Raw genomic sequence first — 56,779 nt, forward strand, 5'->3', positions numbered from 1 at the left:
CTCCACGTCAACTCGACTGAGAGGCACGCCTCATGCCCAGCCCCAAGACGTTCACGAAGATCGCGGACCACTTCCGGGAGCGCATCCTGTCGGGAGAGCTTGAGCCCGGCGCCAAGCTGCCGACCAATCGCGAGATCGCCGGCCAGTGGCAGGCCGCGGCCGCCACCGTCTCCCGGGCCTTGCAGGCTCTCCAGGTGGAGAACTTCATCCGCACGACCCCCCGGGGCACCTACGTCGCCGACGACCCTCGCTGGACCTTGTCGGCGCGGGACCGGCTGGCCCGGGTCCAGCGGGTGAAGTCGTTCCTGGCCGAGGGCGAGACGAGCCGGGTGACGGCGGCCGAGCTGATCGTCCCGCCGCTGTACGTGGCGGAGATCTTCGACCTGGAGCCCGGGGACCAGGTGGTGCGGCGCGAGTGGCTGGCCGGACGGGGCAAGACCCGGACCGTGTTCGCGGTGACCTGGTACCCGGCGCCGTTCGCCGCCCTCGTACCGGACCTGCTGAACACCGCCCCGGGACGCAACCACGGACTCTCCGCCCGGGTCCTGGAGGCCACCGGGCGCACGATCACCCACGCCCGCGACGACATGCACGCCCGCCCCGCCGACGCCCGCGAGGCCAGCGCACTGGCCCTCCCGGTCGGCTCCCCGATCCTGGCAGGCGCCCACCGATGGTCGGACGCGGAGGGGGTCATCGAGTATGGGGAGTGGTGCCTGCCGCCACGCTTCACCATCGGGTACGAGTACCAGCCTTGAGCGTTTGACGCACCCCGCGAACACGGCATCCTCGACGCCCCCACCGAAACCGACATCACGCGCTAGGCCGACAAAGGCTACAGGCGTACCGGCGGCACGATCCGTGCCCCGTGCCGGGGACGATGGGAGATCCTCTCCACCGGCCAGCAGGCGGTGAACCGGTCCACGCGAAGATCCGCGCCCTCGCCGAGCAGGCCCTGGCCACCTTGAGGTCCTAGCGACCCCTTCGCAAGCTCCGCTGCTCAACCACTCGGATCACCGAACTCATCCAAGCCATCCTCACCTTGCATCTGGCCAGCTCAAACAGATGATGGAAAAGCCTCAATATTCACAGTTCGTCCACAAGCGACCCATGAGGCAAATCCAGGCCAAATAACCCCACCGGCGGATCGCAATTGAGGAAGCATCTCAAAGAGCCTTTTGATCGGCCGCATCTCGAAAGGAACCGGGCAACCCTCTGCCCACCCGGAGGCATCCACTCAAATACATTTGCATCAAAACCAGTTAGAGCTATTCTTCTGTCGCCAATTCTTCTGCAACCCCAGGCCAACGCCCATCACTATCGCGCCAATCATGATCAGCCACAGCCAACCCGACAGCACTCCCACCATGAGCGGAATCAAGCCCACGGGCATGAGCCATCGAAACCAGAGCCAGGCAGGGAACCTCAACGCATCCCATACCAAGAACCCAAAGAGCCCCAAGACCATCAAGATCCCTACGACCGGAATCTCGGAAAAGGCCACACCAGACGCGACTGGAGCATCAGCAATCACATGAACCTCCGAATCGACACGCGGATGCCGCAACTGAGACGACCAGACAACAATACTCCATTGTCACCAGCCTGCCACACCCCAGACCAGGGCGCTGCTCTGCTGATAGAGGCGAGCCTGGCCAGCTCGGGTCATTAGCGAAGGCAGCAAGCGCATATTTTTGGTGAACATTGCAAGCCCTCTAACTGCATTCACTCGCCATCCAACGATATCGAATGCCACCCCGGACGCAAAAGCACCAAAGTCCTTGCTCGTCATGTCACTCTGAGCCAGATTAATACCTCGATTAGCTACGGACATCGCGAATCCAGCGGCTGCAATAGGAGCACAAGCACCTGCTGTCCCAGCCGTACAGACGACGAATGCTGTAGCGGCAACCGCCTTAACGATGTTTCCTCTATTTTCCCAGGCCCACTCTCCGGCCGACTTCGCCATCTGCCCAACGGTTGAGTTCTTCACACTGTCCCAGGCAGACCCGGCATTTTCAGAAACTCTGTCCCAGAACCCCTTATCAGGATTAGCTGCTTCACGACTGCGTCGATCAGCATCCGCGTCTGCTTGAGCGCGCTGTGCTCTGGCATGGTCAGCGTCCCACTGCGCTTGGGTATAGACCTTGTTCGGGCCGTAGGAATTCCGACCTTGGTGACCGTATACGTTGTAGCGTCCCTTGCTCGGGTCTGCAAGAATTTTCTTATTGCCGGAGCCAGGGTGGTAGGGAACGTAACTACCGGAATTTCCAGGACTGCCCGGGTTACCTCCGCTAACAGCAGTGTTCTTACGCGCAGGCTTGTACGACACCGACCACTTTCCCTTGCTACCCAGAGTCCAGACCTCGTTGGACACGGAGCACGAAGGGCTGCCGCACCCACCATCCGGACGCAACCCCGTCGGGTCGGACATCATGACCGGGTTGCCGTTGGCGTACGTGTACCCGTTCATCTGGAGCGGGTCGGTCAGGTCGATGAGCGGGTCGGCCGAGATGAAGCGGCCCGTGGAGGCGTCGTACTCGCGGGCGCCGATGTGGGTCAGGCCCGTGGTCGGGTCGTCGATGCCGGTGCCGAGGAAGGTGTGGCGGCCGGGCCAGCCGGAGGGTTCCGCGCCGCGCGGGTTGCCGTAGGGGTCGAACTTGCGGCGGGTGACCGTCTGGCCCTCGGACTGCTCCACCGCGGTCGTCGCCGTGTTGTGGTGGTCGGCGAGCAGCACGGTGAGCTTGTGCCCGGTGCTCTTGCCGCCCGTGGAGCGGACCGTGGTCGGTCCCCCGGGCTGGACGTAGTAGCGCTGGGCCTCGACGGCGGTGCCCGAGCTGTTGACCGTGATCTCGGACTCGCCGAGGTACAGCGTGCGGGTGGTGCCGTTGTCCTCGATCAGCCGGTTGCCCGCGGCGTCGTAGAGGTAGGTGACGTTCGCGGTGCCGTTGCCGTCGGTGTCGACCGAGGTGAGCTTGTTGCGGCGGTCCCAGGTCAGGGCCTGGGTGTCGCCGTTCAGGACGCGCTCGGTAGTGTTGCCTGCGGTGTCGTAGGCGTAGGTGTTCCGCGAGGTGACCGTGGACCCGGGGGTGCGCTCGGTCGAGTCCACCGCGGCCAGCGTGTGCGGCTGGGTCGTGACCGGCGGCTGCGCCCCCGGCACGGCGACGCCGTAGGTGTAGGTGTGGACGTCGTCCAGGGCCGGGTCGGTCAGGTCGTGGACGGTCATCCGGGTGCGGTTGCCGATGGCGTCGAAGGCGTACGACTGCCAGTAGCCGTCGCCGTCCGGGCCCGCGGAGAGACCGGAGCGGTCCGGGCCGGCGCCCGGTGCGGCGGACTCCGTCGGGCAGCCGGCGGTGCCGGTCCAGGCGTGGACCAGGCGGCCCATCGGGTCGTAGGAGAAGCACTGCCGGTCGACGCGGGCCGGCGACTGGGTGTCCGTGATCGAGGTGATGTTGCCGACGGTGTCGTAGCCGTAGCTCAGCGCGGAGATCCGGTTCGGCCCGGTCTCCCGGTCCGTGTAGGCCGTCTCCAGGCGGCCGGTGTGCTCGTCGTAGAGCCGGGTGCTCCACACCCGCTGCGGGGCCTCGCCCGAGGCGGTGCGCAGGACCTCGCCGTAGGGGCTGTAGACCGTGTCGGCGGTGTAGTAGCTCAGGCCCGAGGTGGTGACCGGCATGCCCTCGCCGTTGTAGCGGGTGACCACCTTCTCGGCGGCCAGTCCGCCCGGGGTGGCCGGGAGGCTGGTCGACTGCACCTTGCCGGTGTGGGTGTAGGCGGTCGCGTAGCTGTAGGTGCCGGCCAGGCCGGTGGTGGCGGGGATGCTCGGGATGACCGTCTTCGAGCCCGTGGGGCGGTACTCGGTGTCGTAGCCCGTGACCTCGCTGGTGAAGGCCGCGCCGGAGTGGTAGCGGGTGGAGGCGACGGGCAGGCCCTTGGCGCCCGGGAGGCTGTCGAAGGTCCACGCGGCGACGAGCGGGCCGGTGGCGGAGTCCTCGCGCAGCTCCGTCTGGCGGCCGAGCACGTCGTAGGTCGTGTACTGCTTGCGCCCCTGCCCGTCCTGGGACCAGATCTGCCGGTCCAGGTCGTCGTAGCCGAAGTGGGCGGCGCCCGTGTCCGGGTCGGTGGAGGCGGTCTTCCGGCCGCGCACGTCGTAGCTGTACGTCCAGGCGTTGCCCTCGGCGTCGGTGACGGAGGTGAGCGTGCCGCGGGCGTCGTAGCCGTAGGTCGTGTCGATGGTGGCGGGCGCGGGCCCGCCCAGGTCGGTGGTGGTGTAGTGCTGGATCCGGGAGGTGCGCCCCAGGGCGTCCGTCCAGGTCTTCACGGCGCGGCTGCCGGGCAGCGGGGTGGTGCCGTCCACCGACATGCCGGTGCGGGCGAGGCCCCAGTCGCCCTCGTAGCGGACGGTCGACGTGTGCTGCGGCACGTCCTCGTGGAGGGTGGTGACGCGCACGGCGCGCCCGAGGCCGTCGTAGGCGGTCTCGGTGGAGCTGGGGACCTCGCTGACGGTCTCCGGGAGGAAGATCTCCGCCGTCGGCTCGCCCTCGGTCAGGTAGCCGTTGTTGGTCAGGCGGACGCCGCCGCCGTCGTTGTGGAAGGTGTCGGTGACGATGCGGCCGCCGCCGAGGGCCTCCGTCTGCGTCTGGCGCACCCGCAGCAGGCCGTCGTAGAGGGTGACGCTGTCCGCGTAGGTGCCGTTGTCGCGCAGGACGCTGGTGGTGACGGCCGGGGGCTCGTTGTCCTCCAGCTGGTAGGAGAAGACGGCGGTGGCCTTGGCCTCGCCCTGGTGGGAGGGCGACCACATCCGGGTCACCCGGCCGAGGTTGTCGTAGGTGCTGGTGGTCCGGCGGCCGTTGGCGTCGGTGGTAGCGAGGACCGAGCCGCGCCCGGGGTCCGCCTCGGAGGTGGTGGTGTGGCCGAGCGCGTTGGTGACGCTCAGGGTGAACACCGGCCCGGTGGCGGGGCTGTAGGAGGTGGTCGTGGTGGTGCCCGCGGCGTCCTTGACCTGGGTGGGGCGGCCGAGCGCGTCGTAGGAGGTGCGGGCGGAGGTGATCCAGCCCGTGCCGGTGCCGTCGATCGTGTCGACCTGGTGCGGCAGGCCCTTCACGGGCGCGGTGCCGAAGGCGTCGAGCGCGTCGTAGGAGGTGCGGACGTCCGAGACCACCTGGTTCCCGGTGGCCGAGGCGGCCTGGGCGCAGTCGCCGACGGTCGTGCGCTGCCTCTGCGGCAGGCCGATCAGGTGCTTGCCCGTGTTGTGGACGTAGGTGACGGTCGAGCAGGTCTCGTCCGCGCGGGTGGTGGAGTCCGAGGGGGTGAGGCTGTAGCCGTGGACGGTGACCGGCAGGCCGTAGGTGGCGTCGTGGGAGGTCTGCGTGCGCACGGTGCGGGTCCGGCCGCCGCTGACGGTCTCGATCCGGTCGGTGCGCTCGACGGTGGTGCGCACCGCCTCCAGGTCGGGCAGTCCGGTGCGGGCGCGGGAGGCCAGCACGGTGGCCTTCGGGACGCTGAACTCGCGGGAGGCGACGGTGCCGCCGTCCTTGGTGTAGACGATGCTCTCGGCGGCCCGGCCCTGGAAGGCGCGCAGGTCCTTGCCGAGTTCGACGGTGCCGGAGGAGTCCTTGACGGTGATCTGGGCCCGGCCCGCGTCGCCCGACATGCCGCGGAAGTAGCGGGTGACGGTCTTGGAGCGCTCGGTGGCGTCGGTGTTCCCGGCGGGGGTGGTGGTGCCCCTGCGGACGACGACCTCGGCGTAGCCGCGCCACTGGTTGTAGGTGCGCAGCTCCGGCTTGGAGAACTCGTCGGTGCCCTTGGCCCAGGCGCCTCCGCCGACGTACTGGTAGGTGGTGGTGACGTCGGGCTGCCGTGCGACGCGGTCCTTCTCGGTGATGCCGTCGACGACGTACTTGTTGAACCACTCCAGCGGCGGTGTCTCCAGGTCCGGGTCGGGTGACCAGTGGGCCGGGAAGCAGCGGCCGGTGTTCGCGTCCGGGGCGGGGTGGGAGGTGCCGGGGGCGCAGGGGGCGGAGTAGTCGACGTAGATCTCGCCGCCGGTCTCCGTCCGGATGGTCTCGACGCGGAGCCGGTCGAAGCCGGGGGTCTGGTCGTCCGGCCCGGTGGCGACGCGGTTGGGCATGTCGACGACGTTGGGCAGGAAGGAGACCGGCGGGACGGCGGTGCTGAGCTGCTTGCCGTCCGCGTCGCGGGCGGTGCCGTAGGCGGTGCGGGTGACGGAGTCCAGCCAGAGCGGCGGGTGGGTGTCGGTGCGCTGCTTGGGGAAGGACTGGGCGAGCGTCCAGCGGTCGACGAGGCTGAGGGCGGTGGAGCCCGGGGTGCGCTGGCCGTAGGTGGTCACCGCGCTGAGCCGCACCCGGCTCCAGAAGGTCGGTGAGGAGATGTAGCACTTCTTGGACGCCTCGGCCTCGCAGTGGAGCGTCGAGGGGGTGTCCCACCAGGGCTGCTTGTCGGCGTAGTTCTTGGAGGTGAACTCCGTGTCGGAGCAGCTGACGGCGCCTTCCTTGATGCAGCGCTGGGCGACCGAGAAGGTGACCTTGCCGGCGGGCGGGCCGTCGAGGGCGCCGGCCCGCAGGCCGTAGAGGATCTGGGTCGGGTGGCCGCCGCGCACGTAGGTGACGTGCTTGGTGAAGTCGCCGTTGCGGGCGTAGTCGTTCTTCTCCTGCGCCCAGTCGATGACCATGGCGTTGCCGAGGGTGTCCTCGACGTAGTCGAGGTTCCAGCGCCAGGCCTGGGTGCAGGAGGAGTCGGCGTAGGCGGTGGCGTGGCAGGGCTCGCCGCTGTGGTTGCCGAAGACGGGGACGGTGAAGACCGAGTTGGTGGTGCCGTGCCCGGTGAGGGTGTTCCGGCCGAACCAGTAGCGGGTGCCGTCGGCGGTGGTGACGACCCAGTACTCGCCGTCGTAGGCGCCGGTCTGGGCGGACTTGGCGGAGCCGGTCTTGGTCTTGTACTCGATGCGGGTGTTGTCGCCGTCGGCGCTGTACCAGGTGCCGCTGTCGTCGTCGCGCACCATCTCGGTGGTGGAGCCGTTCAGCGACAGGGACAGGTTGTCGCTGGCCCAGCAGAGGTCGGACTTCTTCTTGTCCTTGCTGCCGGTGTTGTTGGGGCTGTTCTGGCGGTCCTCGGAGCAGCTGCGGTAGCGGCGCTCGACGAAGCCGGGGTTGTAGTCCCAGCCGTCGCCGATCCAGGAGGCCTGGCCGTTGGTGACGGAGGTGCGGCCGTCGACGGACTGGGAGGAGTAGGCGAAGGCGATCCGCGGGGCGGGCCCGGCGGGCGGGGCCGGGACGGTCAGCGGGTAGCTCCAGGAGAAGCCGCCGCTGCTGCCGCCCGCGGACCAGGTGCCCGACGGCGACAGCGGGGTGGCCTTGTAGGTGCCGCCGGCTCCGGAGGCGGAGTCGGAGGCGGCGAGGACGGCGGGGCCGCCGCCGGACTGGGGGGAGAGTCCGGTGGTGGGGGCGTCGGCCGGGTCGACCGTGGCGCGCACCGTTCCGGTGGCAGGGTCGTTCTCGCTGGGGACCTCGACGGCGGTGGTGCACTCGGGGAGTTCGGGGGTGGTGAGGAAGCACTCGGGGAGCTGGGTGAGCTTCAGCCGGGTGGACCACTCGGTGCCGTAGAGGTCCTCGAAGGCGGAGTAGTCGAGTTCCACGTCGACCGGGGTGGAGCCGCCTGCGGGGGGCGTGACCGTGATGATCGCGCCGTCGACGGACGCCTCCTCGGTGGACTGGCGCGGCTCGACGCTGACGGACCAGTCGCCGTCGGGTGCGGGCGGGGCGGGGTCCTCGGGGGTGGCCGATGCCTGGCCGATGCGCACCGGCAGGGTGCCCGCCTGGACGAGGTCCGCCCCGGCGGACTCCAGGCTGACGCTGGCGGTGCCGCCCGCGGGCGGGCTGACCGCGGAGGGGTTGTACTCGGGCAGCGGCTCGACGGGGGCGCCGGACCAGGTGCGCAGGGCCTCGATGCCCGCCTCGTCGGCGGGCAGCGGCCGGTCCTGCTGGAGGCCGGGCAGCTCGACGCCGTCGCGCGTGCCGCCGCCCGGCGGGACGGCCCAGGCCGCCCCGGGCAGCAGCGTGGTGACGAGGGCCCCGGACACCAGGACGCCGACCACGCGGGCACGGCGTGCGCCGCGGGCCCTCAGCCCCGCGCGACCGGTTCCGGGCAGACGAAACGGACTCCCCGAAAAGGGCGAGGACATGCGTGGGCCCCCCACTTCCCTGCCGCCCGATCCGCGGCCAGGGGTGCGGAGAGGGCAGGGAGATCGACGAATAGCCCGGTGATTGTGCAGGTCCCCGCCATGCAATATCCACATCTGACGGATTCGTGTGCCATCAATCACACAGGCATCCGGGAACCGTCGATCCAGAGGGTCATGAACCGGGGCATTGACCAAGGAAAGGAGCCTCGAAGGATCTTGTGGTCAGGAGTCCGATCACGGATGAGTGATCATCAACCGCCAGGGAACGGACGCGTATTCGGGTCCCCATATGGCCTTTTGGCAGGGTTTTGCGGGCAGAGGCGTGTCGCGGGCCCCTCCCGGTGGCCGCCGGGGGCTCCGGTCCGCCCCGAGGGCGCAGGGCCTGACAGGGCCTCAGGGCCCGCGGACGCACGGTGACGAAAGCGTGAAGATGAGTCATGCTCCTCCCGCACACTCCCGCGCGGCCAGAGATCCGTCTCCACCCTGTTCCCGCGCGGACACGCCGGAGGGGAAGGGACGACATTGGGAGCCTCGAAGTCCGCGGAGCAGCCGCCTCCCGCGGAGGCGGCCGCTGAGGACCCAGGGCACCGCAGGGCACCCGCACCGGGCCGGCCCGGGCGGCGCCTGGTCGCTGCCCTGTCCGCGCTGCTCGCCGTGGCCGTCGCCGTCCCGGTGGCCGTCCACCTGACCGGCACCGAGGAGGCGCGTCCGGCGGACGCCAAGCCCTCGGCGCCGAAGGCGCCGCTCACCGCCGCCGAGGCGATGAAGCGGGCGAAGGCCACGGGCAAGGAGGTCGAGGTGGAGGCCGAGCGCGACAGCGACTCCATCACCTGGGCCCAGCCCGACGGGATGTTCCGCCTCGTCCAGCACAGCGACACCTTCCGGGCGAAGGTCGACGGCGTCTGGAAGCCGATCGACACCACGCTGGAGCGCGTCGAGGGCGGCTACGCGCCCAAGGCCGTCAACCAACCGCTGCTGTTCAGCGCGGGCACGGCCGACCGGGCCTCCCGGGCCCTGGGCCGCGCCGTGCTCGCCCCCGCGGCACCCGGCGCCCCGTCGGGCCCGTGGTCGGATCTCGTCCGGCTGACCGCCGAGGGCCACGAGCTCGTGGTCCGCTGGCCGGGTCCGCTGCCCGAGCCGGTGGTCGACGGCGGCCGGGCGCTGTACCGCGACGTGCGCCCCGACATCGACCTGCTGCTCACGGCGCGCGACGGCGGCTACTCGCATGTGCTGATCCTGCACACGCGCAAGGCCTCCCGGGACCCGCTGCTGGCCGAGCTGGCCTACCGGCTGGAGTCGCCGGACCTGAGCTTCCGCCTGGACAAGGCGTCGAACGTCGTGACGGCCCACGACGCCGAGGGCCGGGACGTCGCCGCGGCGCCGACGCCCTACCTGTGGGACTCCGCCGGGGAGCGCCGGGTGACGCTCGGCGAGCCCTCGCCGCCCGGACGGCCCGCCGACCCCGCCCTGGGGCTCCCGGGGCTGGCCGGACCGCAGCCCGGCAGCCATGACGCGGTGCTGAAGGCCGGTCTGGAGGACGGCCTCCACCGCGTCGAGGTGCCGCGCCGGTTCCTGGACGACGAGGACACGGTGTACCCCGTCTTCGTCGACCCGTCGTTCCGGGTCCACAGGTCCAACTGGACCCTGCTGTACGACCGCTACAAGTCCTCCAGTTTCTGGAACGGGCAGAACTTCAACGACGGCACCCACGAGGCCCGGGTGGGCTACGAGTCCACCACCGGCGGCCTGTCCCGGTCGGTCTTCCAGTTCAAGCTGGAGACGAAGCTGCACGACGCGACGGTCAGGGACGCGACCTTCACCTCGCTTCAGACCTACTCCTGGGGCTGCTCCGCCCGCCGGTACAACCTCCACCGGACCGGAACCATCTCCCCCACCAGCACCTGGAACAACCAGCCGGGCTGGGCCCCGGTCCTGGCCCACGCCACCAACGGCTGGGGCTACAACTCGGGCTCCTGCCCCGACAAGTGGGTGGGCCTGGACATCACGTCGGCGGCCCAGGACGCGGCGAAGAACAACTGGGCGTACCTGAACTTCGGGCTGCGGGCCGCCAACGAGGCGGACACCAACTCCTGGAAGAAGTTCCAGGCGAACGGCGAGAGTTCCCCGTACATCACGATCGTCTACAACCACGCGCCGGACGAACCCGTCCGGTCGAGCATGGTGATGGATCCCGGGGGCACCTGCGACAGCGGCTCTCCGCCGCCCACCATCGGCAGCAAGGACGTCACCTTCACCGCCAAGAGCTCCGACACGGACGGCAACCTGGCGAAGCTCCGGTTCAAGGTGTGGGCCGCCGACGGCTCCGGGATCGTCCTGGACCAGCAGGTCGCGACGAACAGCAGCGGCGCGGCCTTCGCGACCGTCGCGCGGAGCCAGTTCACCGACAAGAAGACCTACACCTGGACGGTGCTGGCGATCGACTCCGAGGGGTCCGTATCGCCCTGGGGTCCGGCCGGGACCTACTCCTACTGCGGGTTCGTCGTCGACTCGTCCGTCCCGGGCAGACCCGACGTCTCCTCGGCCGACTTCCCCCAGCAGAGCGACGAGGGAGACGTCTGGTCCGCCGAACCCTTCGGCACGCCGGGCGACTTCACCCTCAGCCCGCAGGACGCCGCCTCGGACGGTGTCGTCCGCTACGTCTACAGCTTCGACTCGAACGACTACGACCAGCAGGTGACCGCGCAGGCCGACGGCACGGCGGTGATCTCCGGCGTGCAGCCCCACTTCGCCGGGCCCAACACCCTCTACGTCAGGGCCGTGGACGCCGGCGGCAACATGTCCTCCGTACGGGTCCACACCTTCTACGTGAGGCCGCGCGGCACCCTCGACGCGCCGGGGGACGTCACGGGCGACGGCTACCCCGACCTCCTCGCCGTCGACGGCCCGGGGAACCTCCGGACCTACCCGGCGGACGCCACCGGGGACGTCAACATCCACATGCCGGGCGCCCATCTCGACGGCAAGGACCTGGCGGCCGGCTACTGGAGCGACGCCGAGGGCAACCCGGCGCTGATCAGCCACAGCACCGACTGGCACCCGGGCGACGGCATCACGGACGTGCTGGCGCGGATGCCCGACGGGAAGCTCTACGTCTACCCCGGCGACGGGTACGGCGCCGTGGAAGTCTCCGAGCGGCTGGAGGTCCTGCTCCCGGAGAACGCGCCCGACCCCGCCTCGTTCACCCAGGTCCTCGCCACCGGCGACGTGACCGGCGACGGGCGCCCGGACGCCCTGGTGGTGGCCGCCGACCAGCTCTGGGCGTTCACCGGGTACTCGGGGGCGAGCTTCGCCGAGACCGAGATGGTCGGGTCGGTGAGCTGGTCCGCCTACGACCTGGTCGGGCTCCGCGACATCAGCGGCGACGGCCTCGCCGACCTGCTGATGCGGGGGCCCAGCACGAGCGCCGGACTGCTGCTGAGGAAGGGCAAGCCGGATCCCGACGGAGGCGTGGACTTCCGCTCCTTCTCCAGCCCCAGCTCCGGTGCCGGCGGTGCCCAGGTGATCTACGGGACGACCGGCTGGGGGCGCGACGACGTCCCGATGATCCTGGGGACGCCCGACGTCACCGGTGACGCCGACGGCATCCCGGACCTGTGGGCCGTCCGGAGCGACGGCACCCTCCGGCTCTACCCCGGAGGCAGGACCTCGCTCGGCTCGGGCACCCTGGTGGGCGAGCAGAGCTGGACCACGCTGAAGGCCCTCGGCTGACGGCCCGCGCCGCCGGGCCCCGGGTGCTCCCGGGGCCCGGCGGACCACCCGCGGCCGCAGGGCCCCTCGCAACAACGCTGCCCCGCCCGGTCCACCGACCGGGCGGGGCAGCGGCGTTCCGCCGGGGACCGGGCCGGGGGCGTCGGGCCCCGGGGGTGGCCCTCCTTCGAGCAGGTCGGACGTCTCCGCGGGCTCCACGCCGGGCACGCACCCGACGCCTCCCCACCGCAGCGCACCTCAGGAGCGAATTTTCCTACCAGCAGTGCTACGTTTTCGGTATGAGCAGCCACGCAGCCCACCATTCCACCGAGCGGGCCGGTAAGAGATCCGTGTCGCTCGCGCAGTCACTGATCAAGGAGATCGAGGAGCGCACCGGCACGAGCGGATTCTCGTCCGTCGTGGCAGAAGCCCTTGAGGAATGGCTCGCCTCCCAGAAGCTTCGCGAGGTCGTGGCGGCCGACCGCAAGGAGTTCGGCCCCGTGTCCGCCGAAGCACGGCGACAGGCGGAACAGGAGTGGTGAGCAAGCGCCTCAAGGTCAGGGCCAGGAGCGAGGGCACGCTCGTCCTGGATGCCCAGGGGCTCTCGCTCCACGTCGACGGCGACGAGGGGATGCGTGCACGCATCGAGGTCGCTCAGCAGAGCGGCCGACGAGTGGCGCTCTCCGCACTGACCCCCCTGGAAGTGCGCCGGACCGGGGCAGCGGCCAAGCGGCTCCGCTTCCTGCTGTCCCGGTTCGACGTGAAACCGGTCAGCGACGCCGTGACGGACGCCGCGGCAACCCTGTTGGAGGTCACGGGCCTTGACGGTCACGAGTGCCTCGTGGACGCCCTGGTGGTGGCGACGGCCGCGCTCTGCACACCCCCGGTGCTGCTCGTCACATCCGACAGGTCGCACACCCCGGTTCTGTGCAAGGCTGCCGAGGAGCTTCCCGGTTCACCGAAGGTGAGGCTCGTCCACGTCTGAGAGGCCGATGGCCGTGCGCCGGGCGGGGCAGCGGCGTTCCGCCGGGGACCGGGCGGGGGCGTCGGGCCCCGGGGGCGGCCTGGCTCCACCGGCTCACAGGCCGATGCCCGCACGACCGGACTGCGGCGTTGCCACGCTTCAGCACCTTGGAGCACTCGGGCACACGGTGGTCGCATGACGGTTCAGCCGGAGATCACCCAACGCGATCCGCGCAGCAGATCCAGAGAGATCATGGATGCGGTACAGGCAGGCCAGGCGTTCACGGTGACCCGCGACGGCCATCGGATCGGTGGGCTCCTCCCGCTCCGCAGGCGGCGCCGGTTCGTACCGCGTGGCGAGTTCGCGGCGATGTCCCGCAGCGCCCCCGGCAGCTCCCTGGATGCCTTCCGCGCGGACCAGGACGCGGCAGTCGACACGGGACGGACGAGATGCCGACGGTCATCCCCGTCACCCGGCCCGAGGTGCCGCACGAGGTTCGCGGACGGCAGGCCCCGGGTCACCGGGGTTGGGGCGTCAAGCCCGCGGCGCCACCTTGGAGAGGCCGTTGATGATGCGGTCCATGGCGTCGCCGCCCGACGGGTCCGTCAGGTTGGCGAGCATCTTCAGGGTGAAGCGCATCAGCAGCGGGTGGGTCAGGCCCCGCTCGGTGGCGATCTTCATGACCTTCGGGTTGCCGATCAGCTTCACGAAGGCGCGGCCCAGGGTGTAGTAGCCGCCGTAGGTGTCCTTGAGGACCTTCGGGTAGCGCTGGAGGGCCAGCTCCCGCTGGGCGGGGGTGCGGCGGGCGTGGGCCTGGACGATGACGTCCGCCGCGATCTGCCCCGACTCCATCGCATAGGCGATGCCCTCGCCGTTGAAGGGGTTGACGAGGCCGCCCGCGTCGCCGACGAGCAGCAGGCCCCGGGTGTAGTGGGGCTGGCGGTTGAAGGCCATCGGCAGCGCGGCGCCGCGGATCGGGCCGGTCATGTTCTCGGGGGTGTAGCCCCAGTCCTCCGGCATGGAGGCGCACCACGCCTTGAGCACCTCGCGCCAGTCCAGCTCCTTGAAGGAGGCGGAGGTGTTGAGGACGCCGAGGCCCACGTTGGAGGTGCCGTCGCCCATGCCGAAGATCCAGCCGTAGCCGGGCAGCAGGCGGTCCGGGCCGGGCCCGCGCCGGTCCCACAGCTCCAGCCAGGACTCCAGGTAGTCGTCGTCGTGGCGCGGGGAGGTGAAGTAGGTGCGCACCGCGACGCCCATGGGGCGGTCCTCGCGCCGGTGCAGGCCCATCGCCAGGGAGATCCGGGAGGAGTTGCCGTCGGCCGCGACGACCAGCGGCGCGTGGAAGGTGACCGGGGTCTTCTCCTCGCCCAGCTTGGCGTGCACGCCCGTGATGCGGCCGGTGCGGTCGTCGACGACGGGCTCGCCGACGTTGCAGCGCTCGTACAGGCGGGCACCGGCCTTCTGGGCCTGCCGGGCCAGCTGCTCGTCGAAGTCGTCGCGCTTGCGGACGAGGCCGTAGTCCGGGTAGGAGGCCAGCTCGGGCCAGTCGAGCTGGAGGCGTACGCCGCCGCCGATGATGCGCAGTCCCTTGTTCCGCAGCCAGCCGGCCTCTTCGGAGATGTCGATGCCCATGGCGACCAGCTGCTTGGTGGCGCGCGGGGTGAGCCCGTCGCCGCAGACCTTCTCCCGCGGGAAGGCGGTCTTCTCCAGCAGCAGGACGTCCAGGCCCGCCTTGGCCAGGTGGTAGGCGGTCGCGGAGCCGGCCGGGCCCGCGCCGACGACGATCACATCGGCGGTGTGCTCGGTGAGGACTTCGGTCACGGCGGGATCTCCCGAAGATTCGTTGCGATATTGCGTACCGAACGGCACAGGACAGGGGCAGTCTATGGGGGCGTACGCCGTCGTCGACCGAAGGGCTCCTCCATGACCGACAGGCCCCTGCCCGTGATAGCGCTGCGTGTGCCCACCGACGAGGACGCGCTGGCGTGGCACCGGGTGTTCGCCGACCCCGACGTCATGGAGTTCCACGGGGGGCGGCCGGCGGAGCTGTCGGTGTACGAGGAGCTGACCGCGCGCCAGCGCCGCCACGACGCCGAGCGGGGCTTCTGCCTGTGGACGGTCCTCGACGAGGACGGCGAGGTCGTGGGCTTCACCGGCGCCCAGCCGTGGCCGCACGAGGGGTTCGGGCCGGTCGGGGAGATCGAGATCGGGTGGCGGCTGGCGCGCCGGGCGTGGGGGCGGGGCTATGCGACGGCCGCCGCGCGCACCGCGGTGGAGCGGGTCCGCGAGGCGGGGGTGCCCGAGGTGGTGGCGATGGTGGACGCGCGCAACGAGCGGTCGATCGCGGTGACCCGGCGGCTGGGCATGGAGCTGGCCGAGACCTTCCGCACCCCGGTGGCGGGGCGGGAGGGGTACTGCTTCCGGCTGAGGCTCGGCGAGGGCTGAGCACGGGGAGCCCGGGGGCGGGGAGCCGGAGCCGGGCACGGGAAGCCGGGGCCGGGCACGGGGGCGCGCCGCCGCGCTCCCGTGCCGTCGCCGGGCGTGTCAGAAGACCGACAGCCCCGTGAGGGTGGTGAAGCGGTCCAGCGCGGCGACGCCCGCCACCGAGTTGCCGCGGGCGTCCAGTCCCGGGCTCCAGACGCACAGCGTGCAGCGGCCGGGGACGACGGCCACGATCCCGCCGCCGACCCCGCTCTTGCCGGGCAGGCCGACGCGGTGGGCGAACTCGCCCGCCGCGTCGTAGGTGCCGCAGGTCAGCATCACGGCGTTGATCTGCTTGGCCTGGCTGCGCGACAGCAGCCTGCTGCCGTCGGCGCGGAGCCCGTGCCGGGCCAGGAAGCGCGCGGCCAGGGTGAGGTCCGCGCAGCTGGTGGTGATCGAGCACTGCCAGAAGTAGTGGTCGAGGAGGGCGGGCACGGGCCCGGCGATGTTGCCGTAGGAGGCCATGAAGTGGGCCAGGGCGGCGTTGCGGTCGCCGTGGCCCGCCTCCGACGCGGCCACCTCCGGGTCGAAGGCCAGCTCCTTGTTGCCGCTCTCCTCGCGCAGGAACTCCAGCAGTTCGCTGCTGGCGTCGCCGGTGAGGCTCTGGAGCGCGTCGGTGACGACCAGGGCCCCGGCGTTGATGAACGGGTTGCGCGGGATGCCGTTCTCGTACTCCAGCTGCACCAGGGAGTTGAACGGGTTGCCGGACGGCTCCCGGCCCACCCGACGCCAGAGGGCGTCGCCGTCGGCGGCGAGCACCAGGGCGAGGGTGAAGACCTTGGTGATGGACTGGGCCGAGAACGGGTGGCGCCAGTCCCCGACGCCGTACACGTTCCCCTGGAGGTCCGCGACGGCCATGCCGAAGCGCGCCGGGTCCACCCCGGCGAGGGCGGGGATGTACTCGGCCGGGCGTCCGGAGCCGAGCAGCGGGGACACGTCGTGGGCGATCTGCTCCAGGACGGCCTGGTAGTCGACGGCGACCGCCTGCTGTTCCATGGTGCGGTTCCTAGCGGGGCTTGGTGCCGCGGTGGAGCGCGACGATGCCGCCGGAGAGGTTGCGCCAGGCGACCTTCGCCCAGCCGGCCCCCTTCAGACGGGCGGCGAGTTCGGGCTGGTCGGGCCAGCTCTGGATGGACTCGGCGAGGTAGACGTAGGCGTCGGGGTTGGAGGAGACCGCGCGGGCCACGGGCGGCAGCGCCCGCATCAGGTACTCCTCGTACACGGTGCGGAAGGGGGCCCAGGTCGGGTGGGAGAACTCGCAGATGACCACCCGGCCGCCGGGCTTGGTGACCCGGTACAGCTCGCGCAGGGCCCGGTCGGTGTCCTGGACGTTGCGGAGCCCGAAGGAGATGGTGACGGCGTCGAAGACGTCGTCGGCGAAGGGCAGCCGGGTGGCGTCGCCCGCGGTGAGCGGCAGCCACGGGTGGCGGCGCTTGCCCTCGCGGAGCATGCCGAGGGAGAAGTCGCAGGGCACGACGTAGGCGCCGGCGCGGGTGAAGGGCAGCGAGGAGGTGCCGGTGCCCGCGGCGAGGTCGAGGACCCGCTGCGCCGGGCGCGCGTCGACGGCCCGGGCGACCTCCCTGCGCCAGCGGCGGTCCTGGCCGAGCGAGAGCACGTCGTTGGTGAGGTCGTAGTTCGCCGCCACGTCGTCGAACATCGAGGCGACTTCGTGCGGCTGCTTGTCCAGGGTTGCTCGCGTCACGCAGCCCATTGAAGCAGCCCGGGGGCGGCGCCCGGGCGCGGGGAGGGGCGGCGGGGGCGTGCGGGCGGCGGGCGCTCAGCGGCGCCGGTGCACCAGCCGGCCGCCGAGCACGGTGGCGACGCAGCGCCCCGCGCCCCGGGCGGCGAGGGCCGCGCAGGGGTCGGCGCCGGGTGCGGCCCCGCCGGGGCCGAGGACGTCGAAGACGGCGAACGCGGCGGGGGCGCCCTCCGACAGCCGCGCCGCGGCGAAGACCTCCGGGGCGAGGGCCGTACGGCCCGCGAGGGGGTCGAGGGAGACCGGTCCGGACGGTGCGGCGGACCGCTGCCTCCGGGCGAGGCCGGAGCGGTCCACCGCGTCCCGGGCGAAGGGCCGCTCAAGGGTCCCGGCGACGGCGACGGTGCCGTGCGCCAGCATCCGCTGGACGCCCCGGCGGGCGCTGCCGCCCCACCGGGTGCCGGTCAGCGCGAGCGCGTCGAGCGCGGCGCCGGTCAGCGGCTCGGTGCCGAGCTCGGCGGCCTCGCGCGGGTCGGGGTGGTAGGCCCCTTCGAGCAGTTCGGGGCCCCAGGGGTTGACCAGGCCGGGGGTGAGCAGGCCGGGCCAGCGCCGCACCCGGGCGCCGGGGAAGCGCCCGGCCAGCTCCGCGGACGTGCCCAGGGCGGCGATCTCGCGTCCGCGGACGGCGACCGCGCCGCCGGGCAGCGGCACCAGTCCGTGGCCCGGCAGCAGCAGCTCCGCGGTGTGGAGGGTCAGCACGGCGGCCCGGCGCCTCAGTCGGCGGCGAGCAGCTTGAGCTCGGGGTGGGCGGTGCCGCCCTGGATCGCGGTGGAGGAGATGTGCGAGACCACCCGCTCGTCGACGGGGTCGTCCGCCGGGTCCTCGTGCACCGCGAGGTGCTCGTAGGTGGTGCTCCGCTGGGCCGGGACCCGCCCCGCCTTGCGGATCAGGTCGATGATCTCCAGGCGGTTGGAGCGGTGCCTGGCGCCCGCGGAGGAGACCACGTTCTCCTCCAGCATGATCGAGCCCAGGTCGTCGGCGCCGTAGTGCAGGGAGAGCTGGCCGACCTCCTTGCCCGTGGTCAGCCAGGAGCCCTGGATGTGGGCGATGTTGTCCAGGAAGATCCGCGCGATGGCGATCATGCGCAGGTACTCGAAGAGCGTCGCCTGGGTGCGGCCCTTCAGGTGGTTGTTCTCGGGCTGGTAGGTGTACGGGATGAAGGCGCGGAAGCCGCCGGTGCGGTCCTGCACCTCGCGGATCATGCTCAGGTGCTCGATGCGCTCGGCGTTGGTCTCGCCGGTCCCCATCAGCATGGTGGAGGTGGACTCCACGCCGAGGCCGTGGGCGATCTCCATGATCTCCAGCCAGCGTTCGCCCGACTCCTTCAGCGGGGCGATCGCCTTGCGCGGGCGCGCGGGCAGGAGTTCGGCGCCCGCCCCGGCGAAGGAGTCGAGCCCGGCGGCGTGGATCCGGCTGACGGCCTCCTCGACGGAGACGCCGGAGATCCGGGCCATGTGCTCCACCTCGGACGCGCCGAGGGAGTGGATCACCAGCTGGGGGAACTCCTTCTTGATCGCGGAGAAGTGCTCCTCGTAGTACTCGACGCCGAAGTCGGGGTGGTGGCCGCCCTGGAACATGATCTGGGTGCCGCCCAGCTCGACGGTCTCCGCGCAGCGGCGCAGGATGTCGTCGAGGTCGCGGGTCCAGCCCTTGGCGGTGTCCTTCGGCGCGGCGTAGAAGGCGCAGAACCGGCAGGCCGTGACGCACACGTTGGTGTAGTTGATGTTGCGCTCGATGATGTACGTGGCGATGTGCCCGGTGCCCGCGTAGCGGCGGCGGCGCACGGCGTCGGCGGCCGCGCCCAGGGCGTGCAGGGGCGCGGAGCGGTACAGGTCGAGGGCTTCCCCGGGGGTGATCCGGCCGCCGCCCGCGGCGCGGTCCAGGACGGACTGGAGGTCGGCCTTCTCGGTCACCGGGCGTCACCCTTCGGCGTTACTTCTGCGGTGGAACGGACCGGTCCAGGCTACGACACGGCACCGCGCCCCCCGCGGGCGGCCGGGCCGCCCCGGGGGCCGGGCGGCCCTCAGGGAGCGAGCAGTTCGACCCGGACGTCGGCGGGGAAGCCGGTGGTCGGCCCGGTGCGCCGGGCGAACTCCCGCACCCCGGCGAGCTGGTCGGGGCCGAAGCGGAAGTCCAGGGTGGTGAAGTACCGCTCCAGCAGCGCCGCGTCGAAGCTCTCCCAGCGGGCGGCCTGCTCGGCGACCTTGGCCACCTCCTCCAGCGACAGGTCCCGCGAGGCGAGGAACGCCTCGTGCACCTTGCGCACCACGACGGGCTCGCGGGCGAGGTAGTCGCGCCGCGCGGCCCACACGGCGAAGACGAACGGGAGCCCCGTCCACTGCTTCCACATCGCACCCAGGTCGTGCACCCGGAGGCCGAGGCGCGGGGCGTCGTGCAGGGAGGCGCGCAGGGCGGCGTCGCCGATCAGGACGGCGGCCTCGGCCTCCTGCATCATCACCCCGAGGTCGGGCGGGCAGCTGAAGTAGTCGGGCGCCACGCCGTACCGCTCGGCCAGCAGCAGCTGCGCGAGCCGCACCGAGGTGCGGGAGGTGGAGCCGAGCGCGACGCGCCGCCCGTCCAGCTCCTCCAGCGGGGACTGCGAGACGATCACGCAGGACATCACCGGGCCGTCGCAGCCGACCGCAAGATCGGGAAATGCGACGAGGTCGTCGGCATTGCGGAGGAATTCGACGAGGGTGACCGGAGCGATGTCGAGTTCGCCGCGGACCAGGCGCTCGCTGAGCTTCTCCGGGGTGTCCTTCGTCAGCTCCAGGTCGAGAAGAGTTCCCGTTCTGGCCAGCCCCCAGTAAAGCGGGAGACAGTTCAGGAACTGGATGTGACCGACCCGCGGCCGACTGCGCGGGATGCCGTCCGCTGTGCTTTCACCAAGACTGTCCACAGCGTGAGGCTAGCCCCGCGGAGCGGCTCCTTCCGCGGCGGGGGCGGGCCCCGCATGTCGGCCCTCCTCCCAGCAGGTGCACGTCAGCCGGGGGGCGCCGTGTCAGACGTACGGGTGACGTGATCTTTGCCTCTACCGCTTCGCGCACGCTGCGTGCTAGGCTCGACGCAAGTTGCAGTTTGGTTTCCCTTGCAGTACAGAGCCTGCGGAGCATGTAACCCGCAGGCTTTTGTCGTTTTCAGACTTCTTGCAGGTTCTGGAGCAGGGCAACCCTTTGGCCCAAGGAGGGCTTATGGCTACCGGAACCGTCAAGTGGTTCAACGCTGAAAAGGGCTTCGGCTTCATCGCCCAGGACGGCGGCGGCCCGGATGTCTTCGTCCACTACTCCGCGATCAACGCGTCTGGCTTCCGCTCCCTCGAGGAGAACCAGGTCGTGAACTTCGACGTCACCCAGGGCCCCAAGGGCCCGCAGGCGGAGAACGTCACCCCGGCCTAAGGGCCAACGGTCGGCGATCGCGCACGACGTAGCAGTACCCAAGGAGCCCTGCCCCGTACGCCGTACGGGGCAGGGCTCCTGCCTGTCCGGCGCCCGTCCGGTGGTGCGGACCCGGACGGGTGCCGGACCGGTGGTGCGGACCCGGTCAGCGGTACAGGGACTCGATCTCCGCGGCGTAGTCCCGGGCGATCACGGTGCGGCGCAGCTTGAGCGACGGGGTGAGGTGGCCGCTCGCCTCCGTGAAGTCGCCGGTCAGCACCCGGAAGCGGCGGATGGACTCGGCACGCGAGACGAGGCGGTTCGCCTCGTCCACGGCCCGCTGGAGCGCCTCCAGCAGTTCCCCGTCCTCCACCACCGCGGCCATCGGCAGCCCGGTCTTCCTCCTCATCCGCAGCCAGTGGTCCAGCCCGTCCTGCTCCAGGGTGATCAGGGCGGTGACGTAGGGGCGGGCGTCGCCGACCACCATGCACTGGCCCACCAGCGGATGGGCGCGCAGCCAGTCCTCCAGCGGTGCCGGGGCGACGTTCTTGCCGCCCGAGGTGATGAGGATGTCCTTCTTCCGGCCGGTGATGGTCAGATAGCCGTCGGCGTCGAGGCTGCCCAGGTCACCGGTGGCCAGCCAGCCGTCCTCCGCCACCGGGACCGGCTCCCCGCGCTCCGCGTCCCAGTACCCGGCGAAGACGTGCCCGCCGCGCAGCAGCACCTCGCCGTCGTCCGCGATCCGCACGGCGGTGCCGGGCAGCGGCCAGCCGACCGTGCCGAGCCGGGGCCGCAGCGGGGGCGTGAGGGTGGCGGCCGCGGTGGTCTCGGTGAGGCCGTACCCCTCGAAGACCTGGACGCCGGCACCCGCGTAGAACGAGGCCAGCCGCCGTCCCAGGGGGGAGCCCCCGCAGACGGCGTACCGCACCCGGCCGCCGAGCGCGGCGCGGATCCGCCGGTAGACGAGCGGGTCGTAGAGCGCGCGGGCGGCGCGCAGACGCAGCGAGGGACCGGGTCCGGTGCCGTGCTCGGCGGCCTCGCGGGCCTGCCCGTAGCGCCGGGCGACCCCGGCGGCGCGGTCGAAGGAGGCCGCTCGGCCCATCTTCTCCGCGGTGGCCCGGCCGGTGTTGAACACCTTCTCCAGCACGTAGGGGATCGCGAGCAGGAAGGTCGGCCGGAAGCCCGCCAGATCGGCGAGCAGGTCCTCCGTCGCGAGGGAGGGGGCGTGGCCGAGCCGCACCCGGGCGCGCAGGCAGCCGACCGCGACCATCCGGCCGAAGACGTGGGAGAGCGGCAGGAACAGCAGGGTGGAGGCGGGGTCGCTGCTGACCGCCTTGAACACGGGGTGGAGCAGTTCGACGGCGTTGTCGACCTCGGCGAAGAAGTTGCCGTGGGTGAGGACGCAGCCCTTGGGGCGGCCCGTGGTGCCCGAGGTGTAGATCAGCGTGGCCGGGGACTGCGGGGTGAGACCCTCCCGGCGGCCGGTGACCAGCGCGTCGGGGATGCGGGCCCGGGCCCCGGCCGTTCGGAGCTGGTCGACACCGCCGGTGTCGACCACCCACAGGTGGTCCAGCCCGGGAAGCCCGCGGCGCTCCTGGCTGACGGTCCGGGCCTGGTCGACGGTCTCGACGACACAGGCGGCCGCGCCGGAGTCCTGGAGGATCCAGCGGGTCTGGAAGGCGGAGGAGGTCGGGTAGATCGGGACGGTGACGAGCCCGGCGGCCCAGCCGGCGAAGTCGAGCAGGGTCCACTCGTAGGTGGTGCGGGCCATGATCGCGAGGCGGTCGCCGGGCTTGAGGCCCATGGCGATCAGGCCCTTGGCGACGGCGCGGACCTCGGCGGCGAACGCGGCGGCGCTCACGTCGCGCCAGGTGCCGTGCGCGTCCTTGCGGGCGAGCACGGCCTCCCGGGGGGCCTCGCGCTCGTTGTCGAAGGGGATGTCGGCGAGCGAGCCGCGGGCGGGGGGCGGCACCAGCGGGGGGACGCTCACCTCCCGGACGACTCCGTTCACCAGCGTCCTTCGCGGCTCGACGGGGGCGGGTGCACCGGCGGGGCGGACCGTTTCGACGGACACGTGCGGCTCCTCGGTAGAAGGCGGGTGCGTGCGGCGGGTGGTGCCGGGTCGATCGATCGGGGCGGGCTGCGGGCGGACGGAACGGAGGCCGGTCACCGGGGCCGAAGTGGGCCCGCGGACCGGCGGGAGAGGGGGCGCGGGCGCCCGCGGGGGAGGCGCCGGACCCCTCGACCAGTTGCTGACTTCCGAGTAAACTTACTGCCCAGTAAATCTACGACCGGGCAGGGAGCAGGACAATGGCCCACCGCCGTCCCTCGTCCACCGGCAGGGCCCAGGGCCGCCTCCCGGGCCTCGGCCGGAGCGGGCCGGGGGCATGACCGCGGCCCGGACGATCACCCTGGCCGCCGCCCCGCCCCTGGCACCGCTGCTCGCCGGGGCCGCGGCCCTGGCGCCCTTCAAGCGCCCGGCGGCCGGTGCCGCCCTTCCGGGGACCCGGCTGGTCCTGGCCGGCGCCCGGACCGACCCCGCCCGGCTCGCCGCCTACGCGGAGGTCTGCGGGCTCCCCCGCGGCGGGCCCGGCGCGCCCCTGCCGCTCCTCTACCCGCACGTCCTGGGCTTTCCGCTGGCCCTGCGGATCATGGCCGAGCGGGCCTTCCCGCTGCCGCTCCCCGGCCTGGTCCACACCCGCGTCGAACTCGCGCGCACCGGACCGGCGCTGCGCGCGGACGACCGCCCCGACCTCCATGTGCACGCGGAGTCCCTGGTGCCGCACCGGCGCGGCACCGAGGTGGTCGTGGTCACCGAGGCGCGGATCGGCGGGGAACCGGTCTGGGTGTCCCGCAGCCGCTACCTGGCCCGCCACCGGACCGCCGCCCCGGACGCACCGCCGGGGAGCGCCGGGACCCCGGACACGGCTCCCGGCGAGCGGGACCGCGGCCGGGACCGGGACGCACCGGAGCCGCCCGGCCTGGCCCGCTGGGAGCTGCCCGGGGATCTGGGACGCCGCTACGCGGCAGCCTCCGGCGACCGCAATCCCGTTCATCTGCACGCGCTGACGGCACGGCCGTTCGGCTTCCGCCGCGCCGTCGCCCACGGGATGTGGAGCCTGGCCCGCTGCCTGGCCGAGGCGGAGCGTGCCGAGGGCCCCGCCGCGGGGGCGCAGGCGGCCTTCCGGGCGCCGGTGCTCCTGCCGGGTGCGGTCGACTACGCCGCCGCACCGACGGCGGACGGCACGGCCTTCCGGCTCAGCGGCGGCGGCCGGACCCGTGTCGAGGGCAGCACCCGCCGCGCCGCGGCCGAGAGGCCCGGGGGCGCATGAAGACGCCGTGCTCCCCGGGGCGTGTGAGGGTGCCGGTCCGCCGTCCTCGCGAGGCGCCCCGGCCGTGATCCGCCGGACGGCCCGCCAGGGGTCCCGCACCGGCGCCGGTCCGCCGGACGCGCCCTATCGGGGGGTCCAGCGCTCCCCGCGCATCAGGCCGCCCAGGCCCGTCCAGGCGAAGTTCATCAGCGTCGCGGCCGCCTCCTTGGCGGTGAGGCCGCCGGAGTCGTTGGCCCAGCCCGCGAGCGACTCGGCCGCCCCCACCAGCGACTGGGCCAGGCCCTCGACGTCCCGCCCGGCGAGCTCCCCGCCGCGCCCGGCCGCGGCCGGCGTGCCCTCGCGGGCCGCGGCGATCAGCGCGGTCACGAAGGCGACGATCTCCTCGCGCATGGCGGCCACCTCGGCGGCGAAGGGCTCGCCGTGGGTCCGCGCCTGGCGGTGCAGGACCGACCAGCCGTCCGGGTTCTCCGCGGTGTGCCGGAAGAACGCCTCAAGCCCCGCCCACAGCTGGCGGTCGGGGGCCAGGCCCGGTTCGGCGGCGGCCTGCACCGCCTCGGTCAGCCGGGCCGCCTCGCGCCGGATGCAGGCGACGAACAGCTCCTCCTTGGAGTTCAGGTAGAGGTAGACCAGCGGCTTGGACACCCCGGCCAGTTCGGCGATCTCGTCCATCGAGGCGGCCCGGTAACCCCGTCGGCCGAAGGTCTGCACGGCGGCGTCCATCATCTGCTGCTCGCGCACTTCCCGCGGCATACGCTTGGCCCGCACGCCCTTCACAGCACCCATCGTCGACCAATCCTCCCGCCCCGGCGCTTACTCCGCGGTAAGACTACGGCGCGGCGGGACCTCCACGGGAACGGCGGAGTCCGCATGGGAAAGATCGTCCTGATGATGTCCGTCTCCCTCGACGGGTTCATGGAGACCGAGGACCGCGACATCGGCTGGGGCCGGGTCGACGAGGAGCTGCACTCCGATCTGAACCGGGTGGTGCGGGGCATGCGCGGCCTCCTCAGCGGGCGCGTCACCCATGAACTGATGGCCCGGTACTGGCCGACCGCGGACGCCGATCCCGGCGCCTCCCCCGCGGTCGCCGAGTTCGCGGGCATCTGGCGGTCGCTGCCCAAGACGGTGTACTCGCGGACCCTGCGCTCGACGGAGTGGAACACCACCGTGGTGCACGAGGTGGTGCCCGAGGAGGTGGCGGCGCTGCGGGACGCCGCGCCGGGCGACCTCGCCCTCGGCGGGGCCGACCTCGCGGACACCTTCCTCCGCCACGACCTGGTCGACGAGTTCCGCATCCTGGTCCACCCGGTGCTGCTCGGGCGGGGGCGGCCGCTGTTCCGGTCGCCGCGCGAGGAGCGGCGGGACCTCGACCTGGTCGCCACCCGCACCTACGGCAACGGGGTGGTCCTGCTGCACCACGCCCGCCGCCGCTGACGCGCCGGGACGCGCCGGCGCCCCGGACCGGGGGCGGTCCGGGGCGCCGGCGCGGTGCCGGGGTGCGGGGCTACACGGCGGCGGGGACGGGTGCCGCCTGCCCGGCGTCCTCACGGCCGGAGGTGATCTCGTCGAGCGGCGAGGAGGTCGCGCTGTCGTAGGCGTCCCGGTCGAGGATGCCCTCCCGGGCGGCGACGACCACCGGGACCAGCGCCTGGCCGGCCACGTTGGTGGCGGTGCGGATCATGTCGAGGACGGGGTCGATGGCCAGGAGCAGGCCCACGCCCTCCAGCGGGAGGCCGAGCGTCGACAGGGTGAGGGTCAGCATCACGGTGGCGCCGGTCAGACCGGCGGTGGCGGCCGAGCCCACGACGGAGACGAAGGCGATCAGCACGTAGTCCTGGATGCCGAGCTGCACGTCGAAGATCTGCGCGATGAAGATCGCGGCGAGCGCCGGGTAGATGGCGGCGCAGCCGTCCATCTTGGTGGTGGCGCCGAAGGGGACCGCGAAGCTGGTGTAGTTCCGCGGAACGCCGAGGCGCTCGGTGACCTTCTGGGTGACGGGCATGGTGCCGACGGAGGAGCGGGAGACGAAGGCGAGCTGGATCGCGGGCCAGGCGCCCCGGAAGAACTGGACCGGGTTCACCCTGGCGGCGAAGGCCAGCAGCAGCGGGTAGACGCCGAAGAGCACCAGGGCGCAGCCGATGTAGACGTCGGCGGTGAAGGTGGCGTACTTGCCGATCAGGTCCCAGCCGTAGTCGGCGATGGCGTAGCCGATCAGTCCGACGGTGCCGATCGGGGCGAGGCGGATGACCCACCACAGGGCCTTCTGGAGCAGCTCCAGCACGGACTCGCTGAGCTCCAGGACGGGCTTGGCGCGCTCGCCGAGCTTCAGCGCCGCGACACCGGCGACGGCGGCCATGAAGACGATCTGGAGCACGTTCAGCTCGGTGAACGGCGTGATCACGTCGGTGGGGATGACGCCGGTGAGGAAGTCGATCCAGGAGCCGGAGTTCTTGGGCTCCTGGCCGTCGGCCGGGGTCAGGCCGGTGCCCGCGCCGGGGTCGGTGAGCAGGCCGATGGTGAGGCCGATGGCCACCGCGATCAGCGAGGTGATCATGAACCACAGCAGCGTGCGGGTGGCCAGCCGCGCGGCGTTGTTCACCTTCCGCAGGTTGGTGATCGACACCACGATGGCGAAGAAGACGAGCGGGGCGACGGCCAGCTTCAGCAGCTGGACGAAGATCGAGCCGATCTGGTCGAGGGTGTCCTTCAGCCAGGACACGTCCTGGCTGCGGGCGAGCCAGCCGAGGAGGACGCCGAGCACGAGGCCGGCGGCGATCTGGGCCCAGAAGGGGATCTTCGGGAGGGGTATGCGGGGACCCGTGCCGGACTGCTCGCCGGCAGGGGTGGACGCGGTGTTCGCGGACACGGACGCACTCCAGGGAGGGGCGTTGGGGGACTTCGGGGAACGGGGTGCGGCGCGTGGGAGCGCGGCGCCGCCGCAAGGCGTGGTGCCGGGTCGAACCTGGGAGGCCGGGCCTCTCGAAGGTGGCCTCTCAGCAGCAACAGACCGCGGACGTACAGCGGCAGAGGTCGACATGCAGGCGCGCCACGAGCAGGGTGCTCGCGGGGTCATGGGGGCGCACTGATGTCTTCACGCCGATACGTTAACACTTGAACTTTGAGAACCTCAAAGCTCCCCTTGGAGTCAAGGCCGCCGTTCCGGCCATGCGCGACTCCCGGTGGTCCCCTCCGCCGGGGCTGCCCCGGCGGGGCGCTACGCGGCGCCGTCCTCCTGCGAACGGTTCGCCTCCAGGCGGGACTTGGCCTTGTCGACCTTGGTCGAGATCTGCTGCGACATCGCCTCGCGCTGCTTGCGCAGCAGGACGAAGCTGAGCGGCGCGGAGACGACGAGTGCGAGCAGGATCACCCAGGCGAAGTTGGCGTCCCCGAGCCCCTTGGGCACGACACCGACCTGCACGAGGCCGGCGACGGCGACGAGGCAGCCGACGAAGATCGCCAGCCGCAGCGCGGTGTACCGGATGGCGGCGCTCGACTTCCCTGCGGACACTGCGGGCCTTCTTCCTCTGTACGACGGGGTGCCCGTCTGCGCGACGGGCGGTGCCCGTCCAGTGAAGCACGGGCCCCGGCGGCGGCGGGCCCGGGGCCGCGGGCGGAGCCGCCGGCGGGAGGCCACGGGCCGTGGGAGAGCGGTCCCGGGGCGGAGGAAGGCGCTCAGAGCAGCGGCAGCAGCATGACCACGTCGTCGCGGTCGTCGCCCTCGGCGACGCGGATGGCGCCCGGCACCCGGCCGACCTCCTTGTAGCCGCAGGCGGCGTAGAAGCGGTCCGCGCCCGTGCCGCCCCGGCAGGTGAGGCGCACCGCCTCGACGCCGTCCATCCCGCGGGCGGCCTCCTCGACGCGGGCCATGAGCTCCCGCCCGTAGCCCCGGCCCTGGTGGCGGGGGTGGACCATGACCGTGTACGCCCAGATCCAGTGGGTCATCAGCGGATGGGTGTTGCGGGCGAGGAAGGCGGTGGCCGCGACGGCCCCCTCCTCGTCCCGGCCCACGAGCAGCCGCATCCCGCCGTCCGCCATGGCGGCCAGGTGGCCGATCCAGCGCGGGCGCACGTCCTCCGCGGTCACGGGCGGGACGAAGCCCACCGCGCCTCCGGCGTTGGTGACGTCGGCCCACAGGGAGACCACACCGGCGGCCAGGTCGGGGCCGGTGGACGGGTCGAGTTCGAAGGTCAGCGCCATGCGGGCAGCGTACGGGTGCGCCCGGGGCGGGTGCCCGCGGGTCTGGCGGGAGGGGTCAGAGGCGCATCGGCTGCGGGGTCTCGCGGCGGTCCGGGTCCGGGCCGGGGTACTCGCGGATGACCTCGTAGCGGGTGTTGCGCTCCACGGGCCGGAAGCCGGCGTCGCGGATGAGCTCCAGCAGGTCGTCGCGGGTGAGCTTGCTGGGGGTGCCGTAGTTGTCGGCATCGTGGGTGATCTTGTACTCGACGACCGAGCCGTCCATGTCGTCCGCCCCGTGCTGGAGGGCGAGCTGGGCGGTCTGCACACCGTGCATGACCCAGAAGACCTTGACGTGGGGGACGTTGTCGAAGAGCAGCCGGGAGACGGCGAAGGTCTTCAGCGCCTCGGCTCCGGTGGCCATGGTGGTGCGGGCCTGGAGCCTGTTGCGGACCTTGCCGTCCTGCATGTCCACGAAGTCGTGCTGGTAGCGCAGCGGGATGAAGACCTGGAAGCCGCCGGTCTCGTCCTGGAGCTCACGCAGGCGCAGCACGTGGTCGACGCGGTGGCGGGGCTCCTCGATGTGCCCGTACAGCATCGTGCTGGGGGTTTTGAGGCCCTTCTCGTGCGCCAGGCGGTGGATGCGGGACCAGTCCTCCCAGTGGGTGCGGTGGTCGACGATGTGCTGCCGGACCTCCCAGTCGAAGATCTCCGCGCCGCCGCCGGTCAGGGATTCGAGACCGGCCTCGATCAGCTCGTCGAGGATGTCGGAGGCCGACATGCCGGAGATGGTCTCGAAGTGGTGGATCTCGGTGGCCGTGAACGCCTTGAGGGAGACGTCCGGCAGGGCCTTCTTGAGCTCGGACAGCGAGCGCGGGTAGTAGCGCCAGGGCAGGTTGGGGTGGAGCCCGTTGACGATGTGCAGCTCGGTGAGGTTCTCGTTCTCCATCGCCTTGGCGAGGCGGACGGCCTCCTCGATGCGCATGGTGTACGCGTCCTTCTCGCCCGGCTTGCGCTGGAACGAGCAGTAGGCGCACGAGGCGGTGCACACGTTCGTCATGTTCAGGTGGCGGTTGACGTTGAAGTGGACGACGTCGCCGTTCTTGCGGGTGCGGACCTCGTGGGCGAGCCCGCCGAGCCACGCCAGGTCGTCCGACGCGTAGAGCGCGATGCCGTCCTCGCGGGTCAGCCGCTCACCGGCCCGGACCTTCTCCTCCAGCTCGCGCTTGAGCCCCGCGTCCATGCGGCCGCCTCCCAGATCTCCACGTAAACAGGCTCCGACCACCGTACTCCCCCGCCCGGCGGGCGCTTCACGGGCGGGGCGGTACGGCGGCCGCGGCGTTACGGGAGCGGACGGCCGGGGCGGCGGGCGGCGACGGGGCGCGCGGCGCGGGGGCGAGCACGCCGGGTGCGCCCGGGGGGTGCGCCGGGTGCGCCCGGGAGGGCGCGCCTCAGTCCTCCTCGGGAAGCTCCCCGACACGGTTCTCCCACTTGGTGGAGAGCACGATCGTGGTCCGGGTCCGCGAGACGCCCCGGGTGCCGGAGAGCCGCCGGATGGTCTTCTCCAGTCCGTCCACGTCGCTGGAGCGCACCTTGAGCATGTAGGAGTCGTCGCCCGCGATGAACCAGCAGTCCTCGATCTCCGCCAGGTCCCGCAGCCGGCGGGCCACGTCCTCGTGGTCGGTGGCGTCGGTGAGGGAGATGCCGATCAGGGCCGTGACCCCGAGCCCGAGCGAGGCGGCGTCGACGGTGGCGCGGTAGCCGGTGATGACCCCGGCGGCTTCCAGCCGGTTGATGCGGTCGGTCACGGAGGGGCCGGAGAGCCCCACCAGGCGCCCGAGCTCGGCATACGACGCTCTGCCGTTCTCACGCAGAGCCTGGATGAGCTGCCTATCCACGGCATCCATAAGCCTGAGCCTTCCATTGTTCAGTGATTCCGCGAGTTTACGTGTAGAATCTAAGGCATGCAGGGCCGACACCCTGCGATTAACTCAAACGATCACAGCTGATCCCACAGGATCACGATCCATACAGGAGATGACACTCACCGTGTACACGATCGAGATGGCCCACGCCCGCATGCGCGAGCTCCAGGAGCTGGCCGACCGCTCGCGTGCCCACCGGCCCACCGGCGCGCGCCGGGGAGGAAAGCTCCGCACCCCGCGCACCGGCAGGAAGGGCTAACCCCGGGCGGAGCCGCCACCGAGCTCCCCCTCCCAGCGGCGGTACAGCCGATGCCGCACCCCTGCGGCGTCGAGCACCCGCCCCGCGACGAAGTCCACCAGGTCCTGGATGTGCGTCGCCCCCGCGTAGAACGCCGGAGAGGCGGGCAGCACCACGGCGCCCGCCTCGTCCAGTGCCACCAGGTGCCTCAGCGTCTGCCCGTTCAGCGGGGTCTCCCGCACCGCCACCACCAGCGGACGGCGCTCCTTGAGCGTCACGCTGGCGGCGCGCTGGAGCAGGTCCTTCGACAGACCGAGCGCCACACCCGCCACACAGGCCGTGGACGCCGGCACGATCAGCATCCCCTTCACGGCGTACGAGCCGGACGACGGCCCGGCCGCCAGGTCCCCGGCCGCCCAGTGGCGGACGTCCGCCGCGGCGGTGTCCACCTCGAAGGCGTCCGGCTTGCCGTCGGCCCCCCGGGCCAGCCAGCGGCCCAGGTCCTCGCGCCAGTGCGCGTCCCGGTAGGCGATGCCCGTCTCGTCCAGCAGCGTCAGCCGGGAGGCCCGGCTGACGACGAGGTCCACGCTCTCGCCCGCGGCGAGGAGCGCCCTCAGCACGGCGGCGGCGTACGGGGTTCCGGAGGCGCCCGACACCCCCACGATCCACGGGCGGCGACTGTTCACTTCCTGCGGCTCCACGGCGACGAGCCTATCCGGCGCGCCGAGCGCGCCCGGGGGCACGCCCCCGGGGCACGGCCCCCGCCGGGCGCCGTACGGGGCGGGGCGCACCCTCGGGGCGCCGACACGCCCCGGCACGGGCCCGGGCGGGCACCCTCAGGCGTCGTGGAAGCGGAGGAGGCGCTTCGCCGCGCCCCGCAGCGCGCGGTCGGCCGCGGAGACCGGCAGCCGCTCCCGGGTGTACCGCATCGACTGCCGCCCCCGCGCCCCGAAGGACGCCTTGAACGCGGCGAGCGAGGACCCCGGGCGGGAGTCCCCCATGTGGTAGTAGCGGCAGCCCGCCGCACAGGCGTCCTCGATCGCCAGCCGCTGGAGCAGGTGGTTGGCCCGGACCGGGTTGGCCAGCTCCCGGTCCATGGCCCCCCGCCAGTACTTGGCGTGCGGCCCGTGGCGCAGCACCACCGCCCCCGCCGCCGGTTCGCCGCCGCAGGTGGCCAGGTAGACGGTGCACGCCTCACCGAGCCGCTCCGCGACCGCCTCCAGCCGCCGCAGCGGGAAGGCGCGGCCCTGGCGGAAGCGGGCGAGCGCCTCCGGCTCGTGCTGCTGCTCCGCCCAGCGCAGCACCGACTTCTCCCAGAGCGCGTAGAAGACGGGCACCAGCCGCCCGGTGCGGTCGGCCACCACCTCCACCGGCGAGCGCTCCGCGCGGCGGACGTCCCGCTTCACCCGCGGCCGGAAGTGCTCCCAGGCCGCCGCGAAGCCGCCGCGGAGGTCGACGACCTGCACGTAGTGGGCCTCCGCCCGGAAGGCGGCCGGCAGCGCCTGCCCCCACACCGGGGCCTCGTCGGGCCCGAAGCGCACCCCCACCCGCAGCGCGGGGCGCGTCACCAGGTCCCCGAGCACCGCGGCGGCCTGGGCCGGGCGGAGGCCGCCGTCCGGGAGCAGCGGGCCGCCGATGCCCCAGCCGGACGGCCAGGAGTCCTCGACGGTCAGCGGGCCCGGCAGCCCGCGGCGGCGCACCAGGGGCAGCACCGCGCAGACCCCGTCGGGGAACTCGTACAGCCGCCCGGCGTCCGTCCAGGGGCCCGTCGCGCAGATGGCGTCGAGCCAGGCGGGGGTCTGGGTGACCAGGGCGCAGTCGTCCGCGCGGGCGGCCCGCCACCACACGTCCCGCGGCACCGGGCTCGTCACGCTGACGGGGCCCGCGCCCGCGGCCGCCGGGAGTTCCACGACGTCCATGCCGCCTCCTCGGCACGGGCACCGGCCCCGTGCGCCGCCCGCCGGAGCGGCAGGCGCCCTGCGGGAGGCCGGCGTCCTCCTCCCAGTATGGGCGCGGGCCCCCGGGGCGCGCGTGCTCCGGGGCCGGTGGGCGGGTGCCCGTCCACAACAGGCCCGATCCGGTGAGCAGTTCTAGAATTGCCAGCAAATGTCCTCCGCACGGATCGACCACGGGCGCACGCTCGCCACCGAGGTCGTGGGCCCCGTGGACCCGACGGGCAACCGCTTCGCCCACGCACCGTGGGACCCCCTGCTCGGCCTCCTCCCGCTGCGCGCGCCGCGGCTGCTCGGCGGACCGACCGACCGCCTCGCCGCCCGGCGGCTGACCCGCGGGCTGGGGCCGTGCAGGGTCGGCGTCGTACCGCGGCGGCGCTTCGAGTCCGGCCTGCTGGTCTTCACCCTCCGCACACCGGGGGCCTCCGCCGTGGTCAAGCGCGCCCGCGACGCCCGCGCCGCCGCGGTCCTGGTCCGCGAGTGGGAGGTCCTCGGGGAGCTGCTGGCCGACCCGCGGCTCGCTCCGTGGCGGACCCTGCTGCCGCGGGCCCTCGGCCCCCGGCCCCGCGCCCCCGTGCCCGTGCTCGCCCAGGAACGGCTGCCCGGCGCCCCCTGGGCGGGACCGGGCCGGGGCGGCCCCCCACCGGGTGCCGACCCGGTGCTCGACGCCGTGCTCGACCTGCTGGCCGCGGTGCGGCGGGCGACCGGGCGGCCCGTCCCGGCCGCCGACCGGGGCGCGTCGTGGACCGCCGAACCGCTCGGCCTGCTCGCCTCGGAGGTCCGCTGGTGCCGGTCCGGCGCGGGGGCCGAAGGGCTCGCCGCGCTGCGGCTGCGGCTGCACCGCGCCCTGCGCGGCGCCGTGCTCACCGAGGGCTGGACGCACACCGACCTCCACCCGGGCAACGTGCTGCTCGACGGGCGCCGCGCGGTCACCGGCCTCGTCGACTGGGGCGGCGCGCTGCCCGCCGGACCGGCCGAACTCGACGCCTGCACCGCCGTGCTCACCGTGCGCAGCGCCCGGGACGGGCGGCCGCTGGGGCGGCTGGTCGCGGACGCGCTGCGGCCGCCGGGGCTGCCCGCCGCGGACCGGGCGCTGCTGGTCCGCAAGGGCGCCGCGCCCGACGGCGGCGGCGGCGACCCGGCCCTGCTGCCGCTGCTCGCCTGGCTGTGGCATGTCGCCGGCAACGTCCGCAAGGCCCCCGGCTACGGACGCAGCACCTGGTGGACGGCCGGGACGGTGGCCCCCGTGCTGCGGGAGTCGGCACGATGGGCGAGGGGATCCTGACGCCCGGCGACGGACCGGCACCGGGACACGCGTCGGCGCACCCCGGGCCGGGGCCCCCGCGCCCCGGCGGGGGCCGGGCGCCCCGCCCCCGTTCGGCCCGCGGCACGGCCTCCGCGGTGCTGCTGCCCGTCTCCCTGGCCCTCTGGCTGGCGGCGCTGCGCGACGTCGACCTGGACGCCATGCGCGACCTGGGCCTGCTCCAGGTGCTGCCGGGGATCTTCTGGGCCGCGCTGGGGCTGCTCACCCTCGGCTTCTGCCTGGCGCTCAGCGACCGGCGGACGCACCGCGGCCTGCTCGCCGCCCACACCCTCGGCCTGATCGCGGTCCTGCACGCCACCCCGACCCTGCTCTACCCCACGCTGCGCTACTCCTGGGCGTGGAAGCACCTGTCGGTGACCGACGCCCGGCTGCGCAACGGCGGCGAGGTGCCGGACGCCGGGAAGCTGTCGGTCTACGACGAGTGGCCCGGGTTCTTCGACCTGAACGGGCTGTTCCTGAGGGCCGCCGGACTCGACTCGGGCGTCGGCTACGCGGCCTGGTTCCCCGTCTTCACCAACGCGCTGCTGCTCGGTCCGCTGCTGCTGCTCTACCGCTCGGTCACCCGCGACCCGCGGCTGGTCTGGGGCGCGGTGTGGATCTTCTACTCCTGCTCCTGGGTGGGCCAGGACTACTTCGCCCCGCAGGCCTTCGCCTTCCTGATGTTCGTGACCGTGATCGCCCTGGTGGTGCGCCGTCTGCCCAGCTCCGCCGCACCGGCACCGGGGCCGCCGGAGGGCGGCCGGGCGCCGCCCGGCGCGGCGCCGAAGCGGTCCCCGGCATGGCCTCCGGGACTGCTGGCCGCGGTGCTGGTCGTGGTGGCCGCCATCGCCGCCTCGCATCCGCTGACGCCGCTGATGCTGGTCAGCGCCCTCGCCCTGCTGGCGCTGCCGCGGCGCAACCGCCGGGTGGTGCTGCCGGTCCTGGCCGGCGCGGTGGCGGCGACCGTCGCCTGGGACACGACCGTGGCCTGGTCGTACATCTCCGCCCAACTCGGCGACCTCGTCGGCGCGGTGCTCGAACCGGACACGAACATCGTCTCCGGCCTGGCGACCCTGGGCACCGCGGCCCCCGGGCAGACGCTGCTGTCCTGGGTCGACCGGATCCTGTCGGCAGCCGTCTTCGTGCTCGCCGCGGTGGGCTTCCTGACCCGGCCCTGGACCCGCCGCACCGGCCTGCCGCTGCTGGTGCTCGCGCCCCTGGTGCTCCTGGCCGTCAACGCCTACGGCGGGGAGATGATCTTCCGGGCGTACCTCTTCGCCCTGCCCGCCGCCGCCCTCCTGGTCTCCGCCGCGCTGCTGCCCCCCACCCCGGGCACCGGCACCGGGGCCGCGACCGTGCCCGCCGGCGTCCCGCGGGCCCCCGACGCCCCGGCGCTGCGCACCCTCGCCGTCCTGCCGGTGCTCCTCGCCATGCTCGGCGGACTGGTCTTCGGCTACTACGGCAAGGAGGCGGTCAACCGCTTCACCCCGGACGAGGTCGCCGCGGCCCGCTTCGTCACCGACAACGCGCCCCCCGGCTCCAGGATCGTCTCCCTCACCTCCGACGTCCCCGGGCTGGACCGCTTCTACGACCGGCACGAGCGCGTCCAGCTGGCCGCCCAGGACCCGGAGGACAAGCAGCGCCTGGTGCGCGACCCGCTCGACGGCGTCGAGGGGTACGTCTACGGGGCGACCCCGACGCGTCCCGCCTACATCGTCCTCAGCCGCGCGCAGACCATGAACTGCTATCTCACCGGGACGCTGCCCGCCTCCCTCACGCCGCGGCTGGAGGCGGCGATGGCGGGGGCGGAGGGGTTCACCCGGGTGTGGGACACCGCCGACGCCACGGTCTTCCGCTATGTGACGCCGCCGCCGGACTCCCCGGGAGGAGATGGGAGGTGAACCCCGTGCGCCTGCTCCTCGCCCTGTCCGGCTGGGCCGCCCTCGCCGCGACCGCGCTGCCGCCCGCCTCGGTGCCCCGCACCGCCCTGGTCGCCGCGTTCCTGCTGGTGTGCCCCGGGCTCGCGGCGGTGCGGCCGGGCAGGGCCGCGGCCCTGCGCCACGGCTCGGACCGCACGGCCCTGCTGGAGCAGGCCGTGCTGGCCGTGGTGCTCAGTCTGGCGCTGTCGGCGCTGGTGGCCCTCGGGCTGTTCCTCGCCGGGGTGTTCACCGCCGGGCGGGCGCTGGTGGTGCTGGCCTGCCTGACCTCCGCCCTCGCGCTGCTGCCCCGCCCGCCGCTGCCCCGGCGCACCGGGGGGCGGCCGTGACCGGGGGCGGCCCGCGCCGGGCCGCGCTCGCGCTGCTGCTGCTGGTGCTGCTCGCCGCCTGCGCCGGCGACCGGTCGGCTCCGGCGCCCCGGGGCGGCCCGCCCGTCGGGGACGACTGGCGCCAGGTGCTGGCCGAGGACTTCGAGGGCGACCGGCTGGACACCGGCCGGTGGGCGACCTGCTACGACTGGAACGTCGACGGCTGCACCAACGAGGGCAACGACGAGCTCCAGTGGTACCTCCCCGGGCAGGTGTCCGTCTCGGACGGGCGGCTGACGCTGACCGCCGAGCGCCGCGACACCCGGGGCAGCGACGACGAGGTCTACCCCTGGCGGTCCGGCATGGTCTCCACCGGCCGGGACGACTGGTACTCCCGGCCCCGGCAGACCTTCACCTACGGCTACTTCGAGGCGGCCGTCCGCATCCCGGCCGAGCCCGGCATGTTCCCCGCCTTCTGGCTGATGCCGGCGTCGAGGTTCACCCCGCCGGAGGTCGACATCATGGAGTTCCTGGGCACCAGCCGCCAGGTGGACATGTACGTGCACTGGCGGGACGCGGAGGGCGCCGAGCAGCGGGCGAACGGCAGTCACGGCCCCGTCGACTTCCCCGCGCGCGCCCATGTGTTCGGCCTGCTGTGGGAGCCGGACCGGCTGGTCTGGTACGTGGACGGCGTGGAGCGCTTCCGTGCCACGGAACCGGAGCAGATCCCGCACGAGCCGATGGAGGTGCTGCTCAACCTCGCGGTCGGGGTGCCCGATCCGCCCCCGGACTCGGTGGACTCGGCGCGGATGACGGTGGACTGGGTGCGTGTCTGGCAGCGCTGATCCGGCAGGACGGGACCCGGCGGCCCCGGACCCGCCCCGTCTCACTCCCGGGCCGCCGCGCCCCCGGGCGGATGCGGCGGGGGCAGCGCCTCGTAGGGGACGCGCAGCCGCGCCCGCAGACGGCGCCAGGCGCGCCAGGCACGGGGGCGGGCGCCCTCCGGGAAGGGGGCCACGGGTGCGCCCTCGCCCACCGCCCAGCGGGCGAACTCGGCGGGGCCGGTGTCCGCCCGCAGCATCAGCCGGGCGATCCGCAGGGGCTCGTCGGCGGCGGAGCTGAAGCCCTGCCGGACGGCGGCGGCGGAGGTCCAGCCCGCCCGGGCGGTGCGGCGGCGTACGGCGGGGCCGGAGTAGCCGTGCGGATAGGCGAAGGCGGTGACGCGGTGCCCCAGTTCGTCCTCGATCCGGCGCCGGCAGCCCTCGATCTCGGGGGCCAGGGCGGAGGACGGAAGGGTGTCGAGCTGGGGGTGGGTGGCCGTGTGGCCGCCGATCTCGAAGCCCGCCGCGTCGAGTTCCCGGACCCGGTCCCAGTCCAGCATGGCCGCCGGGGGCAGGGGGCCGGGCCCGGCCGGACGGCCGGGCCGCCGGACGGCGCCGGTGGTGAGGTAGAGGGTCGCGGTCAGTCCGCGGGCGGCGAGCAGCGGGGCCACCGCGGTGTGGAAGTCCGCGAAGCCGTCGTCGAAGGTGAGCACGGCGCAGCGGGCGGGCAGCGCGGCGGCGGCCGGGGAGCGCTGGGCGGCCACCAGCCGGCTGAGCGGGACGACGGCCACACCGCGGTCGGCGAGGAGGTCGAGCTGCCGGGCGAACGCACGGGGGCGCACGGTGAACGGAGCGATCCAGGCGGGCGGTTCGTCGCAGACGCTGTGGTAGAGCAGCACCGGGACCGGCGCCGCGGACCGGACCGCCGGAGCGGCCCCGGACGGGCTCACGGGGCGTCCCCGGCCGGCTCGCCGCGGGTCCTGCGGACGGCCTCGGCCAGCAGCCCGGCGCGGCCCACGACATAGCCCGCGACGGTGGCGCCGACGCCCGTGCAGAGGGCGGCGAGGACACGCGGGCCGCCGTCGGTCCCCGGGCGCAGGGTCCGTGCGAAGGCCCGGGGCACGGCCGAGCGCAGGTAGGCGCGTTCGCTGGCGAGGGCGGCGCGGCTGCCCCGCAGTCGCGCCACGCGGGCCTTGGAGAGGCCCTCCGCGTAGCAGCGTGCCCGGAAGTAGGTGTGCTGGGCGCGGGCGCCGGGCACCCGGTGGCGGACGGCGGCGCCGGGTTCGTAGAGCAGCACGGCCCCGGGGCTGCGGGCGGCGATGCGCAGGCAGAGTTCGGTCTCCTCGCCGCCGAGCGGTGTCCTGCCGACGCGTCCCAGGTCGGTGCGGAAGCCCCCCGCGGCGAGCACCTCGGCACGCCGGAAGGACATGTTGGCGCCGATGAAGTTGCGGACCGGCGCAGGGTGTTCGGGCAGCCCCCGGTAGGAGCAGCCGACCACCCAGTCGAACTCGGGCGGGAACCACGCGGGCCGCCCGGTGGTCCACCAGGGCCGGACCAGTCCGCCGACGCCCGCGACCGCGGGGTCCCCGTAGCCCGCGGCCAGGCGGGCGTGCCAGTCGGGGTCGGCCGTGGCGTCGTCGTCGAGGAAGGCGACGACCTCGCCGCGGGCGGCGGCCACCCCGGTGTTGCGGGCCCCGGACAGCCCGCGCCGCTCGTGGCTGGCGAGCACGCGCACCTCGCCCGGGAGCCCGGCGGCCGCCCGGTCGTAGAGCTCCGGGCAGTGGTCGACGACGAGCAGGATCTCGTCGACGGGACGGCTCTGGCGGCGCAGGGAGGCCACGGCGGCCCGGACGTCGTCCCACCGGTCGAGGGTGTAGGCGCAGACCACGACGGAGAAGGTGGGGCTGCTCGATCCGACGATCTCGCGGGTCCTCGTCATGACGCCTCCCGGGGGTCGGCCGGTCCGGTGGCCAGCCAGCGTGCCCGTCCGAGCAGCAGGGGCAGCGCCAGCAGGCACTCCGCCGCCAGCCAGGCGACCCCGGCGCCGGTGATCCCCATGGCGGGCAGCAGGGCCGCGGTGAGGCCGAGCACCAGCACGCACAGGGCGACCTGGAGTCCGACCGCGAGCCGCAGCCGGCGGCGGGCCCGGGAGACGTCGATGGCGAGGCTGACGACGATGTTGGGCAGGGCGGAGAGGGCGAGCAGGCGCAGCAGTGCGGCACCGGAGTCGGAGTAGCCCTCGCCGAAGAGGTCGAGGATCAGCGGCGCCCCGGCGACGAGGACGGCGACCCCCGCCCCGAGGAGCAGCGCGGAGTGGCGCATCACCCGCCGCCCGTGCTCCACCAGCCGCTCGGGGCTGCGCACCGCCTCCACCACCAGCGAGCTGCCCAGGTTCCGGGTGACCAGGTAGAGCACGTAGGCCACCACCCAGGCAAGCGAGTAGTAGGCGCTCTGCTCGGGTCCGAGGTGGTTGAGGACGATCAGCGGGACCAGGGTGTAGGCGGCCATCCGGAACAGCGAGCCCGCGTAGTCGGCCGCGGCGTAGCGCACCGGCTGCGAGGGGCGCCTGGCGTCGGGGGAGGCGCGCTCGTGGCGGGGCACCGCGTGGCGCAGCAGCACGACGTTGGCGACGAGCAGCGCGACCACCAGCGCTCCGGCCCAGGAGAGCAGGATGCCGGTGGCCAGGGCGAGGAGGGCGCCCAGTCCCAGCAGCAGGATCTTGACGACGGCGAAGACGACGTTCTCCGCGACCACCCAGCCCGGTCGGCGCAGTGCGGTCAGCGCGCCGTCCTGCATCACGAAGACGGCGTACGCGGCGGTGGCGAGGACGAAGCAGAGCGCGGGCAGCGGGGACCGGAGGAAGCCGAGGTCGGGCGCGGCCCTGGGCACGAGGAGCAGGAAGGCGCCCGCGGCCGCGGTGCTGGCGACGGCGCTGACGGCGTAACAGGTGAGCACCATGCGCCGGGTGTGGCGTCCGGCCGAGGGGGCGAAGCGGATCAGGAAGTCGGAGAGGTTGAGCTGGCCGATGCTGGCGAGCAGCAGCATGGCCGAGAGCGCGGAGTAGCTGAGGCCGACGGCGGCGTCCTCGTACCAGCGGGTGGCGAGGACCCAGAACAGCGCGCCCAGCGCGGCGTTGACCAGGGAGCTGACGGCGAGGAGGTGGCCGTTGCGGAGCAGGGGGTCGCGGGAGAGGAGACCGCGGGCGCCCGCGCGGACCGCCGCGGCGAGCGGCCGTGCGGCGGGGGCGGACCGCCGGGGCCCGGTCCGGCCGGTCGGGGGTGCTCCCGGGGTGGCGTACACGGTCCCGGCCTCCTCAGCCCGCGCCGGGGCGGCGGTGGCCGCGGCGCAGGCGGGGGTCGTCGGCGCCGGGGGCGGCCGCGGCGGGGGGTGTGCGGTGGGCGCCGGGGGCCCCCCGGGGGGCGGCGCGGCGGGAGCGGCGGCGGCTGCGGAGGTAGCCGACGGGTCCGTAGGCCATGCCGCGCAGCTCCCGCAGGGCCAGCCGCCGGGAGGGCCCGCGGTCCGGCCCGGGGTGGCCGCCCGCCCGGGCGAGGGCGTGGCGCAGTCCGCCGGGGACGCGGCGCAGCAGGGCCGGGAGCATCCGCGGCTCGTGGGCCATCGCGGCCGCCAGGTAGGCGCCGAGGCCGGAGCCGTAGCCGAAGGCCTGGGCGGCGAGGGCCTCGGGGGTGCGCCGGTGGCGGTGCCAGACGATCGCCTCGGGGGTGTAGGCGAGGCTGCGTCCGCCGACCAGGACGCGGAAGAAGGCGAGCAGGTCGTCGCCGCCGTGCGCGGGTGTGCCCGTCCCGGTGGCGGGGTCGAACCCGCCCATGTCGCGCAGGAGTTCGGTACGGAAGGCCATGTTGGTGCCGGAACCGAAGCGTCCGGCGGTGAACGGGAACAGGGGGTCGGCGGGCGGGTCGCGCAGGGACCAGATCCGGGGCGCGAAACCCTTGCCGAAGGCCCCGTGCCGCTCCAGGGCCGCCTGGGCCGCGGTGCGCAGCTCGGCGGGGACGATCAGGCCGGTGACGCAGCCGGTCTCCGGGTCGGCGCGGAAGGCGGCGGCCAGGGCGGCGGGCCAGCCGGGGTCGACCAGGGTGTCGTCGTCGGTGAAGGCCGTGAGGGGAGCGCGGACCGCCGCCAGGCCGCGGTTGTGCGCGCGGGCGAGGCCGGGGACGGGTTCGCGGAGGTAGCGGACGCGGGTGGCGTAGCGGGTGCGCACCAGGCGCTCGGTGCTGTCGTCGGACGGCGCGTTGTCGACCACGATCACCTCCGCGGGGGGCGGGTCGGCGGCCAGCAGCGAGTCCAGGCAGGAGCGCAGGAGTCCGGTGCGGTCGCGGGTGGCGACGACGACGCCGACCTGCGGGCGGGGCTCGCCCGCGCGCGGCGGGGCGGGCGCCGGGACGGAGGCGGGGGCGCGGGCGGCTCCGGGCAGCTCGCGGCGGGCCCTGTCGGCGAGCGCCCGCCACAGGTCCCGGGGGCCCTCGGCGGTGGCGGTCACGGTGCCCAGGGGCCTGCCGTGGAGCCGGACGAGGGCGAGGGCGGGGCCGGTGGGGTCGCGGCGCGGGGGGCGGCCGCCCGGGGCGCGGAACTCGCCGGGCCGGGCCAGGTCGATGTCCACGACCGCGACGGCCCGGAAGGCGTCCCCGGCCTGGCCGGTGGGCGGCGCGGGGCGGGCGCGGGAGGGGGGACCGGCAGGGGCGGGCGGGGTCACGGGGCGCTCCGGGCGGGGACGCGGGGGTGGGCGCCGGGGCGCTCGGAGAGCAGGGTGCGCAGGATGCGGGTGCCGTCGGAGACGGCGTGGAGGTTGGACGAGCCGCTGCGGCGGGGCAGTTCGAGGCTGGGGACCTCCGCGATCCGCAGTCCGCTGCGCAGCGCGTGCACGATCATCTCCGCCTCGATCTCGAAGCCGACGGCATGCAGGTCGAGTTGGTCGAGGAAGGGGCGCCGGAAGGCGCAGAAGCCGTAGCAGAGGTCGGTGAGCGAGGCGCCGTAGAGCCGGTTGACGACCGCCAGCAGGGCGCGGTTGCCGAGCCTGCGGACCCGGGTGAGGTCCAGGGACCCGCCGCCCGCGACGAAGCGCGAGCCCTTGACGAAGTCGTAGCCGTGCTGGAGGAAGTGCAGGAAGTGGGGGATCTCGGCGGGCGACATGCTGCCGTCCGCGTCCATCATCACCACGTACTCCCCGCGTGCCGCGAGGAAGCCGGTGCGCAGGGCGTTGCCCTTGCCCGGGCCGGACTGGGGAAGGAGGCGGACGCCCGGCATGCACTCGGCCGCCATGCGGACGGTCGCGTCGCTGGAGTCGCCGTCGATCAGCAGGACCTCGTCGACGCAGTCGGGGATCTGCTCGAAGACCCAGGGGATGTTGCGCGCCTCGTTGCGCGCCGGGACGACCAGGCTCACCGTGCACGGCGGCGGGGTCCGGTCCCCGGCGCGGCGCAGCGGGTGGGGTGCGGGGTCGGTGGATCGGCGCAGCGGGTGGCCGTCGGGGGACGGCGGCGCGTCGGCGGTGGCGGGGAGCCGGGTCGGGCGGGTGGTCATGATCTCTCCGGGATCGCATCGGTGCACCGGGTGCCGTGCCACGGAGGTCGTCCGCTGGAGTCCGGGCACTGAGGCCCTGTACGTTTACGCTGTATACGTACACTTTCGCCCCGATTGCCCCTAGGGTCAAGAGCTGCTCGTACCGTGACGGACCGGACACTCGATGAAGGCGGCCCCATGCACCAGGACCCGGCCTCCGGCGCACCGGAGCACGGCCCGCGCCCGGCGCGCAGGCGCAGCGACCGGGGCCGCTACGGCCGCCTCAGCCGCGAGCGGGTGCTGGGCACCGCCCTGGAGCTGGTGGACCGCGAGGGGCTGTCGGCCCTGAGCATGCGGCGACTGGGGGCGGAGCTGGGTGTGGAGGCCATGGCGCTGTACCGCTACGCGGAGGGGAAGGAAGGGCTGCTCGACGGCCTGGTGGAGGCGTTCTTCACGGAGCTGCACGCCCGTCTGGACGCGGCGGCGCCCGCCGCCGCGGCGCCGGCCCCGGGGGCCGGCGGGGAGCAGGTCACGGCGGGGGCGGACGCCCCCGGGGCCGACGGGGCACCGCGCTGGCGGGCCGAGCTGCACCGGATGGCCGCGGGCACCTACCGCCTGGCCCTGGACCACCCCCAGGTCGTACCGCTGCTGGCGACCCGGATGCTCGCCGTGCCCCTGGCGCGGCGGCCCGCGGCGGTCCTGGAGCAGCACGAGCGGGTCCTGGCGCTGCTGCGGGAGGCGGGCCTCGACGGGGCGGACTCGGCCGCGGCCTTCCGCGCCTACTCGGGCTGGGTGCTCGGCTACGTCCTGGTGGAGCTGCGGGCGGTGGTGGACGACCCGGACGAACCCGATCCGGCCTTCCGGCTCGGCCTGCACCGGATCCCCGCCCGTCGGCTGCCCCTGCTGCGCGCCGCCGCGCCGTCCCTCGCGGAGCGGGCGGGCCCCCGGGACCTCGCCGCGGGGCTGGACGCCCTGCTCGACCGGTTCGCCCCGGCGGAGCACTGAGCCGGTTCACCCCTTCGGATGACCGAGGCGCGGAACCGCGATCCCCCTGCGAACGTTCTTCCGGGTATCGGCACAGAGGATCGGGGGGCCGTGATGACGAACGACCGGCCCGCCTGGGGCGGGAGCGACCGCGCCGGAGCGGCGGCCAGACTCATGCTGGCCTGGGTCGCCCTGCTGTGGGCCCTGGAGGCGGTGGACGCGGCCACGGGCCACGCCCTGGACCCCTACGGCATCACGCCCCGGGAGAGCTCGGAACTGGCGGACGTGGTGCCCGCCGCCTTCCTCCACTTCGGCTTCGCCCATGTCGCCGCCAACAGCATCCCGCTGCTGGTGATGGGCTTCCTCGCCGCGCTCGGGGGCATACGCCGCTTCCTCGTCGTCGCCCTGCTGATCATCGTGGCGGACGGACTGGCGGTCTGGCTGGTCTCCCCGGCGGACACCAACACGGCGGGGGCCTCGGGCCTCGTCTTCGGCCTCTTCGGCTACCTCCTCGGGCGCGGCGTCGCGGAGCGCAAGCCCAGGGACGTCGCCGTGGCGGTGCTGGTGGGCGCCGTGTGGGGCGGCGCCGTCCTGGCGGGGATATCCCCAACCGACACCCAGGTGAGCTGGCAGGCGCACCTCTTCGGGCTGCTGGCGGGGGTGGCGGCGGCCTTCGCCCTCCGCGACCGGGGGCGGGCGCCCGCGCGGGGCTGAGCGCGCCGGGCCCGGGGCGGTCTCGCGTACGGGGGCCCCGGCAGCCGGGCCCGCGGGTGCGGGCAGGTGGCGGGTCGCCCTCCCCCGACGGCCCCGGCTGCGCCCCGCGGACGCCGGGCCCGGGGACGCCGGGCCCGGGGGCGGCTCCCGCTCACACCGTCAGGCCGCGCACCACCAGGTCCAGCAGGGCGCACACGAACAGCGCGATACCGATGAAGCCGTTCACCGTGAAGAAGGCGCGGTTCAGCCGGGAGAGGTCGTGGGGCCGCACGATGGAGTGCTCGTAGACGAAGGCCGCGGCCACGATCGCCAGCCCCAGCCACAGGAAGGCACCCGCCCCGGTGGCCAGCGCGTACCAGACGAACAGCCCCATGGTGACGGCGTGGCACCCGCGCGCGCCGTACAGCGCCGCCGGGATGCCGAAGCGGGCGGGCACGGACTGCACGCCGTGGGCGCGGTCGGCCTGGACGTCCTGGCACGCGAAGATCAGGTCGAAGCCGCCGATCCAGACGCCCACCGCGAGGCCCAGCACGACCGCGTCCCAGGACCACGCCCCGGTGACGGCGATCCAGGCGCCGACCGGCCCCATGGCCTGCGCCAGCCCGAGGATCGCGTGCGGGAAGTCGGTGAACCGCTTGCCGTAGGGGTAGACCACCATCGGCACCACGGCGACGGGGGCGAGCGCCAGGCACAGCGGGTTGAGCAGCGCGGCGGCGCCCAGGAAGACCGCCAGCGCGATCAGTGCACCCGTCCACGCCGAGCGCACCGAGACCGCCCCGGTGACCAGCTCGCGGGAGGCGGTGCGCGGATTGCGGGCGTCGATCTCCCGGTCGATGATCCGGTTGCAGGCCATGGCGAAGGTCCGCAGCCCGACCATCGCCACCGTGACGAGGAGCAGTTCCCCCCAGTGCACGGTGCCGTCCGTCCGGAACATCGCGGTCAGCGCCGCGATGTAGGCGAAGGGCAGCGCGAAGACCGAGTGCTCGATCATCACCAGCCGGAGGAACGCCCGGGTGCGCCCGGGCTGCGGGACGGCCGCTGCGGCAGAGGTCACGAGAGTCCGTACTCCTTCCAGCGGCGGTCCACCAGCGCCGCCGTCGCCGGGTCGGAGACCACCATCTCGGGCCACCCGCCGTCGCGGGTGTAGCCCTCCTCGGGGAGCTTGCGGGTCGCGTCGATACCGGCCTTGCCGCCCCAGAACTGCTGGTAGGAGGCGTGGTCCAGATGGTCGACCGGCCCCTCGACGACCGTGAGGTCGCGCGCGTAGTCGGTGTTCCCGAGGGCCCGCCAGGAGACCTCGTGGAGGTCGTGGACGTCGCAGTCCGCGTCCACGACGACGATCAGCTTCGTCAGCGACATCATGTGCGCGCCCCAGATGGCGTGCATCACCTTCTGCGCGTGCTTCGGGTACTTCTTGTCGATCGAGACGATCGCGCAGTTGTGGAAGCCGCCCGACTCCGGCAGGTGGTAGTCCACGATGTCCGGAACGATGATCTTGAGCAGCGGCAGGAAGAAGCGCTCGGTGGCGCGGCCCAGCGGCCCGTCCTCCGTCGGCGGCCGTCCCACCACGATGGACTGGAGCAGCGGCCGCTTGCGCATGGTGACGCAGTCGATGGTCAGCGCGGGGAACGGCTCCTGCGGCGTGTAGAAGCCGGTGTGGTCGCCGAAGGGCCCCTCGGGCAGCATCTTCCCGGGCTCCAGCCAGCCCTCCAGCACGACCTCCGCGTCAGCCGGGACCTGGAGGGGCACGGTCCTGCAGTCCACCATCTCGATCCGCCGGCCCGCGACGAACCCGGCGAACAGGTACTCGTCGATGTCCCCGGGCAGCGGAGCGGTGGAGGCGTAGGTCACGGCGGGCGGGCAGCCGAAGGCGATCGCGACCGGCAGCCGCTCGCCCCGCCGGGCGGCGACCTGGTAGTGGTTCCGGCTGTCCTTGTGGATCTGCCAGTGCATGCCGATGGTGCGCCGGTCGTGCCGCTGGAGGCGGTAGAGGCCCAGGTTGCGGATGCCGGTGTCGGGGTCCTTGGTGTGGGTGAGCCCCAGGTTGAAGAAGGAGCCGCCGTCCTGGGGCCAGGTGAACAGGGCGGGCAGGGCGTCGAGGTCGACGTCCTCACCCGTGAGGACGACCTCCTGCACCGGCGCGTCCTTCACCTTCTTCGGCGGGACGTGCACCATCGAGCCCAGCTTGCCGAAGGCCTCGCGCACCCCGACGAAGCCGTGCGGCAGCTCGGGCTTGAGCAGCCCGCCGATCTTCTCCCCGATCTCGGCGTAGGAGGACAGGCCCAGGGCCTTCAGCAGGCGCCGGTCGGTGCCGAAGACGTTCATCGCCAGCGGCATCGAGGAACCGCGGACGTTCTCGAAGAGCAGCGCCGGTCCGCCCGCCTTGTTCACCCGGTCGACGATCTCCCCGACCTCCAGGTACGGATCGACCTCGGCCTTGATGCGCTTGAGGTCCCCCTCGCGCTCCAGGGCGCGGAGCAGGGAGCGAAGATCGTCGTAAGCCATGCCGTCCAGTATCCGGCACGCACTACCCTGGAGCTGTCACGGGGGCCGCCCGGCCGGTCCCGAGCTCTGTTGCGCAGGGGGTCGGCCATGCTTCGGGTCCTGATGTTTCTGGTGCCTCTGGCGCTCAGCATCTACGCCTTCATCGACTGCATCACCACGGACGAGAAGGACGTCAGGTACATCCCGAAGCCCCTGTGGGCCATTCTGGTGCTGCTGTTCCCGCTCGTGGGCTCCGTCTCCTGGCTGATCGTGGGCAAGGACCGCGCGGCGCTCCAGCGTTCCGCGGGCCGCCGCGGCTGGGTCGCCCCGGACGACAACCCCGAGTTCCTGAAGTCCCTGGGCGAGAAGCGCACCGGCGACGAGGAGCGGCCGGAGTCCCCGAAGAGCACGGAGGACGCGGTGGAGGGCGACGACCCCGACAACCGCCCCCGCCCCTGAGCCCGTCGCGCCCGACGCCCCACCGCCGCCGACCGCGAGGAGCTCCGTGACCCCCTACCGGCAGTGGCTCGCCACCGCCCTCGCCGAGGCCCGCACCGGCCTGGCCGAAGGCGGCCTGCCGATCGGTGCCGCCCTCTACTCCGCCGACGGCACCCTGCTGGGCCGCGGCCGCAACCGGCGCGTCCAGGACGGCGACCCCTCGATGCACGCGGAGACCGCCGCCTTCCGCGCGGCGGGGCGGCAGCGCACCTACCGCGGCACCACCATGGTGACCACCCTGTCCCCCTGCTGGTACTGCAGCGGCCTGGTCCGCCAGTTCGGCATCTCCCGCGTCGTGATCGGCGAGGCGCGGACCTTCCACGGCGGCCACGACTGGCTCGCCGGGCACGGCGTGGAGGTCGTCCTCCTCGACGACGCGGAGTGCGCAGCGATGATGGGGGCCTTCGTCGCCGAGCACCCCGGGCTCTGGCACGAGGACATCGGGGACTGACCCGCCCCCTCCCGCGCGCCCCGGGCCCGGTTCCACGACCCGCCCGAAGGCGGCGACGGCGGGTAACGGGACGAACACGAATCCGGCCGGAACATTCGCCCGGGCCTGCTCCGCCGCCTACGCTGGACGTCCTGACCGTCCATCAGCCCTCCGGCGCCAGTTGACCGACGGGGAGTCGTTCTTGAGGGATCAACTCGCCGCGAGGAGCGACCTGCTCGCGCAGCTCACGTCCCATCTGACCGGCACCGAGGTGGCCGGCCGGCGCCAGCGTCCCTACTGCCGGGCCCTGCCGCCGCCCGTGGTGGCCGTGGTCGGCGGGCGGGGCACCGGCAAGACCCACGCCTTCGCGCGGCTGCGCCAGGACTGCGCCCCGGTCACCCCGACCGCCTACCTCGACTGCGCCGACGAGGCCCTGCGCACCGGGGCCGCCGAGTCCCCCCGGTCCCGTTCCCTGGTGACCGAGGCCCTGCGGGTCCTGGGTGCCGGCTTCACGGCCAGCGGCCCGGCCCGATCCGGGGCCCTGCACACCACGCGCCTGTTCGCCGGGCTGGTCGCCATCGCCTCCGGCACGTGGAACGCGGACGAGGACGAGCGCATCGCGGCCGAACTGCGCCGCCTGGAGCCGGTGTCGCCGGCCCGCGGCGACGGCGCCGGGACGGTCCGCGACGGCGTGGCGACGCTGATGGCCGCCTACGCGGAGGCACCCGGCCGCCCCCGCGCCGCCGGGTCCCATGTCGAGCTGTCGGTCGAGGTGCTGCTGCGCAAGCTGCTCACGCGGGCCGGCCGCCGGGCCGCGGACTGGTACGGCGCCTACCCGGGGGCGCAGGGCAGCGCCCGCTCGGGGCTCGTCCTGCTGGGCCGCCACTTCCTGCTCGGCGGCGACCAGCGGCGCCGCGCCGAGTACTTCCTCGGCCAGGCTCTGCGGGCCGATCTGGAGGCCGCGTACCGCACCACCGGCGGCTGGCTGCTGCGCACCGGGCGTCCGCTGATGCTCCTGGACAACGCCCACGACGAACTCGGCGAGCAGCTCGTCCGGGACTGCCTCACCCACCGCGGCACCGGGCACCAGGACCGGGTGGTGGTGTACGCCGCCTTCCGCCACGAGGACCCGCAGGTGCTGCGCGGCGCACGGCGGCTGCCCTCGCTGACGTCCGCGGTGGGACTGGCGCGGGAGCGGACCGACGGCCTGTGCCGCAACCCGCTGGTGGTGATCCCCTATCCGCCGCTGCCGCCCGCGGGCCCGGAGACCTCGGACGGGCTGCTGAGCCACGTCGACCCCGATGCGATGCTCCCGCCCGGACTGCCCCGCGCACTGCACCGCTTCACCGGCGGGCGTCCGCTGGCCATGACCCGGATGACCGCAGCCATCGAGGAGCTGAGGTCCCAGGGTCCGCCCCTCGGTGCCGCGGCCCCCTCGCCGCTGGCCGGACTGACGCTGCGGGCCCTGCTCGACCACCGCGGCACCGCGCCCGGCCCCCCGGCTCCGACCGTGGCGGAGGCACTGCGCCGGGAGCTGGCCCCGGGGGAGGCCGGGGAGCTGCTCACCCTGCTGAGCCCCGCGGCCGACGTGCGGGCCGCCGCCCTGCTGCTGCCCGCGGCCGCGGCGATGACCACCACCGAGCTGCGCGCCGCCCTGGACGCCGACGGCTGGCCGCGGTGCGAGGAGCACTTCGTCGCCGACCACTGCCTGCGCACCCTGCTGCTGCACCGGCTGTGGCACCGGGATCCCGACCACGCCTCCTGGATCGGGGCGCACGAGAGCCTGACCACCCACTACGCCTCCAACCACCCCGCTTCCTGGCAGCAGTACCAGCACGAGCTGGCGAGCGGCCGGACCCGCAACGCGGTCGCCTACCTGACCGGTTCGCTGGACCGCGCGGACACGGCCGCCTGGCTGGAGGACCTGCTGCGGATCGCCTCGGCCCCGCTGTTCACCGGCCTGCCGGAGCGCCGCGGGACCGCCTTCACCGGCGGCCACCGCGACCTGGGCCGCCGGGTGGAGCGGCTGCTGCACGTCGCCTGGCTGGCGCAGGACCGGCTGGAGCTTCCGGAGTCCCGGCTGGAGACGGCCTCGCACAGCGCCCTGCACGCGCTGCGCGACGACGTCGCCGACGGCTCCGTGCTGACGGACGCGGCCGGGCTGTGGGCGGAGAGCATCAGATCGGGACGGCCGCTCCGGGAGTGCGGATGCACCCGGAGGGGCCCGGCGAACGGGGGGAGCCCGGCGTGAACAACCTGACCAGGATCGCCATCGGTGCGGCCGCGGTCGCCGCCCTGGTCCTCGGGGTGCTCTTCGGCCCCGGAGTACTGGACCCCGACCGCTCCTGCGCCGCCGGGGTGGAGCGGCCCGAGGGCAGCGAGGAGTGCATCGGCGTCTCGGCGACCGGGTTCGACTTCGGCGTCGGTGAGATCCGGGACGTCGCGCGGGCCATCGGCGCCGAGAACGCGCGGGTGGCGAAGGAGGGCGGCCTCGCGGTCTCCGTGGCCGTGATGATGCCGTTCAGCGCCACCGCCCCCGAGCAGCTGACGAAGATGCGCCACGAGCTCCAGGGCGTGTACATCCGGCAGCTGCTCGCCAACCGGGAGGAGGGCAGGCCGCCGAGGATCCGGGTGCTGCTGGCCAACACCGGCAATCTCGGCCTCCACTGGGAGTCGGTCACCGAGCAGCTGGTGGGCATGGCCGACGATCCGGTGCCGCTGCGGGCGGTGACCGGGATAGCGACCAGCAACACCGTCACCAAGCAGTCCGTGGGGCTGCTGTCCCGGCACGGCATCCCGATGGTCGGCTCGACCATCACCGCCGACGACATCACCGACATCCCCGGCCTGGCCCGGGTCTCCCCCACCAACACCGACGAGGCCCGGGCGCTGGTGGCCCACGCCACGTCCGTGGACCGCAACGCGCTGCTCGTCTACGACACCCAGCCGATGGACAACTACGCGCGGACCCTGCGGGAGGCCTTCGACCAGCAGCTGCCCGACCAGGTCTACGACGCGCGCCCGTTCACCTCCAGCGGGGAGCCGGACGACCCGGGCAACCTGGGGAACGTGTTCAACTCCATCGCCCACTACATCTGCGACACGGAGGCCCGCACCGTCTTCTTCGCCGGGCGCCACACCCCGCTGCGGGTCTTCGTCTCCGAGCTCGGCCGGTCGGGGTGCGCGGAGCGCGGGTTCACCGTGTTCACCGGGGACGAGGCGTCCTACCTCGGCCAGGACGAGCTGCTCGACCGGGCGGCGCTGGAGCAGCGGCCGGGGGAGAAGCGGCCGCGGGTGGTCCTGAAGTACGCCGCGCTCGCCCACCCGGACTCCTGGGTCGCCTCGCCCGGGCACACCCCTCCGGCGACGGGGGGCTCGGAGGCCGCGTTCCGGCGGCTGGAGTCGACTCTGTCGGAGGTGCGGCCCGAGATCGGGGAGAACACCCTGCACGACGGCCAGACGATCATCGGGTACGACGCCATGGCGACCGCGGTCCAGGGGATCCGCCGCGCCACCGGTGCCTCGGCGGCGGTGCCCGCGCTGGAGGACGTGACGGCGCAGTGGCCCCACTTCACCGGCTCGCTGCGGGTCGAGGGCGCCAGCGGCTGGATATGCCTGGACACCGAGGGCAACCCGCGGAACAAGGCCGTGCCCATCGTGCGGCTGACGGGTGACGGCTCGCTGGGGTTCGAGGGGTTCTCCTGGCCGGACGGCGAACCGCCCCCCGAGGACTGCGTCTACCGCAAGGACTGAGGGAGCGGCGCCCGGGCCCGTCGGCGCCGGGCGGGGCGCTCAGCGGCGGGCGTAGTCCTGCCGCAGCCGGCGCCGGTGGTCGGCGGTCCAGGTGGACCAGTCGGTCGTGGGGTGGCCGTCGAGCGCTGCGGCCAGGCGCTCGACGTGGTCGTGCCAGCATGCCAGGCGGTCGAGCAGCGCCTCGTCGTCGCAGCGGAGTTGGTTGGTGAAGCGCAGGACCGTGCGGTCGGTGCCGTCGCCGTGGGGTTCGAGATGGAAGCGGATGCGGCCGTGGACGCCCACGGTGTACTCGGCGACCCGCTCCATGTCCCAGGCGGTGACGCGGCCCTCGGCCGCGGTGCGGCGGCCCTCGGCGTCGGCGGTGAGCTGCCGCAGGACCACGGCGCCGCCGATCCTCGGTTCGAGGAGTTCGGCGGCGCAGAGCCAGGTCGGCAGTCCCTCGGGAGTGGCGACGGCGGCCCACACGCTGATCACCGGGTGGGGCAGGTCGAGCACGAAGCGCACCAGGCGGGTTCCGTCGCTCTGGTCCTCGGTGGTGCCCGGGGTGATCGTCTCGCTCATCGCCCCAGCGTCTCCCGGCGGCCGCCCCGCGGCGAAGGCGCCACGCCCGGGGCGCCCCCGCACGCGGTACGGGCGGGGGCCGCCGGGGGCAGCCCCGGGCCCGTGCGCGGGGTCAGACCCCCGCGTAGGAGTGGAGGCTGTTCACGAACATGTTGACGCCGTAGTAGTTCCACAGGAACGTCAGGAAGGCGATCAGCGCGATGTAGGCGGCCTTGCGGCCCTTCCAGCCCGCGGTCGCACGGGCGTGCAGGTAGGCGGCGTAGGCGACCCAGGTGATGAAGGACCAGACCTCCTTGGCGTCCCAGCCCCAGTAACGGCCCCAGGCGTCGCCCGCCCAGATGGCCCCCGCGATGATCGTGAAGGTCCACAGCGGGAAGACGGCCGCGTTGACCCGGTAGGCGAACTTGTCCAGGGTGGCGGCCGAGGGCAGGCGCTCCAGGACCGAGGTCGCGAAGCGGCCCGGGGTGCCGCCGCCTGCGAGCTTGGCCTCGTAGGAGTCGCGGAAGAGGTAGAGGATGCTGCCGACCGCGCCCAGGTAGAAGACCGCGCCGCAGAAGATCGCGGTGGAGACGTGGATCCACAGCCAGTAGGAGTCCAGCGCCGGGACCAGCTGGTCGCTCTCGGTGTAGAGGACGGTGACGGCGAGCCCGAGGTCCAGCAGCACCGTGGTGACCAGCGGCAGCCCGGCCCAGCGGACGTTCTTCCCCGCGAACAGAAGCACCAGGTAGACGCCGACGACGACGGTCGAGAAGGTCGTCGAGAACTCGTACATGTTGCCCCACGGCGCACGCTGCACCGACAGGGCCCGGGAGGCGACCCCGGCGGCCTCCAGCAGGAAGGCGAGGACGGTGAGGGAGACCGCGATCCGGCCGTAGAGGTCGCCCTTCGCGGTTCCGCCGTGGGCGCCGGGGCCGTCGGGGACGTCCCGGGCGCCGCCGGTGGCCCGGGTGACCACCTTCGGCCTGTCCAGGACGGCGGTCCCCCCGGCGGTACCGACGGTGACGGCCGGTGCGGCGGCCTCCCGGCCCCCCTGGCCTCCGTCGCCCGCGGTCAGCGCGGCGGCGGTGCGGGCCACCTTGCTCCGGCTGCCGAAGAGCCATTCCGCCATGTGCGCGAAGAAGGCCAGGGTGTAGACGGCCATCGACGAGTAGATCAGGTAGTTGCTGATCTCCGCCAGGCTCTCGTTGGTTGCGGCGAGGTTCACGTGGTCGCCCCTTCGGCGGTTGCATCCACTGGTTCGGGCGCCGTCGGCGCCTGTGCGTTGAGGGCGAGGGCCAGGTCGCCGAGCTCCTCCGGGAGCTTCGCCGACTCGCTGCGGCCCAGGCCCGCCATCTCCACGACGGTCACCCCGTCCTCACCGCGCACGGCGCGCACCCAGACGCGGCGGCGCTGGACGAACAGGGAGGCCGCGAGGCCGCCGATCGCCGCGATCGCGCCGCTGAGGGCCCAGCCGGTGGCCGGCTGGCGGGTGATCTGGAAGGTCGCCCACTCCCTGACGTCCTTCTCGAAGGTGATGGAGCCGGCGCCGTCGGGCAGCTGCATGGTCTCGCCGGGCAGCAGCCGCTGCTTGAGGACCTCGCCGTTCGCGGCCTTGAACTGCTCCATCTTGCTGGTGTCCAGCTGGTACACGTTCTGCGGCAGGCCGGAGTCCACGCCCAGGCTGCCGTGGTAGCCGGTGAGGGCGAGCACCGGGAACTCCAGTCCGGGGAACTGGGAGAACATGTCGCCCTCGCCCGCTCCGGCGAAGGTCGGGACGAAGAACGCCTGGAAGCCGAGCTGGTCCTTCTCGCCGTCCGGGCCCCGGTAGCCGTCCATGACCTTGATGGCTCCGGTGGAGGTGACGTTGCTGTCGATGGGCAGCAGCGGCACCGGGTCCTGGAAGACGACCTCGCCCCGGGCGTCGCGGACCGTGACCACGGGCGCGTAGCCGTGGCCGTTGAGGTAGACCTTGGTGCCGTCCACCTCCAGCGGCCGGTTCACCTCGATGACCTGCTTGCGCTCGGTCCCCTCGGGGGTGGACCAGGTCACGGCCGCCTCGTAGGTGCGCGGGGTGCCGCGCTCGGGACCGCTCTTCGCGTAGGTGCCGGTGAAGCTGTCCAGTACGAAGCTGAAGGGGGTCAGGTCGTCCGTCGCGAAGAGGGACCCGGAGCGGAAGTCGTCGTACTGGGTGAGCGTGTTGGAGAAGCCGCCGCCCTCGACGACCAGCTTCCCGCCCTCCGACTTGAACAGCTGGCCCCAGGCGAAGGCCACCAGCATCACGATGAGGGAGACGTGGAAGACGAGGTTGCCCGCCTCGCGCAGGTAGCCCTTCTCCGCGGCGACCGCGTCGCCGGCCCGGTGGGCGCGGAAGCGGCGGCCGGCCAGCATCGCCAGGGCCGCCTCGCGCACCTGCTCCGGCTCCGCCTCGGTGCGCCAGGTGGTGTAGGCGGGCAGCCGGTCCAGCCGGCGCGGGGCGCCCGGCGGGCGGCTGCGCAGCTGGCCGACGAACTGCCAGGACCGGGGCACGATGCAGCCGATGAGCGAGACGAACAGCAGCAGGTAGATCGCCGAGAACCAGACCGAGCTGTAGACGTCGAAGAACTGGAGGCTGTCGTAGAGCGGCGCCAGTGTCTCGTGCCGCTCCCGGAAGGCGGCCACCTTGGTCTCGTCGATGCTGTTCTGCGGGATCAGGGAGCCGGGGATGGCGCCGAGGGAGAGCAGGAACAGCAGGATCAGGGCGACCCGCATGGAGGTGAGCTGGCGCCAGAACCAGCGCGCCCAGCCCACCGGGCCGAGGCCCGGGGCTCCCGCGGCGGTCTCGGCGGCGCCCTCGACGGGGGCGGTGGACAGCCGTGCGCCCGCCTCCCCGAGGTCGCGTTCCTCGGCCGTGCGGACCGCGCCCGCGGGTGCGCCGGTGTCCTCGACGGGACCGCCGGAGCCGTCCCCGCCCTCGCCGGTGCCCTTGCCGCTGCCGTTCATGGAGGTGCTGCCCATCTGCTCAGATCCCCACCGTGAAACCGTTGGACCAGCTCTGCATCGACTGGACCATGCCGTCCCACACGCCGGTGAGGAGCAGCAGGCCGGTACCGATCATCATGATGCCGCCGATCCGCATGACCCAGGCGTAGTGCCGCTTCACCCAGTCGAAGGCACCGAGCGCCCGGCGGAAGGCGATCGCGGCGATCACGAAGGGCAGGCCCAGTCCGAGGCAGTAGGCGACCGTCAGCAGCGCGCCGCGGCCCGCGCTGGCCTCGTTCGCCGAGAGGAAGGTGACGGACGAGAGGGTGGGCCCGATGCAGGGCGTCCAGCCGATGCCGAAGAGGGCGCCCAGCAGCGGAGCGCCCGCGAGTCCGGAGACCGGCCGCCGGTGGATGCGGAACTCGCGTCCGGTCATCCAGGGCATCAGCCCCATGAAGAACACGCCGAGCAGGATCATCAGGCCGCCGAGGACCCTGGAGAGGATCTCCCGGTGCTCCTGGAGGGTGGCGCCGAAGTAGCCGAAGAGCGCACCGCCGGAGACGAACACGGCGGTGAAGCCCAGGACGAACAGCGTCGCCCCGACGGCCATCCGGCCGCGGCGCGCCTCGGCCAGGTCGGTGCCGGTGACCCCGGTCACATACGACAGGTAGCCGGGGACGAGGGGGAGCACGCACGGGGAGAAGAAGGAGACGAGCCCCGCGGCGACGGCGATGGGCAGGGCCAGCAGGAGCGCGCCGCCCAGGACCGTCTCGTTGGTCCCGGGCACGGCGGTGACGGCCGCGGAGGCTGCGGCGAGGGCTTCCACGGGATCACTTCTCCGCGATCAGCGGGTCGATCATCCTGCGCAGGTCCTCGTCGTCGAGTGCCCGCAGGGCGCGGGCGGCGATCTTCCCCTCGCGGTCGAGCACGATGGTGGAGGGGATGGCCTGCGGGTTGAGGCTGCCCTTGGGGAACCCGTTGACGATGAGCTTCCCGTGCGGGTCGTAGATGCTCGGGTACCCGACGCCGTAGTCCTCCTCGAACCGGATGGCCGGACCCTTGCTGCCGTCGCGGGTGTTGATCCCGACGAACGCGACGCCCTGCTCCTCGGTCTCCTTGGCGACCTTGGCGAAGTAGGGGGCCTCCGAGCGGCACGGCGGGCACCAGGAGCCCCACACGTTGAGCACGACGACCTTGCCCTTGAGATCGGCGACGTCGAGCTGCTCGCCCTCCAGGGTCTCGCCCTTCAGCTCGTTCGGCAGCCGGCGCTCGCCCTTGGGGACCGTGGAGACGGCTCCGGTGCCCGCGACGAAGTTGGTGTCGCCGCCGCCCCCGGAGCGCCCGCCGTCCGCGCAGGAGGACAGGGTGAGCGCACCTGCGACGACCAGGGCGGTCGACAGGGCGGCGCGAGATGCTCGGCTGAAGCTCATGTGAAAAGTTTCGCATGGGCCCGGCGGCGATCTTCCGCGCCCCCCTGCGTGCCCGTTAGGCCCGTTGTCAGGACGCCTTAAGGAAAGTGCCCCATCCCCCGGCGGGCGCCTGGCCGACGTCGAGGGAACGGAGTTTCGCCAGGACCCCGGGGTCCTGGACGTCGAGCCAGTCGCAGAACTGGCGGAAGGAAACGAGCCGGACGTCCTTCTCCCCGGCCATCCGCGTCAGCGATTCCTCGACTGCGTCCATGTATATGCCGCCGTTCCACTGCTCGAAGTGGTTTCCGATGAACAGCGGGGCGCGATTCGACTCGTAGGCCCGGCGGAACCCCGCGAGATAGGCGCCGGTGGCCTGCTCGCGCCAGCCCGGGTACTTGGCGGGAACTCCCTGGGTGGAGTTCTTCGACTGGTTGGCGAGCATGTTGTAGTCCATCGACAGGACCTCGAAGGAGTGGCCGGGGAACGGCACCTGCTGGAGCGGCAGGTCCCACAGCCCCTGGCGCTTGTCCGGCCAGACCTGGCGGCCGCCGGGCGAGGAGGCGTCGTAGCGCCAGCCGAGCCGCCGCGCCGTGGGCAGCAGCTCGTCCTGGCCGAGCAGGCAGGGGGTGCGCCCGCCGACGAGTTCCCTGCGGTAGTCGAAGGGCAGCGGTTCGAGGTCCTTCCAGCCGGAGTTGGTCCGCCATTCGGTGACGAACTTCACAGCCTGGTCGATCTCGCTCCGCCAGTCGGCGGACGACCAGTTGCCCACCGAACCGGATCCGGCGCAGAAATGCCCGTTGAAGTGGGTGCCTATTTCGTGCCCGTCCAGCCACGCCTGCCGTATGTTCGCCAGGGTGTCCCTGATGTGCTCGTCGGTCAGATAACCGATGTCGGAGGCGCCGACACTGTTGTTCGGCGGCCGGTAGAGCGATTTCCTGGATTCGGGCAGCAGGTATATACCCGAGAGGAAGAACGTCATGGCCGCACCGTGGTTCCGGGCGAGTTCGAGAAAGCGCGGGAACAGCCCGT

General features: G+C 73.3%; 50 protein-coding genes and 1 pseudogene (1 of these 51 cut by a window edge). 20 read left to right on the forward strand and 31 right to left on the reverse strand.

All coding sequences use genetic code 11. The features are described from left to right. Window positions 1–32: 32 nt before the first annotated feature. Window positions 33–755 (forward strand): GntR family transcriptional regulator, encoded by a 723-nt coding sequence (locus tag NPS70_RS25520; RefSeq protein WP_256526771.1) that lies wholly within the window; start codon window positions 33–35, stop codon window positions 753–755. 9 nt (window positions 756–764) lie between these two features. Further along, window positions 765–1,066: pseudogene (locus NPS70_RS25525) on the forward strand (IS5/IS1182 family transposase); the annotation flags it as partial. Between the two features lie 183 nt (window positions 1,067–1,249). Here the strand turns inward: NPS70_RS25525 and NPS70_RS25530 are convergent. Together NPS70_RS25530 and NPS70_RS25535 are read right to left on the reverse strand one after the other, a co-directional pair. Further along, window positions 1,250–1,531 (reverse strand): hypothetical protein, encoded by a 282-nt coding sequence (locus NPS70_RS25530; RefSeq protein ID WP_256526772.1) that lies wholly within the window; start codon window positions 1,529–1,531, stop codon window positions 1,250–1,252. Window positions 1,532–1,594: 63 nt separating this feature from the next. Next, on the reverse strand, window positions 1,595–8,107 hold the full coding sequence (locus NPS70_RS25535) for an RHS repeat-associated core domain-containing protein (protein ID WP_256526773.1): 6,513 nt from the start codon (window positions 8,105–8,107) through the stop codon (window positions 1,595–1,597). A 609-nt stretch (window positions 8,108–8,716) separates the two neighbouring features. On the opposite strand from NPS70_RS25535, the gene NPS70_RS25540 reads away from it, so the two are divergent. The 3 genes from NPS70_RS25540 to NPS70_RS25550 all read left to right on the forward strand — a co-directional run bounded on the left by NPS70_RS25540 (window position 8,717) and on the right by NPS70_RS25550 (window position 12,887). Beyond that, entirely contained in the window at window positions 8,717–11,923 is a 3,207-nt protein-coding gene (locus tag NPS70_RS25540; protein ID WP_256526774.1) for a DNRLRE domain-containing protein, read from the forward strand. 278 nt (window positions 11,924–12,201) lie between these two features. Then, complete coding sequence (locus NPS70_RS25545; RefSeq protein WP_256526775.1) at window positions 12,202–12,444, forward strand: hypothetical protein; 243 nt, start codon at window positions 12,202–12,204, stop codon at window positions 12,442–12,444. Further along, complete coding sequence (locus NPS70_RS25550; protein WP_256526776.1) at window positions 12,441–12,887, forward strand: DNA-binding protein; 447 nt, start codon at window positions 12,441–12,443, stop codon at window positions 12,885–12,887. Before NPS70_RS25545 ends, NPS70_RS25550 begins: the two co-directional genes overlap by 4 nt. A 513-nt stretch (window positions 12,888–13,400) precedes the next feature. Here NPS70_RS25550 and NPS70_RS25555 read toward each other — a convergent pair. After that, window positions 13,401–14,687 (reverse strand): geranylgeranyl reductase family protein, encoded by a 1,287-nt coding sequence (locus NPS70_RS25555; protein WP_256526777.1) that lies wholly within the window; start codon window positions 14,685–14,687, stop codon window positions 13,401–13,403. A 102-nt stretch (window positions 14,688–14,789) separates the two neighbouring features. On the opposite strand from NPS70_RS25555, the gene NPS70_RS25560 reads away from it, so the two are divergent. Further along, the gene (locus NPS70_RS25560; RefSeq protein ID WP_256526778.1) at window positions 14,790–15,311 is read left to right on the forward strand and encodes a GNAT family N-acetyltransferase; all 522 of its coding nucleotides are present in this window, start codon (window positions 14,790–14,792) and stop codon (window positions 15,309–15,311) included. Between the two features lie 99 nt (window positions 15,312–15,410). On the opposite strand, the gene NPS70_RS25565 is transcribed toward NPS70_RS25560, so the two are convergent. The 5 genes from NPS70_RS25565 to NPS70_RS25585 all read right to left on the reverse strand — a co-directional run bounded on the left by NPS70_RS25565 (window position 15,411) and on the right by NPS70_RS25585 (window position 20,002). After that, window positions 15,411–16,343, reverse strand: coding sequence for a glutaminase (locus NPS70_RS25565; RefSeq protein ID WP_256526779.1), 933 nt, complete (start codon window positions 16,341–16,343; stop codon window positions 15,411–15,413). A 10-nt stretch (window positions 16,344–16,353) separates the two neighbouring features. Continuing rightward, complete coding sequence (locus NPS70_RS25570) at window positions 16,354–17,049, reverse strand: demethylmenaquinone methyltransferase (protein ID WP_256526780.1); 696 nt, start codon at window positions 17,047–17,049, stop codon at window positions 16,354–16,356. A 75-nt stretch (window positions 17,050–17,124) separates the two neighbouring features. Continuing rightward, window positions 17,125–17,802 (reverse strand): hypothetical protein, encoded by a 678-nt coding sequence (locus tag NPS70_RS25575; protein WP_256526781.1) that lies wholly within the window; start codon window positions 17,800–17,802, stop codon window positions 17,125–17,127. A 14-nt stretch (window positions 17,803–17,816) separates the two neighbouring features. Beyond that, window positions 17,817–19,016 carry a cyclic dehypoxanthinyl futalosine synthase gene (gene mqnC, locus NPS70_RS25580; protein ID WP_256526782.1) on the reverse strand — a complete coding sequence of 400 codons (1,200 nt, stop codon included), beginning with the start codon at window positions 19,014–19,016 and terminating at the stop codon, window positions 17,817–17,819. Window positions 19,017–19,126: 110 nt separating this feature from the next. Beyond that, complete coding sequence (locus tag NPS70_RS25585) at window positions 19,127–20,002, reverse strand: menaquinone biosynthesis protein (RefSeq protein ID WP_256526783.1); 876 nt, start codon at window positions 20,000–20,002, stop codon at window positions 19,127–19,129. Between the two features lie 292 nt (window positions 20,003–20,294). Here NPS70_RS25585 and NPS70_RS25590 point away from each other — a divergent pair, with 292 nt between their 5' ends. Beyond that, complete coding sequence (locus NPS70_RS25590; protein WP_003967102.1) at window positions 20,295–20,498, forward strand: cold-shock protein; 204 nt, start codon at window positions 20,295–20,297, stop codon at window positions 20,496–20,498. Between the two features lie 145 nt (window positions 20,499–20,643). Here NPS70_RS25590 and NPS70_RS25595 read toward each other — a convergent pair whose 3' ends face one another. Beyond that, window positions 20,644–22,551: a long-chain fatty acid--CoA ligase gene (locus tag NPS70_RS25595; protein WP_374212056.1), complete on the reverse strand. Its 1,908-nt coding sequence runs from the start codon at window positions 22,549–22,551 to the stop codon at window positions 20,644–20,646. Between the two features lie 313 nt (window positions 22,552–22,864). On the opposite strand from NPS70_RS25595, the gene NPS70_RS25600 reads away from it, so the two are divergent. Then, on the forward strand, window positions 22,865–23,809 hold the full coding sequence (locus tag NPS70_RS25600) for a MaoC/PaaZ C-terminal domain-containing protein (protein WP_256526784.1): 945 nt from the start codon (window positions 22,865–22,867) through the stop codon (window positions 23,807–23,809). A gap of 123 nt (window positions 23,810–23,932) precedes the next feature. Here the strand turns inward: NPS70_RS25600 and NPS70_RS25605 are convergent, their stop codons facing one another. After that, the gene (locus NPS70_RS25605; RefSeq protein ID WP_256526785.1) at window positions 23,933–24,592 is read right to left on the reverse strand and encodes a TetR/AcrR family transcriptional regulator; all 660 of its coding nucleotides are present in this window, start codon (window positions 24,590–24,592) and stop codon (window positions 23,933–23,935) included. An 84-nt stretch (window positions 24,593–24,676) separates the two neighbouring features. Between NPS70_RS25605 and NPS70_RS25610 the strand changes: the two genes are divergently transcribed. Continuing rightward, window positions 24,677–25,243: a dihydrofolate reductase family protein gene (locus tag NPS70_RS25610; protein ID WP_256526786.1), complete on the forward strand. Its 567-nt coding sequence runs from the start codon at window positions 24,677–24,679 to the stop codon at window positions 25,241–25,243. Between the two features lie 70 nt (window positions 25,244–25,313). Here NPS70_RS25610 and NPS70_RS25615 read toward each other — a convergent pair whose 3' ends face one another. From NPS70_RS25615 to NPS70_RS25635, 6 genes are all read right to left on the reverse strand, one after another. Next, entirely contained in the window at window positions 25,314–26,675 is a 1,362-nt protein-coding gene (locus NPS70_RS25615; RefSeq protein ID WP_256526787.1) for a dicarboxylate/amino acid:cation symporter, read from the reverse strand. A gap of 127 nt (window positions 26,676–26,802) precedes the next feature. Next, window positions 26,803–26,892 carry a putative leader peptide gene (locus NPS70_RS28955; protein WP_360643500.1) on the reverse strand — a complete coding sequence of 30 codons (90 nt, stop codon included), beginning with the start codon at window positions 26,890–26,892 and terminating at the stop codon, window positions 26,803–26,805. Window positions 26,893–27,023: 131 nt separating this feature from the next. Next, on the reverse strand, window positions 27,024–27,317 hold the full coding sequence (locus NPS70_RS25620; protein ID WP_256526788.1) for a DUF4229 domain-containing protein: 294 nt from the start codon (window positions 27,315–27,317) through the stop codon (window positions 27,024–27,026). Window positions 27,318–27,481: 164 nt separating this feature from the next. Further along, window positions 27,482–28,006 carry a GNAT family N-acetyltransferase gene (locus NPS70_RS25625; protein ID WP_256526789.1) on the reverse strand — a complete coding sequence of 175 codons (525 nt, stop codon included), beginning with the start codon at window positions 28,004–28,006 and terminating at the stop codon, window positions 27,482–27,484. A 55-nt stretch (window positions 28,007–28,061) separates the two neighbouring features. Next, window positions 28,062–29,225, reverse strand: coding sequence for an aminofutalosine synthase MqnE (gene mqnE / locus NPS70_RS25630; protein WP_256526790.1), 1,164 nt, complete (start codon window positions 29,223–29,225; stop codon window positions 28,062–28,064). Window positions 29,226–29,433: 208 nt separating this feature from the next. Beyond that, complete coding sequence (locus tag NPS70_RS25635) at window positions 29,434–29,889, reverse strand: Lrp/AsnC family transcriptional regulator (RefSeq protein ID WP_256526791.1); 456 nt, start codon at window positions 29,887–29,889, stop codon at window positions 29,434–29,436. A gap of 130 nt (window positions 29,890–30,019) precedes the next feature. On the opposite strand from NPS70_RS25635, the gene NPS70_RS25640 reads away from it, so the two are divergent. Continuing rightward, entirely contained in the window at window positions 30,020–30,166 is a 147-nt protein-coding gene (locus NPS70_RS25640; RefSeq protein ID WP_256526792.1) for a hypothetical protein, read from the forward strand. Here the strand turns inward: NPS70_RS25640 and NPS70_RS25645 are convergent. Together NPS70_RS25645 and NPS70_RS25650 are read right to left on the reverse strand one after the other, a co-directional pair. Then, window positions 30,163–30,846, reverse strand: coding sequence for a UbiX family flavin prenyltransferase (locus tag NPS70_RS25645; RefSeq protein WP_256526793.1), 684 nt, complete (start codon window positions 30,844–30,846; stop codon window positions 30,163–30,165). The genes NPS70_RS25640 and NPS70_RS25645 overlap by 4 nt on opposite strands. 135 nt (window positions 30,847–30,981) lie before the next feature. After that, window positions 30,982–32,064 (reverse strand): GNAT family N-acetyltransferase, encoded by a 1,083-nt coding sequence (locus NPS70_RS25650; RefSeq protein ID WP_256526794.1) that lies wholly within the window; start codon window positions 32,062–32,064, stop codon window positions 30,982–30,984. 187 nt (window positions 32,065–32,251) lie between these two features. Here NPS70_RS25650 and NPS70_RS25655 point away from each other — a divergent pair, with 187 nt between their 5' ends. The 4 genes from NPS70_RS25655 to NPS70_RS25670 are packed head-to-tail and all read left to right on the forward strand — an operon-like array spanning window position 32,252 to window position 36,490. Continuing rightward, complete coding sequence (locus NPS70_RS25655; protein WP_256526795.1) at window positions 32,252–33,382, forward strand: phosphotransferase family protein; 1,131 nt, start codon at window positions 32,252–32,254, stop codon at window positions 33,380–33,382. After that, complete coding sequence (locus NPS70_RS25660) at window positions 33,364–35,301, forward strand: glycosyltransferase (protein ID WP_256526796.1); 1,938 nt, start codon at window positions 33,364–33,366, stop codon at window positions 35,299–35,301. Before NPS70_RS25655 ends, NPS70_RS25660 begins: the two co-directional genes overlap by 19 nt. Further along, complete coding sequence (locus NPS70_RS28780) at window positions 35,298–35,666, forward strand: DUF1616 domain-containing protein (protein WP_256526797.1); 369 nt, start codon at window positions 35,298–35,300, stop codon at window positions 35,664–35,666. Before NPS70_RS25660 ends, NPS70_RS28780 begins: the two co-directional genes overlap by 4 nt. Then, window positions 35,663–36,490 (forward strand): glycoside hydrolase family 16 protein, encoded by an 828-nt coding sequence (locus NPS70_RS25670; RefSeq protein WP_256526798.1) that lies wholly within the window; start codon window positions 35,663–35,665, stop codon window positions 36,488–36,490. The genes NPS70_RS28780 and NPS70_RS25670 overlap by 4 nt, the downstream gene beginning before the upstream one ends. A 41-nt stretch (window positions 36,491–36,531) precedes the next feature. Here NPS70_RS25670 and NPS70_RS25675 read toward each other — a convergent pair whose 3' ends face one another. From NPS70_RS25675 to NPS70_RS25695, 5 genes are read right to left on the reverse strand one after another with little or no spacing between them, the layout of a single operon-like run. After that, window positions 36,532–37,416, reverse strand: a complete 885-nt coding sequence (locus NPS70_RS25675; protein WP_256526799.1) for a polysaccharide deacetylase family protein — start codon at window positions 37,414–37,416, stop codon at window positions 36,532–36,534. Continuing rightward, on the reverse strand, window positions 37,413–38,405 hold the full coding sequence (locus NPS70_RS25680; RefSeq protein ID WP_256526800.1) for a glycosyltransferase family 2 protein: 993 nt from the start codon (window positions 38,403–38,405) through the stop codon (window positions 37,413–37,415). Before NPS70_RS25680 ends, NPS70_RS25675 begins: the two co-directional genes overlap by 4 nt. Next, window positions 38,402–39,766, reverse strand: a complete 1,365-nt coding sequence (locus NPS70_RS25685; RefSeq protein WP_256526801.1) for a lipopolysaccharide biosynthesis protein — start codon at window positions 39,764–39,766, stop codon at window positions 38,402–38,404. Before NPS70_RS25685 ends, NPS70_RS25680 begins: the two co-directional genes overlap by 4 nt. A 13-nt stretch (window positions 39,767–39,779) precedes the next feature. Next, entirely contained in the window at window positions 39,780–41,174 is a 1,395-nt protein-coding gene (locus NPS70_RS25690) for a glycosyltransferase (RefSeq protein ID WP_256526802.1), read from the reverse strand. Further along, the gene (locus NPS70_RS25695) at window positions 41,171–42,001 is read right to left on the reverse strand and encodes a glycosyltransferase family 2 protein (protein ID WP_256526803.1); all 831 of its coding nucleotides are present in this window, start codon (window positions 41,999–42,001) and stop codon (window positions 41,171–41,173) included. Before NPS70_RS25695 ends, NPS70_RS25690 begins: the two co-directional genes overlap by 4 nt. 177 nt (window positions 42,002–42,178) lie before the next feature. Between NPS70_RS25695 and NPS70_RS25700 the strand changes: the two genes are divergently transcribed. Next, window positions 42,179–42,985, forward strand: a complete 807-nt coding sequence (locus NPS70_RS25700) for a TetR/AcrR family transcriptional regulator C-terminal domain-containing protein (RefSeq protein WP_256526804.1) — start codon at window positions 42,179–42,181, stop codon at window positions 42,983–42,985. A 93-nt stretch (window positions 42,986–43,078) separates the two neighbouring features. Then, window positions 43,079–43,678 (forward strand): rhomboid family intramembrane serine protease, encoded by a 600-nt coding sequence (locus NPS70_RS25705; RefSeq protein ID WP_256526805.1) that lies wholly within the window; start codon window positions 43,079–43,081, stop codon window positions 43,676–43,678. Between the two features lie 151 nt (window positions 43,679–43,829). On the opposite strand, the gene mqnP is transcribed toward NPS70_RS25705, so the two are convergent. Beyond that, window positions 43,830–44,732, reverse strand: a complete 903-nt coding sequence (gene mqnP, locus NPS70_RS25710; protein ID WP_256526806.1) for a menaquinone biosynthesis prenyltransferase MqnP — start codon at window positions 44,730–44,732, stop codon at window positions 43,830–43,832. Continuing rightward, the gene (locus NPS70_RS25715) at window positions 44,729–46,183 is read right to left on the reverse strand and encodes a menaquinone biosynthesis decarboxylase (RefSeq protein WP_256526807.1); all 1,455 of its coding nucleotides are present in this window, start codon (window positions 46,181–46,183) and stop codon (window positions 44,729–44,731) included. The genes mqnP and NPS70_RS25715 overlap by 4 nt, the downstream gene beginning before the upstream one ends. 87 nt (window positions 46,184–46,270) lie before the next feature. Here NPS70_RS25715 and NPS70_RS25720 point away from each other — a divergent pair, with 87 nt between their 5' ends. The 4 genes from NPS70_RS25720 to NPS70_RS25735 all read left to right on the forward strand — a co-directional run bounded on the left by NPS70_RS25720 (window position 46,271) and on the right by NPS70_RS25735 (window position 50,843). After that, a complete protein-coding gene (locus NPS70_RS25720) occupies window positions 46,271–46,621 on the forward strand; it encodes a PLD nuclease N-terminal domain-containing protein (RefSeq protein ID WP_256526808.1) in 351 nt (116 codons plus the stop codon). 46 nt (window positions 46,622–46,667) lie between these two features. After that, window positions 46,668–47,111 (forward strand): nucleoside deaminase, encoded by a 444-nt coding sequence (locus NPS70_RS25725; RefSeq protein ID WP_256526809.1) that lies wholly within the window; start codon window positions 46,668–46,670, stop codon window positions 47,109–47,111. Window positions 47,112–47,292: 181 nt separating this feature from the next. Then, entirely contained in the window at window positions 47,293–49,341 is a 2,049-nt protein-coding gene (locus NPS70_RS25730) for a hypothetical protein (RefSeq protein WP_256526810.1), read from the forward strand. Next, complete coding sequence (locus tag NPS70_RS25735) at window positions 49,338–50,843, forward strand: hypothetical protein (protein WP_256526811.1); 1,506 nt, start codon at window positions 49,338–49,340, stop codon at window positions 50,841–50,843. The genes NPS70_RS25730 and NPS70_RS25735 overlap by 4 nt, the downstream gene beginning before the upstream one ends. Window positions 50,844–50,882: 39 nt before the next feature. On the opposite strand, the gene NPS70_RS25740 is transcribed toward NPS70_RS25735, so the two are convergent. From NPS70_RS25740 to NPS70_RS25765, 6 genes are all read right to left on the reverse strand, one after another. Further along, on the reverse strand, window positions 50,883–51,404 hold the full coding sequence (locus NPS70_RS25740; protein WP_256526812.1) for an SRPBCC domain-containing protein: 522 nt from the start codon (window positions 51,402–51,404) through the stop codon (window positions 50,883–50,885). A gap of 112 nt (window positions 51,405–51,516) precedes the next feature. Beyond that, window positions 51,517–52,608 (reverse strand): c-type cytochrome biogenesis protein CcsB, encoded by a 1,092-nt coding sequence (gene ccsB, locus NPS70_RS25745; RefSeq protein ID WP_256526813.1) that lies wholly within the window; start codon window positions 52,606–52,608, stop codon window positions 51,517–51,519. Next, window positions 52,605–54,377, reverse strand: coding sequence for a cytochrome c biogenesis protein ResB (locus tag NPS70_RS25750; protein WP_256526814.1), 1,773 nt, complete (start codon window positions 54,375–54,377; stop codon window positions 52,605–52,607). The genes ccsB and NPS70_RS25750 overlap by 4 nt, the downstream gene beginning before the upstream one ends. Before the next feature lie 4 nt (window positions 54,378–54,381). Continuing rightward, complete coding sequence (locus tag NPS70_RS25755) at window positions 54,382–55,167, reverse strand: cytochrome c biogenesis CcdA family protein (RefSeq protein WP_374212057.1); 786 nt, start codon at window positions 55,165–55,167, stop codon at window positions 54,382–54,384. Window positions 55,168–55,171: 4 nt separating this feature from the next. Then, window positions 55,172–55,771, reverse strand: coding sequence for a TlpA disulfide reductase family protein (locus NPS70_RS25760; RefSeq protein WP_256526815.1), 600 nt, complete (start codon window positions 55,769–55,771; stop codon window positions 55,172–55,174). A 67-nt stretch (window positions 55,772–55,838) separates the two neighbouring features. Beyond that, window positions 55,839–56,779, reverse strand: the 3' portion of a protein-coding gene (locus tag NPS70_RS25765) for a hypothetical protein (protein WP_256526816.1). 298 nt of this gene lie beyond the right edge of the window; only the last 941 of its 1,239 coding nucleotides appear in the window; its start codon lies beyond the right edge, outside the window; it ends in the stop codon at window positions 55,839–55,841.

This window comes from Streptomyces sp. C10-9-1 (assembly GCF_024497955.1).
In the GTDB taxonomy this organism is placed as follows: Bacteria; Actinomycetota; Actinomycetes; order Streptomycetales; family Streptomycetaceae; genus Streptomyces; species Streptomyces sanyensis.

Coding starts and splice junctions, on each gene's coding strand:
- NPS70_RS25520 (WP_256526771.1), top strand. CDS start 33: ATGCCCAGCCCCAAGACGTTCACGAAGATCGCGGACCACTTCCGGGAG.
- NPS70_RS25545 (WP_256526775.1), top strand. CDS start 12,202: ATGAGCAGCCACGCAGCCCACCATTCCACCGAGCGGGCCGGTAAGAGA.
- NPS70_RS25560 (WP_256526778.1), top strand. CDS start 14,790: ATGACCGACAGGCCCCTGCCCGTGATAGCGCTGCGTGTGCCCACCGAC.
- NPS70_RS25565 (WP_256526779.1), bottom strand. CDS start 16,343: ATGGAACAGCAGGCGGTCGCCGTCGACTACCAGGCCGTCCTGGAGCAG.
- NPS70_RS25590 (WP_003967102.1), top strand. CDS start 20,295: ATGGCTACCGGAACCGTCAAGTGGTTCAACGCTGAAAAGGGCTTCGGC.
- NPS70_RS25600 (WP_256526784.1), top strand. CDS start 22,865: ATGACCGCGGCCCGGACGATCACCCTGGCCGCCGCCCCGCCCCTGGCA.
- NPS70_RS25605 (WP_256526785.1), bottom strand. CDS start 24,592: ATGGGTGCTGTGAAGGGCGTGCGGGCCAAGCGTATGCCGCGGGAAGTG.
- NPS70_RS25610 (WP_256526786.1), top strand. CDS start 24,677: ATGGGAAAGATCGTCCTGATGATGTCCGTCTCCCTCGACGGGTTCATG.
- NPS70_RS25625 (WP_256526789.1), bottom strand. CDS start 28,006: ATGGCGCTGACCTTCGAACTCGACCCGTCCACCGGCCCCGACCTGGCC.
- mqnE (WP_256526790.1), bottom strand. CDS start 29,225: ATGGACGCGGGGCTCAAGCGCGAGCTGGAGGAGAAGGTCCGGGCCGGT.
- NPS70_RS25635 (WP_256526791.1), bottom strand. CDS start 29,889: ATGGATGCCGTGGATAGGCAGCTCATCCAGGCTCTGCGTGAGAACGGC.
- NPS70_RS25640 (WP_256526792.1), top strand. CDS start 30,020: ATGACACTCACCGTGTACACGATCGAGATGGCCCACGCCCGCATGCGC.
- NPS70_RS25650 (WP_256526794.1), bottom strand. CDS start 32,064: ATGGACGTCGTGGAACTCCCGGCGGCCGCGGGCGCGGGCCCCGTCAGC.
- NPS70_RS25655 (WP_256526795.1), top strand. CDS start 32,252: ATGTCCTCCGCACGGATCGACCACGGGCGCACGCTCGCCACCGAGGTC.
- NPS70_RS25660 (WP_256526796.1), top strand. CDS start 33,364: ATGGGCGAGGGGATCCTGACGCCCGGCGACGGACCGGCACCGGGACAC.
- NPS70_RS25680 (WP_256526800.1), bottom strand. CDS start 38,405: ATGACGAGGACCCGCGAGATCGTCGGATCGAGCAGCCCCACCTTCTCC.
- NPS70_RS25695 (WP_256526803.1), bottom strand. CDS start 42,001: ATGACCACCCGCCCGACCCGGCTCCCCGCCACCGCCGACGCGCCGCCG.
- NPS70_RS25700 (WP_256526804.1), top strand. CDS start 42,179: ATGCACCAGGACCCGGCCTCCGGCGCACCGGAGCACGGCCCGCGCCCG.
- NPS70_RS25705 (WP_256526805.1), top strand. CDS start 43,079: ATGACGAACGACCGGCCCGCCTGGGGCGGGAGCGACCGCGCCGGAGCG.
- NPS70_RS25715 (WP_256526807.1), bottom strand. CDS start 46,183: ATGGCTTACGACGATCTTCGCTCCCTGCTCCGCGCCCTGGAGCGCGAG.
- NPS70_RS25720 (WP_256526808.1), top strand. CDS start 46,271: ATGCTTCGGGTCCTGATGTTTCTGGTGCCTCTGGCGCTCAGCATCTAC.
- NPS70_RS25740 (WP_256526812.1), bottom strand. CDS start 51,404: ATGAGCGAGACGATCACCCCGGGCACCACCGAGGACCAGAGCGACGGA.
- NPS70_RS25750 (WP_256526814.1), bottom strand. CDS start 54,377: ATGGGCAGCACCTCCATGAACGGCAGCGGCAAGGGCACCGGCGAGGGC.
- NPS70_RS25760 (WP_256526815.1), bottom strand. CDS start 55,771: ATGAGCTTCAGCCGAGCATCTCGCGCCGCCCTGTCGACCGCCCTGGTC.